The organism is Caulobacter sp. 05L422, from assembly GCF_056397765.1.
Map to the genome: position 1 here is coordinate 1 of NZ_JBFTOB010000028.1, position 55,503 is coordinate 55,503.

Below are 55,503 nucleotides of genomic sequence, written 5' to 3' on the forward strand. Positions count from 1 at the left end.
GCCTCCGCCGTCGTCGGCTCGGCCGCCAGACCCAGCGAACCGGCCGCCTCCACGATCTGCACCGGACCGCTGGAGCGCATCTCGAACCGCGTGCGCAGCACCTCGTGGCGCGACACGATCTCGTCCAGCGCCCTCGACAGCGCCACAACRTCCAGCTCCCCGCTCAAMCGCACCGCCACCGGCACGTTGTACGCCCCGCCAACATCACCCAGATGCTCGATGAACCACAGGCGTTCTTGGGGCGCGGACAGCGGCGCCGCACGCTCACGCGGCAGGGCCTCCAGCGCGACATCCAGATCCGCGGCCACGGCCTGGAGGATCGCGCAGAAGTGGCGAACGAACCGCGCGATGGTCGCCGGATCAAATAGCGCCTTGAGATAGTTGAGCGACGCCGAAAGACCTTCGTCGGTCTCGCGCAGGACCAACGACAGATCGTAGAGATGGACCGCGATCCCCGAAGTCCCGAACTGCGAGACCTTCAACTGGTCCGCGTCCGCGAAGCGCTTGCGGGCGTTGGGCATCAGGGTGATGCAGACGTTGAACAGCGCGCCGGAATCGCGACGCCGCCCACGCAGCTCGCGCCCGAGAAGGGCCAAGGGCACGTCCTGGTTTTCGAGACCTTCGAGCGCGACCCGCCGCGTGTCGGCCAGGAGCTCCGCGAACGTGCGCTTCCCGTCCAGGCGCATGGGCAGCATGACCATGTTCGCCAGGAGGCCGAACAAGCCCTCCAGTTCCTGACGATTGCGTCCCGCCACCGGCGTGCCCAACACGAAGGCCGACTGGCCGCTTTCGCGCTGGAGCATCACGGAGAACGCCGCGGTCATCAGCATGAAGGTCGTGCAGCCCGCGCGTTCCGCCTGGCGAGCGAGCGCCACCGACAGCGCCGCGGGGATACGGAAAGCATGTTCGACGCCTTCGAAGGCGCCTTCAGCTGGCCGGGGGCGATCCAGCGGCAGGTTCAAGCTGGGCGGGACCTGTTCGAGCGCGGTCCGCCAGTAGGCGATCTGTCCCGCCGCAGCGCGCCCTTCCAGCCACCGACGCTGCCATCTGGCGAAGTCCGAATAGCCCACGGGCAAGGCCGCCAGGACCGGCGGCGCCCCCGTGAGCGCCTGCCCATAGGCCTGCAGAAAGTCCGAGGCCAAGACGCCCATCGACCAGACATCGGAGACCAGGTGATGCGCGACCAGCAGTAGGAAGCTGTCATTCCCGAAGGTGTAGAGTTCGGCTCGGAAACAAGGCTGACGCGCGATGTCGAACGGCTCGGCGGCGCGGCGGGTGAGAAAGGCGCGAAGCTCTTCTTCGTCGCCCGCCTCGACCGTTTCAGGCCCCTTGATCGCCAGGGTTTCCGGCGGCGCCAGCCAGGGGGCGGCTTGGTCGCCGACCTTTGGCGCGACCAACCGCAGTTGTTCGTGCCGTTCCACCATCAGCGCGAAGGCCGCCTCGAGCGCCTCCAGTTTCGCCCCGCCGGCGAACCGCAGCACCAGCGGAATGTTGAAGCCATTGGCGCGCTCGTCGTACTGGGTCAGGAACCAGAGGTGCTCCTGATCGAGCGACAGGATCGTCTCCGCGTCGCCCGAGACCTCGATCGTCTGGAGCCGTTCCTCCTCGCGCAGATATTCGATGATCCCGTCGCGGCCGGCGCGGATTTCGTCGCGCTCCTGCCCGGAGAGTTCTGAGATCGCTCCGCGAAGGCTGATCGATTCATCCGCCAGACCGACGAAGATATTGCGGCGGCGCAGGTCCTGAATGAGCTGATGCGCCCCCTTGACGGACGGGCTCATAGCAGAAGCTCGTCGCTGCTATAGGCGGCCAGGCGGCGCGATTGTTCCAAGACCGTGGGATGCTCGAAGAACAGCATCGCCGAGAGGTTTGGCGCGACCGTCGCCCGCAAATGGTTCACGGCGGTCATCACGTCCAAAGATCGTGCGCCCAGATCGAAAATACTCTTTTCGAGACCCACCTCATCCAAGACGAGTATCTTCGACCACATATAGGACAAGGCGGTCGCGATATCAGACTCACTCATCTGCACCAGTCACCTCGTGCACGCATGATTAATGTGTTGGCAAAAATATACTCGAAGCGATCTATGATTTTAGAATGCAATATTTCTGGGATATACTTTACCAGGATATATATTTTTATTTCTAGCCCTCAGAAATAAGGGAAACTTATTGAACAATGATATCGACTTTATCAAATAAGAGTTCAGTATTTACTTTATATTTGGCTAAAAGCGAATTTCACGACCCCGCGTACTGCGCGTCGGCCAGGCTCTCCTAAGGAACGCCAATATAAAACTAGCCTTTCACGCAATTGCAACCTTGACAAGAGCCTTTTCGAACTCACCCATAGCGATAACGACGCTGGGCGACGAGCGCGCCGAACCGGCGCCGCACGACACGTCATCAGCGATGGATCAACGCAACTCAAAACCGGCGGGAAGCTGAACATGTGGGACGATGAAGTCGCCATTTTCGAAGTCGTTCGCAGCGATGAGGGCCAGTACTCCATCTGGCCGCAGGACATGCCGAGGCCCCCAGGGTGGACGCTCGCCGGCAAGGCTGGGCGCAAGGCCGAATGCCTGGCCCACATCGACGAGGTCTGGGTCGACATGCGGCCGGCCAGCCTCATCGGCGCCACGGGCTGACTCCTTAAACATCAGGCGAACGATCATGACGATCCTGGCCGGCGCGAGCACGGCGTTCAGCATGGGCGTCCAGCGCGCGGCTCACCAACGCGTCGACCCCGCCCCTCACATCCTTGACGGGGATGCCGACTGGGCCTTGCTGTCCCATGACGAACAAGCCCTGATCATCGAAAGGCCCGGCCTTTTCGAAAACTCGGTGGCGCGCGGGCTTCGCGCCCGGGTTCTGGTTCGGCAGCGCTACGCGGAAAGAGCGTTGGCCGAGTTCGCGCGGGACGGAGCAATCCAGTATGTGATCCTTGGGGCCGGGATGGACAGTTTCTCCCTGCGTCAGCCGCCCTGGGCCGGAGGGCTGCGGATTTTCGAGGTGGATCGACGCGAAGAGCAGACCCGCAAGCGTCAAAGGCTCGCCGACGCCGGCTTGCCCGCCGCCGCGAACCTTCACTTCATCGCTGTCGACCTTGATAACGAGCCCCTTCTGGAACGCCTGCTGGAAGGCGGGCTGGATCCGCGCGTTCCAACCTTCTTCAGTTGCCTGGGGGTGCTGGTCTATCTCTCGCCGGCGGGGGTCGAGCAGGTGCTGAGGCTGCCGCTCGCGATGGGATCGCCATCGGAAATGGTGTTCACCATCGCGACGCCCGGCGCCCGGAGCGCGGACCGGCTAATCGCCCGGTACGCCGCGGCCGCCGGCGAGCCCTGGCGCAACCTGATGGATCCGGTCGAGACCACGGCGCGCCTTCAAGACATCGGCTACCGCGCCGTCGTCTGCGCCGAGGGCGCCGAACTGGCCCAAGGCCTGCCCGAAAACACCGCCCGGCGCGTCATCGACGACAGCGCCCGCCTTTTCCGGATCAGCACATGACCTCGAACCTCGCCCCAGACGATCTGACGACACTGGCCGAACAGATCGACGACATCTCGGACGAAGACCAGCTCAACGCGGCGATCGTCACCGCCGAGCAACGCCTGGCTGTCGCCCCCGGTGATCAGCGGGCCCTATGGATCGTGGGCCTGGCCAACCACAATCTCGCTGTCGACGGGCCGCGCGGCCTTGCGGCCAAGGCCGAGGCCAGCTTGCTGAAATTGCTGACGCTGGACCCGGCCAACGCCTTGGCGCTGGCCTATCTCGGCAACGCGGTGATCATGGTGGCGCGCGACTCCCGCAACCTGATGACCAAGGCCTCGACCGTCCAAAAGGGACTGGAAAAGCTCGACCAGGCCGTCAAGCTCTCCCCGGACGATTTGCACATTCGCCTGTTGCGGGCGGGATCGGGCAAGCGGCTTCCAAAGCTCTTCGGGCGCAAGTCGGTCGCGCGGGACGACCTCGCCCACGCCATAACCTTGATCGAGAACCACACCCCTCCCCGCGCCGTCCTCCTGGCCGAAACCTGCTATGATCTGGCGATGCTGATGGAGGGGCGAGCGACGGACGGCGACCGGCGCGCCCTGCTGGCGCGCGCCGCCGACGCCGCGCCGCAATCCGCTGCGGCCGAACGGGCTCGCGAGGCGCTGGCCGCGGCCTGACGTCCGCGCGCGACCGGGTCACGCGCGGGCCGATCCCGTCAAGCGGGCTCGGCGGCGACGAGTTCGGTCATCAGCCGAAGCAGCAGGCGAGGCGCCGCGCGTTCGGGCACCCTGGCTTCGATCACCCGCAGCTGCGTGGCCGACGCCGCCGAGGCCAGAGCGGCCTTCAGGCTCGCGACGTCCTCGCATCGGCAATAGTCGAGCCCGAAGGCGCGGGCCACATGCTCGAACTTTATGGCGGCTGGATTGCGGATCAGGCGCTCATAGTCGGGCACCGTGCGCACCGGCAGCGTGTCGAACAAGCCCGCGCCCTGGTTATTGATAATCACCATGGCGCCAGGGAACGGCGCGTGGAGACAGGCCTCCAGGGCCGAAATGTCGTGGATCGCCGCCAAGTCGCCGATCAGCAGAAGCCCAGGCCGCTGCTCGCCCGCCAACTCGCCCAGAAAGGCGCCGATCGTTCCGTCGATCCCGGACACCCCTCGGTTCAGATAGACCCGGCGACCATCGCCACTCGTCGGCAGCAACAGGTTCGCCAACCGCAAGGTCAGAGAATTGGCCAGGTGCAGGACGTCGAACCCAGGCGCCGCGAGCGCGGCCTGGACCGCCGAGATCTCGCTCCATGGAAAGTCGGGCATGATCCGGGTCAATCGCGATCGGCAGACCCGGGCCGCCGTCTCCCAGCATTGTTTCCAGTCGGCGCGCCCCGGCGGCAGTTCGCGCACCAGGGCCTCGAAGTCGTCCGGGCTGGGGGCGACGACCTGAACGAAGTGCTCGGCCAGGAAATCACCCGGCACGGGCCGGGCGTTAATCCGCACCACTCGCTCGGCGTTGTCGGAAAGATAGCGCTGCAGCGAGGCCGACACCGGGGCCGAGCCAAGCCGAACGACAATGTCGGGCTTGGTTTTCAACACCTCCGGACGCGACACGATGAAATCGGCCTCGGCGATCGCGCCCTCGAAGCCCGCGCCGCGCAAGGCCCCTGGGGCGTCGCACAACAAGGGATAGCCCGTCGCTTTGACCAGGGCGCCAATTTGCTCGACCTCCACCCCGTGGCTGTCCGGCCCGGCGACGATCAGACCGTTGACCCGCGCGCCCAGGCCCCAGGCGCGCAGGGCGGCCAGCGCGCGCTCGTTACGGCCGTGGCGCGCGCTTCTCGCCTTCGGCGGAGATGGTCGCTCATCGACAGCGCCGCCGTTCCAGCCATGGACGCCGTCGACGGAGGACGTCTTGCCCTCCAGCGGAATGTTGATCTGGACGGGCCCCTGGTCGGGTCCGACATCAAGGTGCTGCGCCAGCCGCGCCACCGCCTCCTTGCAATCGGCGACAGCGGCGGCCTCGACGGTCGGCGTCTCGAGATCCAAGGACGAAACGACCACGGGTTCGCAGAATTCGAGCTGTGGCGTCGTCTGGGGCAAGCCCAGCCCACGCGCCGCACGGGGGCGGTCGCAGGACAGCAGCAGCAGCGGCAGCCCCAAGGCGTAGGCCTCGCACAGCGCCGGCACAACATTGGCCACCGCGCTGCCCGACGTTACGCAGATGGCGACGGGGCGCCCCAGGCTGCGCGCCATCCCCAACGCGAAGAAGGCCGCGCTTCTTTCGTCGGTTTGCACGAACAGGCGGAAGCGGCCGCCTTCGGCGAGCGCCGAAACCATCGCCGCGGAGCGCGCGCCAGGGCAGACAACCGCGTCGGTGACGCCAAGCCCCCAGAGCGCGTCGGCGATCGCGCGACACCAGACCGTGTTGACGTGCATTTCTGGGGCCTCCAGGAACGACTGAGTTGGCGTTAGAGGAACTGGGAAATCGTGGCGGAGAGCGGCGGCAGGTGATCCTGCCAACGCGCGGCCCGCTGGGGGATTTCGAAATCAGGTCGTCGACGGCGCACTTCCTCGACGAACGCCATCCCCATCTCACCCATGGCTCGCAGCTCGCGCCCAACCGTGCGACGGCATGAGGCGGCCACCACGTCTGGATCGATCTGGCGGGCGGTCTGGATGATGCGGTCGGAGAGTTCGGGATCGCTGGCGTTGATGAGACGGTCCCCGCCGCCGGCGTCGGTGAGCAGGTAGCGGATGCGCTCATCGGTCGCCACGCCGATCGCGGGGGTCAAGGCTGGGAAAGTGCCCACCAGGGCGTGAAAGCGCGAGCTGATCAGCAGGGACGCGCGCCGCAACAGCGCCACCACATCGCCGACACGATGCTCCTGGCCGACGACGATGGGCGGCGCGCGCCCAAGTGACTGGGCCAGATCCCGGCAAACCCGTCGATCCACCGGCTCCATGGCCACAAGAACGGGAAACGCTTGCTGTTCGTCGATGATGACGTCGATCGCCGCGGCCAGGCCGTCGACATAGCGGCTGTAGGCGTTGCGGATGTCGTCGGAATCCGCATGGAAGAATATCGAGCCGTAGCAGAGATCGACGTTCGCGCCGGTCCGCTGCATGTTCAGCGCCATGGCCGGATCGGCGCGCACCGGCCACCAGAAGGGGTTGGTGGGACAGACCACCAGCACGCGCGCGCGACCATCCCAGCCAAGATCGCGCAACATGTCCTCCGCGACCGCCGGCTCGGCCGCGTCGAACGTCCAGGCGGTGTCGGCGCCCGGCCGGCCGTCCAGCCCCATGGCCGTCGCGCAGACCTGGGAAGCGGCCGTACGGCAGAAGATGGGAGCGCCGGCCGCCTGTTCGACCACGAAATCCTGCAAGGCCGGGATCATCGCCCCGACCTCCGCCCCGTAGCCCACCGCCAGCTTGCCCGATGAGACCGCCCGCCCGAGCGCGGCGGCCATGACCGCCGAAAGCACGTTGGAGAAATGGGATTTGAACATCGAACCTTCGCAGGCGATCACGCCGTCGTAGGCGTCGACCGCCCGGGCCACGGCGTCCGGCACATAGCCCTCGAACAGCACCGGCTTCACATCTTTCAGGACATCGGCCGGGAATTGCGGCGAAATCGCCAGGGCGCCGAACGACACGCGATCCCCGCCCAGCAGGTGGCGCATTTGCCTGACCAGCTCGTTGCAGCGCATGTCGGAACCGACGTTGCCGGCGCCGAGATAGCCCGCCAGCAGAAGGCTCATTCGATCCGAATTTCGACCGGCCGCCGGCTCCGCGCCAACCCCCGACGCCGGCTCGCGCACAGCGTTCCGAAGATGCTTCACCAGTATCGCGTCTGGATCCTTGGCAACCGCGAACTCGATCAATCGCCTATCAAGCACCGGATTTCCCCCCGCTTCACAATCTTGGCCGACGAGCGTTGACAACCCACGGTTATTTTGCCCATCCTATCAACCGTGACAAGAGGCTCGCTTTTGCCACCAGCAATAGCAACAAAAAAATAGGTGCAATTTCCGAACGAAATTGGAATTGCCATAATATACGAATATAAAAATATTATATACTCATACCAAATCGACCATTGACGATAAACTATCTACGGATATGAAAAATATATTTAGCGACGGAAATTATCTGACCTTTCGGCCCGCGATATAAGTTACATCTAAATATAAACCAAAATCGCGGCGCCACATGAACCGAATATGAATTCGAGTTGCAGATATTATTTCGAATTATTCCATAGTAGCGACATTTTTTAAATATAAATGCGGCCTGAAGGACATTTTATACTGATTTTTTGAGCGTCGGTATCCGTCGCTCGTTCATTCAAAACAAATCAGACTTAGCGCCATAAGCCGCAATTTCTGCCCTGTATAAAATCTTTCAGCGACAATATTTGGTCGCTTGACTTACAACAAAGCCTGGAGAATTCCATGCAACTCGCCGATATGGCGAATGTTCGGGCTGCGACGTGAGCGTCGCGAGCGGCGATATAGTCGCCAACGCCATTCGCATCGACGCACTGAACGTCGTCACCAAGGAATTTACCTTGGACGTCGCCGATTGGAGCGCTGCGCCGGGAGCTTGCGTGGCGATAATCGGCCCCAACGGCGCGGGCAAGAGCACCTTGCTGGAAACGCTGCTGGGACTACGAAAGGTAGAGCGGCTCGAAGGGAGCATGCTCGGCGTCGAGCTGCGGCGGTGGCGCAACCACCCCGAGCTCCGGCAGAAGCTGGGCGTGCTGCTTCAGCGCACCCAACTCCCCTACGGACTTAGGGTTCAAGACGTCGTCAAGCTGCACGAGGGCCTGTACCGACGCACCTCCAGGGACATTCAGGAAAGCCTCGGGATCAACGAACTCGGGAAGAAGCGCTACGACCAGCTGTCCTCAGGCCAGATGCAGCGGACCGAGCTTTTCATGGCTCTCGCGCATGAACCGGACCTGCTGTTCATGGACGAGCCGCTGAACGCGCTGGATCATCGCTACGCCGCCTCGGTCTGCGAAGTGGTGGCCCAAATGCGCAACACGACGGTGATGATGGCCAGCCACCGGGCCAGCGAGCTCGCGTTGGCCGACGTGGCGCTCTGGGTGCAAGGCGGGCGCGTCCTGGCCGCCAAGCACCCGGACACCTTGCGCCAGGAACTGCTCGGCGACTTCCGCCTCAACGTCGTCTTCGAGTCCGATGAAACGGCTCAGCAGTTCAGCACCCGGCTGAAGGCCGCCACCACCCCTCGCTACCTCAAGGTCGTGAACGCTAGGGAGCTCAGGGTTTTCGGGGACGAAGCGCTCGTGCGCCTGGCCAGGGATCTCGTGCAGGACGTGTCGACCGCGAAGCTCGAATTTGGACGCACCGACCTTTCCGATCTCCTCTATCGCTGCGCGCAGGTGGCTCCCAATGCTTAAGGTCTTCTGGATTCTCACGGATGCGGAACTGCGGGCGCTGATCCGAGCGCGGGTGTCGCTGTTCTGGATCTTCATCTTCCCGATCATCTTCCTGGGAATGATGATGTTCTCATACAACGGCGGCGGCGCCATGGCGGGCCGCGCGGTCGTCGAGATCGTCGATCACGACAAGACGCCCGCGAGCGCTCGCTATATCGACACGCTCACCCGAACGTTCCGGACCAGCGACACCGTGCGCGCCGACGTGCAACTGGTGGCCGCCGACAGCAAGCGACACGAGGGCGCGGTTCGGCTGATCCTGCCAAAGGGCCTGGGAGCGGCGATCGCCGATGACGGCCAGGCCGTGATTCAGGCCAGCTACGGCGCCGCCGGTAATATCTCCACTCAAGTGGCCGCGCGGATGCTGGACCCCATAACGACCCGCTTCAACGCGGATCTGTCCAACATGCCCATGCCGCTCAAGGTCGAGCTGGCCAGGGCCAACGTCAAATCTCCGATCAACTTCGCGCAGTACCTGCTGACCGGGGTCCTGATCATGTCGATGATGTCCGCCGGCATGAACGCCACCGCGGTGACCATCGCCGACCATCGCGAACGCAATACCTTCAAGCTGATGTCCTGCCTGCCGCTGAGCCCGAGCGCCTACATCGGCGCGATCCTGGCCTCGCGCGTGATCATCCTCATCTCGGCGGCCGCCTTCCTGGTGGTCTGCGCCCGGCTCGTGTTCGGCATTACCGTGGATCTCGTACCCATACGCCTGCTGAACGCCACGGTGATCCTCGTGGTCGGCAACCTGATGCTGTTGTCCATGGGCCTGGCGCTGTCATCGCGGATGTCCTCGGTGACCACGGCCGTCTTTGTCTGCAACATCGTCTACCTGGTGCTGCTGTTCTTCAGCGACTTGACGATGCCGCTGAGCGCCCTGCCGGGAAATATCCGCAACATCCTCCAGGAGATGCCGACCGCGCATTTCGTCGCGGCGCTGCGCGCCACCCTCATCCAGGGATCAAGTCTGTCGGATCAACTTCCTCAGATCCTGATCATGCTGGCCTGGGGCGCCGGGTTCCTGGCCATCGCGCGCTCGGCTTTCCACTGGCACCGCGTCTAAACCCTTAGCCTAACGAGGGACGTCATGATCGAGGAAACATCGCTCACCCCCCGGATGGGCATCGTCCTGAGCGGGCGCCGGGACGATCTCGACCAGATCAATCGCGAGGAGATCCGCGTCAAGCTGCGTGAGCACGGCGCCATCCTGATCCGGGGCCTAGACTTGACGGTCGCGGAGTTCGAGGAACTTTCGCAGGAGATCTCGCCTGAGTTCCTGGTCCATCACGACGTGGGCCGGATGTATGTCAGCGACGACGGAACCACCCAGACGGTGGTTCCCGGCAACGACAGTCTGCCGGCCCATGTGGAGCGCGGTTACGCCGCCCCCATTCCCGCGACCCTCTTCTTCTATTGCGATCAACCCGCTGAAGCCGACGGCGAGACCACGCTGTTCGACGGCTACGAGATCTTCGAGAACCTCAGTCCCGAGGCCCAGCGGTTCTTCTCCGAGAACAAGATGCGCTACCGGCTGCGCATTGGTCCCGAGCTGTGGCAGCGCACCCTGATGACCGACGACCATGCCGAGGCGCTCTACATCGTCGACGAGCAACTCGCCGATGTCCTTGATCCGTCCCGGGGCGAAAGCGCCACCTGCCGCGTGGACGGCGACACCCTGATCATGGATTTCGTCACCCCAGCGACCCGCTCCTCCCCCAGACGCGAAGGCCACGCCTTCGCGAACTCCAGCCTGACCTATCTGTACACCCGCGACATGCCCGCCGAGGGGCTGCTGGCCCTGGGCAACATGGATCTGCGCACCGAGGACGATCAGCCCTTCCCCATGGACATGCTCCGCGAGGCCTTGCGAGCGTCGAAGGCGGCGGAATACAAAATCAAATGGAACCGTGGCGACATGGTTTTCGTGGACAACCACACGGTGCTCCACGGAAGGGCCACCTTCACCGACCCGAAGCGCAGCATCTTCGTGCGCATCGGCTTTGAGCAGATGTGACGTGAGCCAGGCGACACGCCCGGCGACCGAACAGGTCCAGGTCTTCTACCTGTTCACAGGCGCCCCCGATCCGTTGCGCCTCGGGGCGCTTGAGGGTCTGCTGAACGACGGCGAGCGAGAGCGCGCCGGTCGTTTCCTCTACCCGCTTCACCGCTGGCAGTTCGTCGCCGCTCACGCCTTGCTGCAGAACAGGCTGCAGACCGCGACCGGACGTCAACGCTCTGAAATGACGTTCGGCCAGCACGGGCGCCCGCAGTTGTCGCCGCCCTTCGGCGCGCCCCCCTTGGAATTCAATCTGAGTCACACCGACGGCCTGGTGGCTGTCGCGGTGGCGTACGGCCAGGCCGTCGGCGTGGACGTCGAGGCGGTCAACCAGCGCACCTCGATCCACGATCTGGCGCAGCGGTTCTTTTCGCCGGATGAAGCGCGAATGATCGCCGCCGACCCACGAGAAGACCGCAGCCGGTTCTTCGCGGTCTGGACCGCCAAGGAAGCGATCCTCAAGGCGGTGGGCGTGGGTCTGCGCGCGCCCCTGGACAGCTTCTCGATAAGCCTCTCGCCGCCGCGCGCGCGATTTCACACCACCGACCTTCCCTCGGACGGCTGGAGCATGGAGCAGCGAACCTTCCCCGAGCACCGGATCAGCGTGGCCGTGCGCACCGAGGACGGAGGTCCGGCGCCGGCCATCTCCTTCATCGAGGTCGGGCTGGATGCGATCGACCCCAGCGCCCTGCCCGACCGGCGGCGCGCGGCCATTCTCAGCCTGGCGGATGCGGACCAATGATCGCCAACCTCGACGACATGAAGTCGGCCTACGATCTTGATCGCGGCCAGAGCGACGTCGATCTGGCCTCGGTCGACAAGGGAACCCCCGCGGGCGAACTGCTGCGCCGCTATTGGCATCCGATCCTCAAATCGGAAGACCTCGCCGAGCGCCCTGTTCCCGTGCGCGTGCTGGGCGAGGATCTGGTCGCCTTCCGCAGCGGCGAGGGCAAGGTCGGATTGTTTCACGCGCGGTGCGCCCATCGCGGCGCCGATCTGCGCTATGGCAAGGTTGAGGCCGACGGCCTGCGATGCTGCTACCACGGCTGGCTGTTCGACCCCGTGGGTCGCTGCCTCAGCCAGCCGTGCGAACCCGAGGACGGTCGCCTGCGTGGACGCATCCGCCAACCGGCTTATCCCGTCAGGGAGCTGTACGGCCTGGTGTTCGCGTACATGGGCCCGCTCGACGCCATGCCGCCGCTGCCGCGCTACGATGTGCTGGAGGACCTGCCCAAGGGCTACGTCCTGCGCGCCGACGACACCAGCATCGGCTCGGGCGGTCCACCGATCCTGCCGTGCAACTGGTTCCAGACGTTCGAAAACGTCATGGATCCGTACCACGTCTTCATCCTCCACAGCACGTTCAGCAAGGCCCAGTTCAACGATCTGCTGAGCGTGCGCCCGGAGATCGCCTTCGAGCAGACGGCCTACGGCGTAACCTCCACCCAGATCCGCGCCATGAACAACGGCAGCCGCCTGCACCGGGTGGTCGAGGCGTTGTTGCCCACCGTGCGCATCGCCTCGCATCCGTCATTCGTCATGCCGGGGCGGTGCAACAACGTCTCCTGGTACCTGCCCATCGACGAAACGCACACTCGCATCTTCACCGTGGTGAAGGTCCCGCGCTGGTTCCCCCACGTGAATTTCAACGCGCTGCCGATCTACGACGGCAAGAACTGGTTCGAGATGAGCGAGGCCGAACACCGGGCCTTCCCCGGCGACTATGAGGCGCAGGTCGGACAAGGCCCGGTGACGCTGCACTCCGAGGAGCATCTGGCCACAAGCGACCAGGGCGTCGCGCTGCTGAGGCGCCTGTTCCGGATCCAGGTGCGCAATCTGCGCGATGGACGGCCGATCGACCCCGCCGCCGGCGCTTCCGCGCCCTACGAAGTCATCGCCGGCCACTTCATACATGAGGCCCCGACGATCGAAACAGAATCCGTGAAAGAAAACTCAGAATAATCAATCCTTCCAGAGGTGATTATCCATTTCACCTTCAGCATAACTCTCAATTTTGAACGCATCTCAATTTCAAAATCACTCAAAATTCAACTCGGAACTGCTGGCCAAAATTTCAAGTCGCGAGAGCATTTCCCACGCAAGGCCCAGATCGTTTCCGACAGCCCAAACTGGATATGAGCCCCATGCCGGACGACGTCGCCATCGAACGCCTTGCGTCAGCCCAAGCGACGCCGGTCCCGAACGCGCTCGACCACGCAGCGCCCAAGTCTTCCTATCTCCACGATCAGCGAGAACTGGATTTCTATCTCTGGGAATACCAGAAGCTGGAGCAGGAGTTCCTTGGACAGGCGCCCTGCCAGGAGGCCACGCGGGACTCTTTCACCCGCTTGCTGACCAAGGCCCACGCGCACGCACGGGACCTGGCCGCGGCGAACACGGACGGCGATCGCCATCCGGCGCACCTGACCGCCGATGGCGTCGTCGAGATCCCCGCCTCGTTCAAGGCCCTCTGGCCAGAGCACCGCGACAACTGGTTCTGGATGCGTCAGCAGAGCGACGACATCGAGATCCTCGACGGCGCCATCCGCTACCCGCATCCCGCCATGCAGGTGATCTCGGAGCTGTTTGTCGGCGCCAACGCCAGCTTCATGACCTATGCGGGGTTCAGTCCCTCGGCAGCGAACCTGATCCGCGCGCGCGGCACAGAGCTGCAGCAGCGGCTGTTCGTCGACAAGCTCCGGGCCGTGGAGTGGGACGCGTGCTTCTGCGCGACCGAGCCGGACGCCGGCAGCGACCTGACCATGGTCTCCACCGTCGCCGAACAGGTGGACGGCGAGATCTACACGGTGAAGGGTTCGAAGCGATACATCACCGCCGGCATGCACGAACTGACCGCCAACACCGTCTATCTGGTGCTTGGGCGCATACGCGGCGCCAAGGCCACGTCGCTTTCGCTGTCATGCTTCATCGTGCCCCGATACTGGATCGGGGAAGACGGCTCGCTGAGCGACAACCACGTCCGCTGCGCGGCGGTCGAGGACAAGATGGGCCTGAACGGTTGCGCCAACACCCGGCTGGAGTTTGGCGGGACGGGTCCGACACGCGGCTACCTGCTCGGCAACAAGGCCAATCTGGCGCTCTTCCAGCTGGCCAACATGATGCGCAAGGCGCGCATCGGCACGGGCCACATGGCCGTGGCGCTGGCGTCCAGCGCCCATCTGCACAGCCTGGACTACGCCCGCGACCGCATCCAGGGCGCGCGGTTCGACGAGGCGTCCACCCCAGGCGCTCCGCGTCAGCCCATCATCGAGCATGCCGACGTCCAGCGGATGCTGGTGGACATGCGCGCGCGGGTCGAGGGCTGCCGTTATCTGATCGGCAAGATCACCAAGCACAGCGCCGGCCTGCAGAAGGAAATCAGTCGAGAGCCGATCGACGAACCCCTGGCCCGGCGGCACGCCCGATTGGCGATCCTCTACGCCCCCATCGCCAAGGCCTACATTTCCGACCAGGCCTGGAACATCATCGCTTCGGCGATCCAGGTGCACGGCGCGGTCGGCTACATACGCGATCGGCCGCTGGAACAGTACGCCAGGGACCTGAAGATCCTGACGATCTGGGAAGGCACCAACTACATCCAGTCGCAGGATCTGGTCCGGGACAAGCTCGGTTTCGGTCGCGATTCCCAGGGGTTGCGCGAGTTTCTGGAGGACATCGGCGAGACGATCGCCGCCGGGCTCGCGACCCCGACCCTGGCGATCGAGACCCGGAAGCTCGAAGCCGCCCTGGCCGCGCTGCGCCAGGCGCTGGCCTCGGTGCTGGGCCTCGCCGAGCGCGGCGAGATGCTGCGCATCAGCCAGTTCTGCACGCGCGTTCTGGAGAGCTTCGGCGACGTCATGGTCGCCTGGTGCCTGCTCGAGGCGGCCCTGATCGCATCGCAAGCGCTGGAAGGGCTGGACGAAGGCGCGCCCGACCACGGCTTCTACAGCGGCAAGATCAAGACCGCCCGCTACTTCATCCGCAACTGCCTGCCCCTCGCCATCGCCCGCCTGTCGCCCATCGACGACCCGGAGGCGTTCATCGCGCTCGATCCGCTCGAACGGGGCGCGACGATCGCGCCGGAGGCGGCGCGATGAAACCAGCCGCCCCCATAACCCAGGTTCGGGACTTCCTCGCCCGTGCGGCTCGGCTGTCTCCGGATGCGGTGGCGCTGGTCGAGGGCAAACGCCGCCTCACCTACCGCGCGTTGGACGATCTGGTGGATCGGGCGACCACGGGCCTGATGGCGATGGAGATTCCGCGCGGCGCGCGCGTGGCGATCTATCTCGACAAGACCGTCGAGTTTGTCGTCGCCTTCCTGGCGATCGGCGCCGCCGGCGCGACGGCCGTGCCGATCAATCCCAAGCTCAAGCCCGCGCAGGTCGCCCACATTCTCGGCGATTGCGCGCCGCGCCTGATCGTCACCACGCCGTATCGGTTCAAGCAGTGCGACACGGCGATCGGCGAATTGGGCCTCAAGGTCGTCGTCGTGGCCGACGCTCCGCCCCCCGCCGGCGACGGGTCCGTCAGCGTGTGGAGCAGCCTCGTCGACTCGGCCGGAGCTTCGACGAGCAGCCGACGCGTGACCGATCGCGATGTCGCCGCCATTCTCTACACCTCCGGATCGACCGGCATGCCCAAGGGCGTGACGCTGTCGCATCGCAACCTCGTCGCCGGCGCGGAGTCGGTGAACGGCTATCTCGAGACTTCGCCCGAAGACACCGTCCTGGCGCTGTTGCCCTTCAGCTTCGATGCGGGGCTGAGCCAACTGACGACCGCCTTCGCAGCCCGATCGCGGCTGGTGCTGCTCAACTACATGCGCGCCCAGGAAGCCGCCGACATCTGCGCCAGGGAGGGCGTCACCTCGATCACGGGCGTGCCGCCGCTGTGGGCCCAGATCGTTGGCGCGAACTGGGACGAACAGGCGCGTCGAAAGCTACGGCTTTTCGCCAACACCGGCGGGCACATGCCCCGCGCCTTGCTGGAACAGTTGCGGACGCTGTTCCCAAACGCCCTGCCTTTCCTGATGTACGGCCTGACCGAGGCTTTCCGATCCACCTATCTCGACCCTGTCGAGGTGGACCGCAAAATCGACTCCATGGGCCAGGCCATTCCGAACGCGGAGATCCTGGTGCTGAGGTCGGACGGAACCGAATGCGGCGACGACGAGGTCGGAGAACTGGTCCACCGGGGACCGCACGTCGCGCTGGGATACTGGAACGACGACGTCCGCTCCGCCGAACGCTTCCGCGCCTTGCCCGCCCCCGCAAGCGGTCTCGCCACCGAACGGGCGGTGTGGTCGGGCGACCTGGTCCGACGTGACGCGGAGGGGTTTCTCTATTTCGTCGGCCGGCGGGACGAGATGATCAAGTCGTCCGGCTATCGCATCAGCCCGACCGAAGTGGAGACGGTTCTGCTACGGCACGCGAACGTGTCCCAAGCGGCGGTGTTCGGGGTCAAGGACGAGGCGCTGGGTCAACGCGTCGTCGCCGTTGTCGTCGGTCGCGACGGCGGTTTGGATCTCCAGGACCTGGAAAGCCACTGCGGCCGCGAACTACCGTCCTATATGTCGCCCGAACTGGTCCTGTTGGAAGATCTGCCGCGCTCGCCCAACGGCAAGATCGATCGCGCCAATCTGCCCGCGCTTTATGTTTCGCGAGACCAGAGCGTCGTGACCGCCTAGAATCCGCTTGCCGCGCCGCGCTTCGGTCAAGACGCGTCGGTGTTGATGGTTGCCGTTTGGATCGCCGACCGGGAGTCGCATGCGCCGCTCAGACGATGCCCCCACGATCGCCGCCCTCGGACTTCTCGCCTATCTGGCCGCCGATCTCGCCCACCACGTGCTCGGCCACGCGATGGCCTGCCGGGCCGTCGGCGGCGCGGTGCTGTCCATCGCCGCCACCGCGGTCAGTTGCAGCAAGACCGGCGCGATCATCGATCTGGCCGGCCCCGCGGCCAGCCTCCTGACCGGCCTCATGGCGTGGATGGCGGCGCGGGCCTTCCAGAGTCGGCCAACCGCACGCCTGTTCCTGATCCTGGTCGCCGCCTTCAATCTGTTCTGGTTCGAAGGGCAGCTCGCCTACAGCGCGGCCTTCGGCACGGATGACTGGAACCAGCTGATCATCGGCCTGGGCGGCGCACTCGCCCTAAAGGCGGGCCTGGTCGCCGTCGGTCTTGTGGCCTACGGCGCGACCGTGAAGGGCCTTGAGACCGCCCTGGGCGACTTCGCGACACCGCCGGCCGGCAGGGTATGGCGGATCGCCGTCATCGCCTACACGGCCGCCGTGGTGACGGCCCTGATCACGGCCGCCACCGATCCTGGCGGTCCCGCAGCGATGCTCACCCGCGCCGCGCCCCAGGCCCTGCTGCCGATCGGCATATTACTGCTGAGGCCCAGCCCTTCGCCCTCGCCGAAGCCGCTCGTCGACCGCCGGCCGGTCCTCATCGCCGTGGCGCTGATCGCGCTTGCCGCCTCGGTGCTGTTCCTGGGCCCGGGCCTCCACCCGCACGCCCCAGGCGGCTAGTTGCGAACGTTGATGAGGCGTCGCCTGCTGAGACCGGATTGCTCGCCCATCCATCCGCCCTGCCCCGCCAGCCGGAAGATTTTCCGCAGCATCAGCATCGGATAGTCGGACTCCACGCTGACCTCGAAGTCGTCTCCACACAGATCATACCAGGGCTGGGAGCTCTCGATGATCCGATCCTGCGTCGCGATGATCGGCTCCTCCTCGATCCAGTTCACGACATGGTCGGGGCCGCGCTTCTTCTGAAGATACTCCAGACGGCAGGTCCGCTCGCCCGTCGCAATGACGTGCAGGACGAGGTTGAACGTGAACGGCAGGATCTTCTGCGTGAGCAGAATACGCCCCGGCAGTTGCAGCTCGGTGGCGGAGACGGGCTGGGCCGGAACCGGATCGGCCTCGCTGTCCGTCGGCGGGAAGAACGCGATCAATCCCTCGTCGGTCACGCGCGTCTCGAAGACGTATTCCCGAAAGCCCCGCACCTTGTGCACGACATAGGCCGGGTGACTGTCCTTGTGGGTAAAGGTCGGGTGACACGCGTCGAACTGGTTTTCGATCAGCCGGATCGCTTCGCAGTCATAGTCGTAGGCGCCCTGGTCCCAGGCGGATTCGGCGAAGCCCGGGATCGCCGCCGGCAGGGCCGGCAAAGGCTCGCCCTCGCCCGTCCAGACCCAGATGTAGCCGTCCTGCTCGACGCAGCGAAACGCTGGAACGCAGAACGTCTTGGGAATGCGGGACCCATGCGGAAGCGACGGTACGTGCACGCATTGGCCGCTGCTGGCGAACTGCCAGCCGTGATAGCCGCAGGCGAGGTGACCGTCGGTGACCGTCCCGAGGGAAAGGCGGACACCTCGATGACAGCAGCGGTCCAACAGGGCGTGCGCGCGCCCGTCGTCATCCCGATAGAGCACCAGATCCTGGTCCAGGACCCGGCTGGCGCGAGGCGTGTCCGTCAGCCGCGACGAAGCACACGCGATATACCAATAGTTTCGAAGCATTCTACGCCCCCCGATGCTTGCGCGCGTTGGCGAGGGCCCGGCCCGGCGACCTTGAATCGGCGAACGCCGCGCGTTTCATCGGCTTGTGAGCCTGACGACAAATCAGCGCGTCGCCTTCCTGCAGGCGCGATGAATTCGCGACCGCTTCAACTGTCCATTTCCTAGGCAACGGCCCCTCTCAAAATAGCAAAAATAAAATTTCGTCCGAGATGTTGAATTACGTATTTATAATAATGGCGAATTCAATTCGACAGATATTGCTCATCCATTCTGATGGATGGCCTTGTTCAGTTACCGGCAATTTCAGTATCGGTCAAAAATACAAATTTTACCCATGACACCCAATGAAAGCTATTCGGCTTTCACGTAGAAATCACATTCTCGACCAGCTCGAGGGCCGGCGCACTGATCAAAACGGCGAGAGACCTTGAACAAAGGATCTCACCCCATGAAGAGGCCGCACCCACGATCGGCGACTGCCACCCTGGCGCGAAAATGGACCTATTGACAAGGTCATTTTCGTGGGATGATTGTACAACTTGCGGTCAGCAAGGGCTGTCAATGTCCGCATAAAGTGTTTCCGACGGCGCAGCGGGGGCGACATGGCCTACATGGGCAGCATCGGCACGTCTGAAACGAGCGCGACGCCCCTTGCCCAAGCGTTCAATCCGCGGCCGGACAATATCAACCCGGATGTATTCGCGCCCCCAAGCCCTGAACATCAGTCCGCCATCGCCCGCCTCGAGGCGGATGGTTTCCGCAACTTTTCATCATCCGCCAAGAATGTCGTCGAAATCGCCGCGTCGGCGCTCGTCGCGACGCTTGAGAAGCTGGAGATCCCGCGGGAGGACATAGACGGGGTCGTCCTGTCGACGGAGACGTTCTGGGACCAGCCCCCCGGGTTCGAGGAAGATCCCGCCGGGCACTTCGCCCTTCGCAATCGGTGGATTCAGATCCTCGGCGAACTCGGCCTCCGACGCGCCGTGCCCTATGGCAGTTGGCTGTCGGCGTCCGGAAACTTCGGCCCCGCGCTCACGATCGCCAACGCCCTGATCGACGCGGGCCAGCACCGCAACGTCATCGTCGTCACCGCCGACAAGATCCATGAACGGCTTCCGCGCCTCATGCACAACGGCGCGGCCGTCGTGTCCGACCTCGCCGCCAGCTGCCTGGTGAGCGCGGCTCCTTCGAGATTTCGTATCGAGAACATCACCACCGTCAGCGCGCCGCGACTGGCGACGTTCGACATCGAGGATCGCAAGGATCTCGGCAAGATCGTGCTCGAGACCATGCGCGCCCTGGGCGACCTGAAGCGGCGCTTTTCCGCCGAGACCGGGCGAAGCCCCGCCGACTACCAGACCGTCGTCGCGGGCCATTTCCACACGCTGTCGCTGCAGGTGATCACGGACGCGCTGGGCATAACCCCATCGGCCATACGCCGCGACGGACGCTCTGAACTGAGCCACGCCTACGCCAGCGACAACCTCCTGACGCTCGATCACCTCGAACGGGCGGGCGACATCCGCGCCAATGACCAGCTCCTGCTGCTGAGCACGGGGGTCTGGACCTGGAGCCTGATCACGCTGGAAGCCGTCAGCAACGCCGAAACTATACACGTTGCCAAGATACTTGAAGAAGCATAAGTATATCTAACAACATTTCGAATTTTAAATTGCCGACACAACACTAAATACAATTACCTGATAATTCGACGCAAAGTCCAAATTTATACTTAATACATAAACGAGCAGCTGGCGCTTGCAAAAGCCACACACTCGAAAAGGAATATAAAATGTCTCAAGTCAGTGAAATAGTTTCGCTCATGGAATCCACTTTGAGAAGAGAGGCGGGGTCTCTAGACCTCGAAGCGCCGCTGACGACTCTGGGCGTGGATTCCATTGATGTGGTCGAAATKGTCTTCGCCCTCGAAGACAAGTACAACATCGAAATCCCCTACAACGCCAACAGCATCTCCGACCCGGCTTTCGCGAGCCTGGGCGGCGTCGTCGTGCTCATCCAATCCTTGATTGAACAAACCGCGGCGGCCTGATCGATCCGATCGCCATCGCGCGTGACCTCCGGGGAACAAGCATGCAACGAGTAGCTGTAACGGGCGTCGGCGTGGTCTCGCCGCTCGGAAACACCTTCGAGGCGTTTTCGCAAGCGCTGCAGGCCGGCCAAGGCGCCATCGGCCCGATCAGCAACATCGCGACCAATACGTTGCGGATGCAGGTCGCCGCCGAGGTCGACAACAGCTTCTTCGAAGACGCTTTCCGCCTCGAAGACGTGCCGCTGCTCGATCGCCTGACCCAGTTCTCGCTCCTCGCCTCGCGACGCGCCATAGCCATGAGCGGCCTGTCGATCACCGACCAGAACGCGGGGCGGATCGCCACCATTCTGGGAACCGGGGTCGGTCCCGCCGAAACGGTGGAAGAGAACTATCGGCGCCTCTATCGCGACGATCAGCGCTTCGCCCACCCGCTGACCGTGCCGCGGGCCATGGCCAACGCGGCGGTCAGTCACATCACCATCGAAAACCATATCAAGGGGCCTTCCTTCGCCATCGCGAGCGCCTGCGCTTCGTCCAATCACGCGATCGGCGTCGCCTTCGAGATGGTGCGCGGCGGCGTGGTCGACGCGGCGATCACCGGCGGCGGTGAAGCCTGCCTCACCGTGGGCTGCCTGAAGGGTTGGGACGCCCTGCGGGTGGTGGCCCAGGACACGTGCCGACCCTTTTCGCACGGCCGCATGGGAACGGTCCTGGGCGAAGGCGCGGCGGTGTTCGTCCTTGAGCGCTGGGACCACGCCGTGGCGCGCGGCGCCGACATCATCGGCGAACTGCTGGGCTCGGGCATGAGCTCGGACGGCTCCCACATCGTGCGGCCCACGGTCGAGGGACCGGCGGCGGCCATGCAGGCCTGCCTGGCGAGCGCGCGACTTCATCCCGACCAGGTCCATTACGTGAACGCCCACGGTACGGGCACCCTTACCAACGACGTGACCGAGACGCGCGCCATCCATCAAGTGTTCGGCGACGCCGCGCGCCGCCTGTCGGTGTCCTCGACCAAGTCCCTGCACGGCCACGCGCTGGGCGGGTCCGGAGCCCTCGAGCTGGTGGCCACCCTGGCGGCGATCCGCGAGCAGTTCCTGCCGCCGACGATCAACTTCCTGGCGGACGATCCGGACTGCGACCTGGACTACGTCCCCAATGAAGCCCGTCAGGGCCGTGTCGATGTCGCGCTGTCCAATTCCTTCGCCTTCGGCGGGCACAACGCCGTGCTGGCCGTGGGTCACCCAAGCCGGCCGCACGTCGCCGCGCTCGCGGGAGCATAGCGTCATGACCACCAACCTGCTCACGCCCGAGCGAAGCGCCGAGATGGCGGCGCAGGTCGATCGCGCGCCGGACCATGTGGTCGAGGTCCAGGACGTCCACAAGACCTACCGGGAGGGGAAGCTCCAGATCGCCGCTCTTCGCGGCGTGTCGATCGCGGTCGCCCGCGGGGGCTTCAGCCTGATCGTCGGCGCTTCGGGCAGCGGTAAGACCACGCTTCTCAACCTCATCAGCGCCATCGACCAGCCCGATTCAGGGCGGGTGATCATCGACGGGTCGGAGACGACCGCGATGAAGGATCGCCAGCTGACCGCCCTGCGGGCGCGGAAGATCGGCTTCATCTTCCAGAACTTCAACCTGATCCCCGTGCTCACCGCCGCCGAGAACGTCGAGTTCGCCCTGCTCGGCGAGTCGATGTCCAAGCGCGAACGCGCCGAGGCCGTCGAGGAAACGCTCGCCGCCGTCGGTCTGCGCGACCAGGCGGCCCAGCGCCCCAACCAGCTCAGCGGCGGGCAGCGGCAGAGGGTCGCCATCGCCCGGGCCCTGGTGAAACGCCCCGCCATCATCCTGGCCGACGAGCCGACCGCCAATCTGGATTCCGTCACGGGCCGCGCGATCGTCAGCCTGATGCGCGAAATCCAGCTCCAGTCTTCGACGACCTTCATCGTCTCGACCCACAACCCCGACCTGATGCCCATGGCCGACAAAACCTACACGCTCGCCGACGGCGTGATCGTTGGATCCTGAAATCATGATGACGTTGAAGATCGCCATGCGCAGCGTCCAGCGTAACCGCCGACGTTCCCTGATCACCGGCTTGACCATCGCCGTGGGCGCCGTGGCGCTGCTGATGATCGGCGCGCTGATGACCTACATCATCCTGGACTTCCAGACCGCGACCGTGCGTCGGGCCGGCCACCTCACGGTCTTTCGCGAAGGCTTCTTCGACTATGGCGCGGGCAACCCGTCGGCCTATGCGATCTCGGACTACAAGGTGCTGATCGCCAAGATCCAGCAGGATCCTGACCTCGCCGACAAGCTGACGGTCATCACCCCCTACCAGGCGGTCTTCGGCCTGGCCGGCAACTACGAGGCCAGCGCCTCGAAGGCCTTCTTTGGCCAGGGCGTCGTCCCCGCCGAACGGCGGCGCCTGCGAACCTGGAACGACTATCACATCGACCACTATCAAGGCGCGGGCTGGCCCTTGCCGGACAATCCCGAAGCGGGCCTCGTCGGCGAAGGCCTGGCCAAGATCCTCGGCCTTTGCAGGCCGCTGGAGATGGAGGACTGCCCACCCGCCGCGCCTCGGCTCGACAGCGTGGCGAGCGGCCCGTCGGAGGACTTCAGCCATCTGGCCGAGCCGTCGGCCAAGCCCGCCGGCGCGGCGTTCGACAAGACCGCCGCGGTCAACCCCATGCCCCGCATCGACCTGCTGGCGGCCACCTCCGATGGCGCGCCCAACGTGGTCAGCATGTTCGTGCACCACGCCGAGTTCCAAGGCCTCAAGGACCTGGACGACAACTTCATCGTCATGAACCTGGCCCTGGCCCAGAAGCTGACCTATGGCGCGGCGCCGCCCAAGGTCACCGGGATCATCATCCAACTCAAGCACACCAAGGACATGGCGGCGGTGAAGGCCCACCTGCGCGACATCCTGGCCGATCGCCCCGAGAAGCTGGAAATCCGCGACTTCACGGAACTGACGCCCCTCTATAGCCAGGCGGTCGGGTTCTTCCGTTTTCTGTTCTTCTTCTTCCTTCTCGTGATCGGCCTGACGGTGCTGTTCACCGTGACGAACACCGTCGGCATGAGCGTCATGGAGCGGACGAACGAGATCGGCGCCATGCGCGCGCTCGGCGTTCAACGCCGCGCGATTCGCGCCCAGTTCATGATCGAGGGCGCCTTCCTGGGCGTGACCGCCGCTTCCGTCGGGGTCGTCGCCGCGGCCGTGATCGCCACCGTCCTCAACCACTCGGGCATTGAATGGACCCCGCCAACGGCCGCGGGAACCGAGCCCTTGCGTCTGCTGCTGTTCGACAACCTGTCGCTGATCGGCTGGACGTGGATTTCCCTGGTGGCGCTTTCCGCCATGGCGGCGCTCTGGCCCGCCCACCGCGCTGCCGGCCTGCGCGTGATCGAGGCGCTCCGTCATGTCTAGGCGCTTTGATCGGCGATCCTTCCTGGCCGCTGGCGGCCTGATGATCCTGGCGCCCGCGACCGCGCGCGCCGACGACGGGCGCAAGCGGGGGCAGGACATTCTCGGCCAGGTCGATCGGGTGCGAAATCCGGGCCACGCCTTCCGCGTGAAATCGACCTTGGTGGAGTACCGCCAGGGGCGGCCGCAGGATCAGGTCGTACTCGACATCCTGGCCAAGCCCAGTCCGAGCACGCGCCAGCTGCGAAATCTGGCCCGATACCTCGCGCCGGCCCGCGACAAGAACAAGCTGTTCCTGATGGATGGCGGGTCGATGTGGTTCTACGACCCGGCGTCGTCGGCCAGCGTCCGCATCTCCCCGCAGCAACGCCTGCTCGGCCAAGCCTCGAACGGTGACGTGCTCGCCGCCAACTTCGCCCAGGACTACGACGCGACCTATATCGCCGACGAAACCATCAAGGACGCGGACCGCAATCTCACCGACACCTGGCGGCTGCAACTGATCCGCAAGGCGCCCGGCGCGACCTACAACAAGATCGATTGCTGGATCCAGAAATCGACCTTCTACATGATCAAGGGCCGGTTCTTCGCCGACAGCGGCCGCGAGTTGAAGTCGATCTACTACCGCGACTTTCGCGCGGAACTGGGAGGCATGCGGCCACGCGAAGCGCTGATCGTCGACCAGGTCAACACCGCGCTCGTCACCAAGATGACGTTCAGCGACTACCAGGCCACCGACATCCCCGAACTCTGGCTCCAGCGCGACTACCTGCCGCGCCTGCGGATCAAGTAAGCGTGCGGGCCAGGACAACTCTGATCATGACGGCGCTCTCGGCATTGTTGATCGCGAAGACGGCCACGGCTCAGACCTCCACGCCGGAGGATGATCTGGACCGGCTCGATCGCGCCGTCTCGACGGCCCGACCGGCGTCGGCGCAGACCAACCCGCACCTGCCGCCCCTCAATCTGCGGGCCGGAGACACCCTGGACCTGGCCTTCTCCCGACACAGTTTCACCATCCCGCCCCCCGTCCAGAATTCGCCCAAGGCGATCAACCGGCTCTATCTCGACATGCGCTGGCAAACCCCGCCGGCCGGGGACTTCGGCGTCCACCTCAGCGACCGGATCAACCTGGTCAACACCAGCAAGCAGGCCGGTTCGACCTGCGACTGCCTGCGCAACGACCTGCGCGAGCTCTACACGACCTGGTCGCCCGGCGACGCGATCTTCGTCGATCTCGGCTGGACCAACTTTCGCAACGGGGTCGCATCGGCGTTCAATCCCACCGACGTGTTCAAGGATCGCGCGGTGCTGGATTTCGACACCGCCGACGCCAGCGTCCTGCGCGAAGACCGGCTGGGCCCGCTGATGGCGCGCGGCCAATATGTCTTTGACAAGGGCTCGATCACGGCCGCCTACGCCCCGCGCCTGTCCGACCCCGATCCGTTCGGAGAACCCAACAGCGCGGTGTCGTTTCGCACCGGTCGCATCAACGCCGGCGAGCGCTTCATCCTCAAGGGGAACGTCAGGCTCGGCCGCGATTTCGCGCCGGAAGTTCTCGTCTTCAAAACCCATGGCGATTGGCGCCTGGGCGTGAACCTGACCCGCGGCCTGGGCGACAAGGCGACCGCCTATGTCGAGGCGGCCGGCGGCTCCAGGCGCACGCTGGCGGCCGACGCCATCCAATTTGGAATCCTGACCGGAGCCCTGCCCGCCCAGGCGACGACGCCCGTCGGCGACGACGGCAAACAGGTTCTCGCCCAGTTGGCCGCCGGGGTGAACTATACGACCAACGCCAATGTGACGCTGTCGGTCGAGTACGACTACAACGGCGCGGGGCTCTCACCGGACGACTGGCGCGCGTGGATGAAGCTGGGCGCCGCCGCACCGGGCCTGCTGGTCCGTGGGCAGTTCTGGTACGCGCGGGAATATGCGCAGCAGTTTCAAGAGCCGTTCCTGCAGCACAACATCTTCGTGCGCGCCGGCTCGGACAATGCATTCATTCGCGACCTGTCCTTGTCGGGACTGGCGATCGTCTCTCCCGTGGATGGATCGGCCATCATCCAAGGCGGCTTAGACTACTCGATCAATGGAGGGTATTCGTTCGGCCTCGTCGCCTTTAGCAGCGTCGGCGCGCACGACACCCAATACGGCAGCTTGCCCTCGAAATTTGGGATTGCATTTTCGATTTCTTACTACATAAAGTAGATAAAAGTATATACACCTCTCTATGTCTGAATATTTTCGCTCAATACTATATTTTGAGATCGGATAATCATGAAATCTTTGGAAATTGAGGTCGTTGAGACCAAAACGCTCCCCCTTCTGCTTGCGGAAATGGCCAAGATCGTGAACACCGATGCGGTCGATCCCGATGTGGGCATCGGCGAGCTCGGCTTCGACTCCTTGAAAGTGGTCGAACTCATCCTGGTCTGCGACCAGCTCTACGCCGCGGAAATCGAACCGGAAAAGCTGGACGTCTCCCAGTTCACCACGCTGCGGGACCTGGACCGGCAGCTGACGGAACTCGGCAAGATCGCCGCCTGATCCGCGCCTCGCGCCTAGGAGCCGAAAGATGAACGCCCCACCCTTGGCTGAGCGGCGCGAAGACTCGCGGTCGCGCAGCTGGCTGTCGCAGCCCGCCGCGGCGGATCTCGAAACCTGCTGCTACGTCTTCGATCCGTCGATCGTCATCGCGCGTCACACCGCGCTGAAGGCGGCGCTCGGCACGCCCCTGATCGTCTCGGTGAAGGCCAATCCGAACATCGACCTCTATGTTCGGACCGCCCAGTCGTTCACCGACGGCGTCGAGCTGGCGAGCATCGGCGAACTGAATCTGGTGGTGGGCCGCGCGCCCGCGCCGCGTTTCGTCACCTCTCCCGCCATGAGCCGCGACTTCATGGCCGCGGCCATCGCGTCGCGCGCGACGATCCTGCTCGACAATCTCGACCAGGTCGCCTTGGCCGAGGTGCTGGCGCCGACCTCCAAGGGCCAGGCGCGGTTCGGCCTACGGCTGAACGCCGCGAGCCTGACCCCGGACGCGCCGGCCGACCACTTCGGCCTGGACATGGCCGCCGCGGTCACCGCGGTCCAGCGCCTGGCCGCCATCGGCGCGCCTCCGGTCGGGCTGCACGCCTATGCCGGGTCATACAGCTTCGGAAAGGGATCCATCGCCCTGGCCCAGGCGGCGTCCAAGGCGTTCGATGCGATCGACACGATCATCCCCGACCATCTGGAGTTCCTGAACCTGGGCGGCGGATTTTCGGAGGATTGGGTCGAGGACGACACCTTCACGGCCTATCGCGACGTGGTCCGTACGCTGAGCGAGCGAACGACCATCCTTCACGAGGCCGGACGCGCGATCTACGCCGACTGCGGAGCCTTCGTGACCAAGGTGGTCGCCGTGAAGATCATCGGCGAGGACGCTTTCGTGGTCTGCGACGGCGGCCTGGCGCAAGCCTTCCTGCTGGCCCAGACCGAACGCTTCATCAAGAGCTACGCCACGCCGCGCGTCATGCGCCAGGCGCCAGCGGTCGCGCGGAGCGGCGTGCGTGCGGTTCATGTCGTCGGCAACAGCTGCAATCGCGCCGATCGCATCGGCGTCCTGCCGCCTTCCGAACTGCCCAGCGTCGGCGACCTGCTGGTGTTCGACCGTTGCGGCGCCTACCACACCTATTCCCCCAACGGCTTCCTGAACCTTCCGACGGCAGGGAGATACATCATCTCATGAACGTCATGGCGAACGCGGTCGCGGCAACGGCCGCGCGGGAGATATGGCCCGCCGGCGCCAAGGCGCAGGGGATTCTCGCCCGTGCCCCGTCGCACGGCAAACCCTACCGCGCGGAACTGGGCGTGATGCCGCTGTACGAGCCGCGGGAATACATGAACGCGGCGGACTTCGAGAACCCGGCAAAGGCCCCCATCCTGCTATGCCCCAGCCAGCGATACGCGCTGCTGGCGGGTCTGGTGCGCGAGGCGCGCGAAACGATCGACGGCCTGACGGTGATGGTCGTCCGCCTGTGCGGTGCGGACTTCAAGGTCCAGTTGCCCGCCGATCTGCTGGCCGCGGACGTCCTGCTGACCCACGACCCGGAATATCTGGCGCCGGCCCTGGCGCGGAGCGGGCGTTCGGGCGCTCTGCTGTTCTGGCACAGCCTGCGGACCGACGGTTACGAGACCGGCGACAACCAGATCTCGATGACGATGATGGGCGCCCACAGCGTTCCCAGCTTCCTGCGTTTCGTCAGGGAGAACGAGATCCTCCGGTCGCTGGCGGACCTGTCGGTGACGACCTGGGGCTGCGATCACGCCGTCGCGCAGCCGGCGGCGTTCTGATCATGCTCGCCCGCGGGACCCTCGACTCCGCCGGGCCGCCCAAGGCCCGCACCGAGCACGTGACGGTGCTGTCCGCCTCGCACTGGCGCATGGAATGCGCCCTGGCCCCCGGCTCCACCACCCTGTCCCAACGCCTGGCGCCGGCGGCCGAGATCGTCGCCGCCCAGGCCGCCGCGATCGCATCGCGGCATCCCGATCTGAGCTTCGAACACCTCATCTGCAGCACCTATCTGTCGCAGGCCTTCACCAGCATCGCCGAGCGCACCGAGGGCTTCAGGGAAACGGTCCAAGCGGCCACGGGACGCGACATCACCGCGATCATCCACACCTACGAATGCGCGGGCTGGGGCTATGCGCTGCGGTTCCTGGCCGACCACAGCGGCGAGACCCACGTGATGCTCAGCATCGTCGACCTGGACCTGTGCGAGTTTGTCTGGACCGAGCACCACCCCCTGATCGGCCACTCCGGCTTCGGCGTGACCACCCTGCTCCTGACCCTGCCGGCCGACTGGTCGGCGCGCGGACTGTGCGACGGCCCCTATCCGGACAGCGGCTTTCGAAACTTCGTGCGCGCCCTGCGCGACTACACACCCCCGCCTGGCGCGCCTCCGATCTTCGCCCCGTTCTTCCGTCAGGATCTGCGCGCGATCTGCGAGCGCATGATCGGAGCCGAGGCGCTCGCGCCCGACCGGCAGGAGCGCTACGGGCACTGCTTCGGCTCCGACCCCTGGATCGGCCTGATCGAATGGGTGCAGGCCGATCCGGCCCACCGGGACGAAACGGTCACGTTGGGCAGCCTCGCCTACAACGGATACTTCTCCATCTGTCCCGTCACCGTCCCGTCGGACGTCTGGGTCGATTTCAGGATCTTCACCGAAGCGGCCCCGTTCGTCCCAACCGCCCCCTCGCCGCGCCTGGCGCCGGCGCTGAGCGGATCGAACTGATGTCGCGCTCCGATACCGACACGCCGATCTCGCCGGTCCAACTCGAAGCGGTGGTCCATTGGGTCACCCGGCCGCCCTTCGCCGCCGACCTGGACACCCGCGAGGCGCGGGCGCGACTGCTCGCGGGCTGCGTCGCCGCCCAGTTGCGGTCGATCGAGGGACTGCTGGACGAAGAGCCCGCGGAATTCGTCATCTGCTCGACCGTTCTCAGCGGGTTCATGGCCGGCGATCCGCAGATCGCCCAGCGCTTCTTCGACCTGATCGAGGAGGGCTGCGGGCGCCGGCCGCTGGGCATCATCCAGACCTATATGTGCGTCGGATGGGGCTATGCGCTGCGCTTCTTCGCGCGGCACACCAGCACGCGCCGCGTGCTGGTGGTCCTGCTGGACGTCGAGTTGGACAACCTGCGCTACCATCTGCGCCAGCAGGCCATCGGGGTGCTCGGTTTCGGGGTTTCGAGCCTGCTGTTCACGCTGCCGCAAGACGGCGGAGAGGTCGCCCAGACCGGAGGCCCGTTCGCCGACAGCGCCTTCAAGGAATTCGTCATGGCGATCCGCTCGCGGCACGCCAAGCACGGCCGGCAATACACCTTCGGGCCATTCCTGAACGGCGAGATGGGCGGCATGCTCGATCGCCTCCTGGGTCCGCGGGACTTCCTGGCGCCGAACCGAAACGACGAACTGGGTCACTGCTTCGGCGCCGACCCCTTCATCAGCATCATCGACTACCTGAAGGCCCGGCCTCTGGACGCTCCGGTGGACGTCACGGCCGGAGCCATCGCCTTCAACGGCTACTACGCCATCGCGACGCTGCGGCTCCACGCCGGCACCCACCACGTCTTTCACGCCCTGGACGCCGACAGCGCGGCCCTGCGCGCCCTGATCGGCCAATACATGCCCGAGACGCTCTCGCCCGTCACCGCCGATCCGGACGTGCGCGCCGCCGAACCGTCTCTTCCATGACCGCCAGGCGCGTGGATCACAACGACGCGCAAGGAGACTTCAGATGTCGTTCAAATCGTTGACGGAAACGCCACCGCACCAGGTCTCCCCGAGGGCTGAATGGAACCACGCGGCCGACGCGACGCGCTGGGTCCGCGCCGACCTGATGGTGGTGACGCCCGCGGATGAGGATCCCGGCAGCCAGGATCTGGGCGACCTGTACCGCAAGGCGGTTCGCGGCCAATGGGACGCCGACGTCGCGATCGACTGGACCCACGAGCTGGACGAGCGCAATCCGCTCCAGGTGCCCGACGCCGTCAACGCCCTGGCCGGAACGGCCGTCTGGGAGCGGATGACGGACAAGGAGCGGATCAACCTGCGGCGCCACGTCCAAGGCTGGCAGATTTCCCAGATCCTGCACGGCGAGCGCGCGTCCATGATGTGCGCCAGCAAGCTGATGCTGTCGGCCGGCGATCCGATGCTGAAGGCCTGCGCGGCGCTGCAGGCGACTGACGAGGCGCGTCATGTCGATGTGTACAGCCGGCTGCTGGACAAAATCGGCGTGCGGTACGACGTCTCGCCCAAGCTGGACCGGCTGTTGTTCGACACGCTGCGGGACTCCGATCCGGACATCACGACCCTGGGCATGCAGATTTTGATCGAGGGGCTGGCCCTGGCCTTCTTCAAGAGCCTGCAAGGCTATTCGAACGACGGCATGGTCAAGAATCTGTTCGGCCTGGTGGTGCGCGACGAGGCCCGACACTTCGCCGGCGGCCAGTTGTCACTGGCCGAAAAGCATAAGCACCTGACCAGCGCCGAGTTGAGCCACCGCGAGGAGTTCGTGACCCAGGCCTGCCTGCTGCTGCACGAATATCTGTACGCCGATGAAATCTGGGCGTCGCTAGGCCTGCCGAGCGCTGAATGTTCGCAACTGACACGCAACTCGCCCGTCACCCAGGGCATGCATCGCATCCTGTTCCGCAACCTGGTGCCGGCCGTGCGGGGGATCGGACTGCTGGGCCCCAAGGCCACTCGCGCCTTTGAACAGATCGGCGTGCTCGACTACGCGGCGTTCCCCGCCTGACAGGCGCCGCCCCTGGGCGCGTTCGACAATTTCAACAGGAAGCATTGGGCGCGGAAGCGGGACATCAGCAAGGTGAAGGCCTCGCTCGAAAAGGATTTCGGCGCCATCGCTTATGTGCCGCCCGAAGCTGATCGGGAAGACTAATCATGCTCAGGCGCCGTCAAAGCAGCTTGTAGGCGATAGCGACACCGCCAGCGTCGCGGCCGAACTGGAGGCCATGCGCCTGGAGGACCCGTGGTTCGATGAGGCCGTGGAGCCGATCTATCAGCGCCATGTCGTCGGCTACTTCGAAGCGCTGTCCAAGATGCACCGGCGAGAGAGTGGCGACGGATACGGGCCGAGGACGGCTCACTGTTGGACATGCGTGAGAACTATTTCTACGATATTCCCGCCGTTCGTACGCCACGGCGCGATAAGGGCAAGAAACGTCCCCAGCTTTAGGATTGGGGGCGAAGATGGCTTTTTCCCAATGGGCGCCTCCAGTTTTCGACGTTTGGAACGCGCCATTGCTGCGTCTAGCGCCGACGCAATATGGCAAACTATTCAAGGTCGGGCGGACACTGCTCCTGTCGCCAGCGATGCGGCGGTAGACCCACCAATGTGGAAAACACCCGCGTCATATGGGCTTGATTGCAAAAGCCACACACCAGAGCGATGACCGCGAGGCTCTCGTCGCCCATCAGCAGCATGCACTTGGCCTTCTCGATGCGCATGGATCGGACGTAAGCGCCCAAGGTCTCGCCGAAGGTCGCCTTGAAGGCGCGGGCAAAGTAACTGGGACTGCGCTGTATGACGGCGGCGGCCTCAGGGAGCCCAACTGGCCCGTCGTATCGCTCGTCCAGGAACGCCTGGATCTTGCGAACCTGCCAGCCGGCCAACTGGATGTACAGCCTGCTGCGAGCGGCCTTGCCGGGCATTGCAGCCTTGCGTCGGACCGTTCCCTGCTCGATACCGCCGGCGATTTCCTGGTCATTCGGCCCCAAGGCAAGCCGCCTCAAGGCGATTGCAGGGGAAGGCGATGAGGTTGTGCTTCCGAGGAGTGTCATCGGACCGTCTTCATTCCAGAGTCAGGGAAGTCGCTTCGACACGGCGCCGGCGTCGATACGGTCAGCGAGGCGCTCGCGAACCGCACGAGCGGCCTCAAAGCGTCGCCAGGGTGTCCCGACGATCCAGCGACGGATCGCCCGCGATGGTCGCCTGCATCCGGCCGCCCAGATCGGAGCCAAGCAGCGACTCCGCCGACCCGGTCAGCACCGCCACCGTACCGGACCGGCTGGACTGATAGGAAAATGCGCCGCCCATTCGAACCGCGATCTCCGTCACGAGACGGCGCCCGATCCCGGAGCGCTGGAGGTCGGCGTCCGGAAGTCCGCACCCGTCATCGGCGACCAGCAAGGTGAACTTGCCCTCGACGATGGAGAAGCCGACGCGGATCTCTCCAGGCTCGCCGGCGCCGTAGGCGTACTTGCAGGCGTTGGCGACCAGTTCGTTGACGGCCATGCCCAACTGGATCGCCGCCTCCGCGCTCATCAGGCCGGTCGCACAGAAGGGGGTGACCTTGATCCTTCCCGATTCACCGGCCCACAGGTCGGCAAGCCTGCCGGTGAGTTGCACGAGGTAGTCGTCGAACGGGATCGTTCGCGCGTCCGATGACACGCTGAGCAGCAGGTGGACGTCCGCGATCGCCGATACCCGCATTGCCTGGTCGCGGACCGCGGCTGATGCGCCGTCCTTCCTGCCAGCGCCGACATGGGCGGCCGCGATGACCGCCTGGAGTGAATTGGCGATCCGATGGTTGGCCTCCCGGAGCATCATTTCGATGTGTGCGGATGCGTTCTTGCGCCTCGCAGGAAAAGGTCGGCCCGCAAATATTTCCCGTCATGACAGCCTGTCTCCCGGTGGTCCGCTCAGGGATCGGAAGGTCGCAGAGGCTGGCGTGGCTGGCCAAATATCTGCCGCTAGTCGCCGTGAGGGGCGATCGGTGACGCGTTAGCTCGTCAACCGGGAGCTGCGCTTCGCCACAAGGTCACCTAGGAGCCACGCGGTCGGTCGCGAGAAAGCTCAAAGCAGAAGGTATTAAGCGGTTCTGGCGGACAGGATCGTACAATCGGCGGTATTGGCGCGCCCTGCTGGATTCGAACCAGCGACCGCTCGCTTAGAAGGCGAGTGCTCTATCCAGCTGAGCTAAGGGCGCGAACCCCGTGGGGATCTCTGGAAATCTCGGGGAAACTTGAGGCGGAACGCCTAGTGCGTCCAGGGTTGCTTGCGGCCGGCGGCGAAGTTGTCGGCGTAGGCCTTGATGATCCGCTTGGGCGTCTTGGGCTCGAACAGCTGGAACGAGATCTCGTGACGCTGGGCGTAGGCCACGGCTTCGTCGCGGGTCTCGAAGTTCAGGCGCACCTGGCCGTTCATGTCGCTCGACTGGGTCCAGCCCATCAACGGGTCGGAACGTCTGGCCGAGGCCGGTTCGAACTCCAGCACCCAATCCTTGGTCTTGGCCTTGCCGGACTGCATGGCGGTCTTGGCGGGGCGGTAGATGCGCGCGAGCATGAAAGCCTCTCCGGGTCGATCGTCCCCCCTTCGGAAAGGGGGTCTAGGTGGTCGGAGCGGCAGGATTTGAACCTGCGACCCTCTGGTCCCAAACCAGATGCGCTACCAGGCTGCGCTACGCTCCGAAACACCGAGCGGGTGCTCTACAGGGCTTCGTCGCCGGGAGCAAACGGAACGGGCGCCCTTCAGCCCTTCGGGAAGATTTTGTTGAGCACCCGGTCGCCCGGCAGGATGCCCAGCTGGGCGGCGCGGCCGCCGGGGATCTCCAGCACGCCGCGGATGATCCCGCCCGAGGGCAGCGGCGTCTCGTCGTGCGGCACGGCGTTGCGGGCGATCGACAGCACCCGGCCGTCGGGCGCGATGTAGAGGATGTCCAGCGGGATCAGGGTGTTCTTCATCCAGAACGCCGCCCGCTGGGGCGGATTGTACGGGAACAGCATGCCGCGGTCGGGGGCCAGCGACTTGCGGAACATCAGCCCCCGCTGCTGCTCGGCCTTGGTGACGGCCAGTTCGACGGTGAACTTGACCCGTCCCCGGCTGGTCAGGATCTCGACCGTGTCGAGCTTGGCCGAGGAGGCGGCCGCGGCGGGCTTGGGCTTGGCCTGCCAGGCCTGGGCCGGAGCGGCGATCAGGGCGCTCGAGATCAAGGCAAGGGCGACCAGCGCCAGGGCGCGTCGCCCGATCGTCTTCAGGCCGATCGTCGTCATCAAGCTCACGCGCGCCTCATCATCCTCGCCGCGTCCCGCGACGCGGCGATCCTACGACGTCACGCGCCGATGGCGAAAGTCGGGTCTTGAGGCTCAGTCCTCGCCGGGGGTGATCTCGGCCACCACCAGGCCCTTGGGGCCCTCGGCGAAGCGCACCATGACGTCGTCGCCGGGCTGCAGGTCTTCCAGTCCGCCGCGACGCAGGGTCTCGATGTGCACGAAGATGTCGCCCGGCTGGCCGTCGCGAACGACGAAGCCGTAGCCCTTGGTGCGGTTGAACCACTTGACCTTGGCGCGTTCGGCCGGCCCCACCGGCTCCAGCGTCTGGCGGCCGCTGTCGACGCCCGATCGGAAGTGGTCGCGACGCAGGCCCATGCCGCCGTCGCCGAACGACCGCTTGGGCCGCTCCATCGGCGCGCTGGCGGCGCTTTCGTCCAGATCCACGACCTCGGACACCTGCCAGCCCTTGGGACGCTTGACCACGTCGCAGACGATGATGGCGCCTTCCAGCGCGGTCTCCCGACCACAGTTGCGCAGGGACGTGACGTGCAGCAGCACGTCCTTCAGGCCCGTCTGGCCCGGATCGTCGGGGACGATGAAACCGTACCCCTTCCCCGTATCAAACCACTTCACGCGACCGCTGATACGCACGAATTCCTCATGCGATCCCGAGTCCTCGAAATCGAAACCAGACATTCCGCCCCTCTGGCTCGCCCAGACAGCCCAGGGGGCGAGCACCACAGAATAACACTGTTCTCGCGATAGGAGAGCCGTCAATAACCAATTGACGTCACAGGGCCATTGGAACCCCCGCGCGACATTTCGTCGCAGCGGCTAGACCGACATAAACCTGAAATGTCCGTGGTGGGTGGTAGTCCCTAGGGGAGTCGAACCCCTCTCTCCAGAATGAAAATCTGGCGTCCTAACCGATAGACGAAGGGACCACGGCGCCTGCATTAGGCGGGTATTCGCATGTAAAGTCTAAGTAGGCTTCGCGGTGGTAGTCCCTAGGGGAGTCGAACCCCTCTCTCCAGAATGAAAATCTGGCGTCCTAACCGATAGACGAAGGGACCACGTGGCCGCGAAGAGCAGGCGATATACAAAGCTTCCCCCCAGGGCGCAAGCGACTGAGAGCAGTTTTTTCAAGTCATTCGCATGCGGGGGTCGGCGACGTCCTCGATCTCAAGTTGGACGCCTTCCCGGCCCATATAATCGTCCGGTTTCAGACGGCCCACGACGTGCAGCGCGCCGCCGCCGGCCAGCAGGCGCTCGCCCAGGGGGGTCTCGGCCGAGCGCCAGGAGATCGCCTTGATTCGGTCGCCCGACGGTCCGACCAGGTCGACTCGCACGTGGCCGCCCTTCATCGCCATCATCCGCTCGGGGCGAACACCGGCCAGGGCGAACATCGGCTCGGGATTGCCCGGACCGAACGGCGCCAGCTGCTGGAACTCGGTCCAGAGGGCGCGATTGGCGGCCCGGGGCTGGACCAGGGCGTCGATATCCACGCCCTCGACGCCCACCGCCTCCATCTCGCCGGCCAGGCGCTCTTCCAGGAAGGCGCGGAACTCCGGGATGGAATCCGGGCGGATCGACAGGCCCGCCGCCATGGCGTGGCCGCCGCCGGCCATCAGCAGGCCCGCCTCGAACGCCGCCTGGATCGCCGCGCCCAGGTTGACGCCGGGCTGCGAGCGGCCCGAGCCCTTGCCGACATTGGCGGCGCGATCGATGCCGATCACCACCACGGGCTTGCGGTAGCGCTCGCGCAGGCGGCCGGCGACGATGCCGATCACCCCGGGGTGCCAGCCCTCCCCGGCCACCACGATCACCGGGGCGTCGGGATTGAAGTTGCTGCCGCGCTCGAGCATGGCGGCGGCTTCCTCGACCACGCCCGCCTCGACCGCCTTGCGCTCCGTGTTGAGGCCGTCGAGTTCCTCGGCGAGGACGCGGGCCTCCTCGGGATCGTCCGTGGACAGCAGGCGCGCGCCGAGGTCCGAGCGGCCGATCCGTCCGCCGGCGTTGATGCGCGGGCCCAGGATGAAGCCGGCGTGGAACACGCTGGCCGGGCCGGAGCCCTTGCCCACCTCGAACAGCGCCTTCAGGCCCGGATTGCCCCAACTGGACATGGTCCGCAGGCCCAACGTGGTCAGGGCGCGGTTGAAGCCGACCAACTGGGTGACGTCGCAGACCTCGCCCATGGCCACTAGGTCCAGCCATTGGCGCAGATCGGGCTGTGGGCGTTCATCGGTGAACAGGCCGCGCTTGCGGGCCTCGCGGTTCAGGGCGGCCAGCAGGACGAAGGTCACGCCGGCGGCGGCCAGCACCCCCTGCCCGCTCTGGCAGCCCGGACGGTTGGGATTGACCACGGCGGCGGCGGCCGGCGGGTCCTCGCGCATCAGGTGGTGGTCGATCACCACCACTTCGAGGCCGATGGTGGCGGCGCTGGCGATGGCGTCATAGGCGGCCGCCCCGCAGTCCAGGGTGACGACCAGCTCGGCGCCGGTGTCGCGGATGGTCTTGAAGGCCGCGGGGCTGGGGCCGTAGCCCTCGGTCAGGCGGTCGGGAATATAGATGGGCAGCTCGACGCCCATGTAACGGAACCAACGCACCAGTTGGGCGGCGCTGGTTGCGCCGTCGACGTCGTAGTCGGCGAACACCATGGTCGAGCGACCGCTCTCCAGCGCGTCGATCAGGATCTCGGCGGCCCGGTCCATGTCCGTGAAACTGGACGGATCGGGGAACAGCGCCTTCAGCGTGGGCCGCAGATAGTGCTCGGCCGCGTCGACGCCGACGCCGCGCGACGCCAGGGCCCGGGCCAGGGGCTCGGACAGGCCGTGGACCTGCTGGTGGCTGCGCGCCGCCGCAGCGTCGCCCGGCCGCTCGCGCCAGGCCCGGCCGCTGATCGAGCGGGAGACGTCGAGGAAGTGGCCCGTCTCGAGCGGGGCGTGTCCGTCGGCGGCCATGGCTCAGCCCTCCCGCGCGGGAAAGCGGCCGGAAATGCGGAGCTTGGCTGTCGTGGTCATCTCCCGAACCTACGCCTGTTGGCGGATTCGCTCCATGCGGCGCGAGGATGGAAGATAGGGCGTGGGTGCGTCAGAAACGGACGCGCCACCGGGGGACATGCCCTTGCGGCGTGTCCCCATCGGCAGGCGCGGCGCTTGTACAGGGGACACGCCACAAGGGCATGTCCCCGGCTTAAGCCGACAACTCCGCCACCAGCGTCACCTCGTTGGCCGAGCCCAGCACCACCGGCACGCGCTGGTGCAGCTTGGTGGGCTGGATGTCGAGGATCGGGTTCACACCGTCGGTCGACTGGCCGCMGGCCCGCTCGACGATCAGCGACATCGGGTTGGCTTCGTAGAGCAGGCGCAGCTTGCCCGGCTTGTCGGGCTCGCGGGCGTCCCACGGGTACATGAAGATCCCGCCGCGCATCAGGATGCGGTGGACGTCGGCCACCATCGAGGCGACCCAGCGCATGTTGAAGTTCTTGCCGCGCGGGCCCGACTTGCCCTGCAAGCAGCCGTCGATATAGGCGCGCACCGGCGCGGCCCAGTGACGCTGGTTGGACATGTTGATCGCGAACTCGGCGGTGTCGGCCGGGATCGACACAGTCTGGTGCGTCAGCCGCCAGGCGCCGTCGGCGTCCAGCGTGAAGCCGACGACGCCCTTGGACAGGGTCAGGACCAGCATGGTCTGGGGGCCGTAGACCGCATAGCCGGCGGCGACCTGCTGGCGGCCGGGCAGCAGGAAGTCGGCCTCGGTGGGCGCGACACCGGCCGGCGCGGGCAGGATCGAGAAGATCGTGCCGACCGACACGTTGACGTCGATGTTGCTGGAGCCGTCCAGCGGGTCGAAGGTCACCAGGAAGCCGCCGACGGCCCCGGTGGTCTCGATCACCTCCAGCTCCTCGGACGCCAGGCCCGCCACCAGCGGACAGTCGTTCAGCGCGTCGCGCAGGATGTCGTTGGTGATGATGTCGAGCTTCTTCTGCTCTTCGTCCTGGACGTTGACCTGGCCGGCCGCGCCCAGGCTGCCCGAGATCGCGCCGGAGGCCACGACCTTGCTGATCTGGGCGCAGGCGCCGGCGATCGCGGTGACGACGGCCTTCACCTCGTCGCCAGCGGGCTCCTGGGCGAGCCATCCGGCGAGATCGGTCAGCGTGGTCATACGGGGCCTCGTAGGGAGAAAAGGATTCGTGGGCGACCTTAGCGGAAGGCCGGGGCCTTTTCCGCCGATTGATCGGAAAAGGCCTCTAAATCATGGCTTTGACGCAGTTTGACGACGACGGCGGCAGCCTCGTCGGAAAATGCCCTAGGCTTTCCGCTTCATGCGCACTTCGCGCACCGTGCCGGTCGACGAGTTCATGACCAGCGTATGGGTGTGGACGAAGCCGTCCTTGTAGGTCACCCCGTCCAGCAGGTTGCCCCAGGTGACGCCGGTGGCCGCGAAGATCGCGTCGTCGCGGACGATCTCGTGCAGGTCGTACTTCTTGTCGAGCTCGGTGATGCCCCACTTGGCGGCCCGGGCGCGCTCGTCGCCGTTGCGGAACAAGAGGCGCCCCTGGAACTGGCCGCCGACGCATTTCAGCGCCGCGCAGGCAAGCACGCCCTCGGGCGCGCCGCCGGAGCCGACATAGAGGTCGATGCCGGTCGAGGGATCGGTCGTGGCGATCACGCCGGCCACGTCGCCGTCGGTGATCAGATAGACCCGCGCGCCCACCGAGCGGACGCTGGCGATGATCTCGGCGTGACGGGGGCGGTCCAGCACGCAGACGGTGATGTGCTCGGGATCGACGCCCTTGGCGGCGGCCACGGCCTTGATGTTCTCGGCGGGCGACTTGTCCAGGTCGATCACCCCGGCCGGCAGGCCCGGACCGCAGGCGATCTTGTCCATGTAGGTGTCGGGCGCGTTCAGCAGGCTGCCCTTGGGCGCCCAGGCCATGACGGCCAGCGCGTTGGGCATGGCCTTGGCCGTCAGGGTGGTGCCTTCCAACGGGTCCAGGGCGATGTCGATGGCGGGGCCCTGCCCCGTGCCGACCTTCTCGCCGATATAGAGCATGGGCGCTTCGTCGCGCTCGCCCTCGCCGATCACGATCTCGCCGTCGATCGCCAGTTCGTTCAGAGCGTTGCGCATGGCGTCGACGGCGGCCTGGTCAGCCGCGATCTCGTCGCCCCGGCCCACCATCGTCCACGAGGCGATGGCGGCGGCTTCGGTCACGCGGACCGCGTCCAGGACCAGCGAACGGTCCAGGGTCTTCGAACTCATCAACGTCTCCCAGCCTATGCGAGGCTTTCCTTGCCGACCGCTTGGCGCGGTTCTCAGATGCGCGCGACGCGCAAAAGGCGGGGACGCTCTAGCACGGCGTGCAGTTTTTCGATGCGACTAATCGCGTCGAGGAGATTGGATTCGGGAGTCGCATGCGTGACGAGCACGATCGGAACGCCCCCCGCGCCCTCGACGGGTTTCTGCAGGAAGCTGTCGATCGAGACCGCGCATTCGGCCAGGGTCTCGGAGATGGCGGCGATGGCGCCGGGCTCGTCGCGGACCATGATCCGCAGATAGGCCTTGCCCACCGAACGGGCCGGATCGACGGCCACGAACGGCTTCAGCTGTCCGGCCGGAGCCTGGAACACCGGGCGCTTGGCGCCGGTCATCACGTCGGCGATGTCGGCGGCCACGGCGGCGGCGGTCGGGCCCGCGCCCGCGCCCGGCCCCTGGATGAAGATCCGACCGATCCGCTTGCCCTCGATGAACAGGGCGTTGAGCGCCCCGCCGGCCTGGGCCAGCGGATGCTCCAGCGGGACCAGCGACGGATGCACCTTCACCGACACGCCGTCGTCGCTCTTGGCGGCGCCGGCCACCAACTTGATGCGGTAGCCGAGGTCCTTGGCCAGCTTGATGTCGAGCAGTTCGACGTCGCTGATGCCCTCGATCTCGGCGGCGCCGAAGTCGGGCGCGCAGCCGAAGGCCAGGGCGGCCAGGATGCTGATCTTGTGGCCGGCGTCGAAGCCGCCGACATCCATGGTCGGATCGGCCTCGGCATAGCCCAGGCCCTGGGCCTCGCGCAGCACGTCGGCGAAGTCGCGGCCGGTCTTCTCCATCTCGCTGAGGATGAAGTTGCAGGTGCCGTTGAGGATGCCGGCCACGCCGATCACCTCGTCGCCGACCATGGCCTCGCGCAGCATCTTCACCGCCGGCGTGCCGCCCATGACGGCCGCTTCGAACAGCAGCGGCGCGTCGTTGGCCTCGGCCAGGGCGGCCAGTTCCGCGCCGTGCTCGGCGATCAGGGCCTTGTTGGCGGTGACCACCGGCTTGCCCAGCTTCAGGGCGGCCTCGACGGCGGCCTTGGCCGGGCCGTCGCTGCCGCCGACTAGTTCGACGAACAGGTCGACGTCCGGCGACGAGGCCAGGGCGACCGGATCGTCGAACCAGGTCAGGCCCGAGATGTCGACCGTGCGCGGCCGCGACTTGGAGCGGGCCGAAACCGCCGTCACCACGGCCCGATCGCCGGCGGGGGCGAAGTCCGGCTGCTCGGCCAGGAACTGCAATAGCCCTCCGCCGACGGTGCCGAGGCCGGCGACGCCGACGCGCCAGGTTTTCTGGGTCATGCTTGCATTCCTAGTTCGATCGGCCGTGCGACGCCCCTACCCTTTCGGGTCGGCGGCTCAGACCTGTTCCATCTTGTTGTGCGCCTTGGCCAGGATGGTGTCGGCGTTGGCGATGAACTTCTTGACGTTGCGGGCGGCCTGCTTGATCCGCTGCTCGTTCTCGACGAGGCCGATGCGGACATAGCCCTCGCCGTATTCGCCGAAGCCGATGCCGGGAGCCACGGCGACGCCGGCCTCCTCGATCAGCAGGCGCGAGAACAGCATCGAGCCGGCGGCTTCGAACTGCGGGGGGATCTTGGCCCAGGCGAACATCGAGGCCGGCGGATTGGGAATTTCCCAACCGGCGCGTTTCATCGACGACACCAGGGTGTCGCGACGGCCTTTATAAATGGCGCGGATCTCGTCGACGCAGTCCTGGGGGCCGTTCAGCGCGGCGGCCGCGGCCACCTGCACCGGGGTGTAGGCGCCGTAGTCCAGGTACGACTTCACCCGGGCCAGGGCGGCGCAGATACGGGCGTTGCCGACCACCATGCCCACGCGCCAGCCGGCCATGGCGTAGGTCTTCGACAGCGAGTTGACCTCGACGGCGATGTCCTTGGCCCCGTCGACCTGCAGGATCGAGGGCGGCGGGTTGTTGTCGAAATAGATCTCGCCATAGGCCACGTCGCTGATCACCAGCAGTTCGTGCTTCTTCGCCAGGGCGACGGCGTCCTTGTAGAAGTCCAGGTCCACCCACTGGGCGGTCGGGTTGGACGGATAGGACAGGATCAGCACGCTGGCGGGCGGCACCGAGTGCTTGGCCGCGCGGCTGATGTTGGACAGGTACTGCTCGGGGCTCAGGGCCGGCACGTGGCGGATGACGCCGCCGGCCATGATGAAGCCGAAGGCGTGGATCGGATAGGCCGGGTTCGGACAGATGACCACGTCGCCGGGGGCGGTCAGGGCCTGGGCCAGGTTGGCGAAGCCTTCCTTGGACCCCAGGGTGGCGATCACCTCGGTGTCGGGGTTCAGCTTCACGCCGAACCGGCGACCGTAGTAGCCGGCCATGGCCTTGCGCAGGCCGGCGATGCCCTTGGACGCCGAATAGCGGCCGGCCTTCGGGTCTCGCGCGGTTTCGATCAGCTTGTCGACGATGTGCTTGGGCGTGGGCATGTCGGGATTGCCCATCCCGAAGTCGATGATGTCGGTGCCCTCGGCGCGCAGGCGCGCCTTGATCTTGTTCACCTCTTCAAAGACGTAGGGCGGGAGGCGACGGATACGGTGGAAATCGGAGGTCATGGAATGCTCATTGCGCCGCAGCGGCGCGCCGGGAGCGGATGTCGGGCATGGATAGACCCCGGGCGGGGTATAGCCAAGCCAGTTACGGGAATTTTATGCCTCCGTCGCCCTATTGGGGCTTGGACGGAGGCGCAGTAGCTCGGTCGCGCGCCGCCTTTGCGAAGGCTTCGGTCGCGGCGCGGTCGGCGTCGGTGGGGATGTCGCTCGGCGGGGCCTTGCCCAGCTTGCGGGCCTTGGACGCGTAGCCCTCGGTGTCGGACAGGGTCCAGGTGCCGGGCGCGGTGTCGCGCTTCAGCTTGTCGGCGGCCACCTTTTCGGCGCCCACGGCCTTCTTGAACTCGACGGGCGTGCGCACGTCGGTCGGGATCGGCGGAATGTCGACGAAGCGCGGCAGGTCGGCGTGCTTGGAAGCCGCGGCCGCGGCGTTGGCGCCGGCGGCCACGGGCGAGCTGGGATCGGCCGGCGGCGGCGAGAACGGCGACACCGAGGACATCGACGAGGCGCACGCGGTCAGTCCCGCCAGCAGGCCCACAGTCAGGCTGACTTGGGCCGCGCCGCGAAAGAGTACGCCGAGACGCACGATTTTACCGGTTTCGTCGTTCATCTTGTCTCAGGTCTTATGCGATGATCGCGGCGAGCGAAAGGCCATCCACGCCGCCAAGGTGAGATGGCCCAAGACAAGACGGCGGAAGGAAGTCCATGGCCACGACCGAAACCTCCCCCAAACCGCGCAAAAAGCCCGCCGCCAAGGCGGATGCGGCCCCGAACGCCGCCAAGACCAAGAGCAAGGCCGCGCCGAAGGTTCCGCCGAAAGTCGATCCGCAACCGGACTCCCGCGCCCAGGCCGCCGAATCGGCCACCCACGCCGGACGTGCCGGGCCGCCGCCGGTTTCCAGCGCCCTGCCCGACTTCGAGGCCTTCCTGTCGCCCGACCAGCGCCAGATGCTGGAGACGCTGTCGGCCAACCTGGCCCGCGCCGCCGTCACGGCCCAGGGCGCGATCGCCGAGGCCGCCCTGCGCCAGGCCGACCGTCCCGCCGCCCTCAGCCCCGATCCCTTCCACGTCGGTCCGGCCTTCAACGAGGTGATGACCAGCCTGGCCGCCCAGCCCGACCGGCTGCTGCGCGCCCAGGCCGATCTCTTCAGCCGCTATATGGACCTGTGGCAGTCGGCCGCCCGCAAGATGACCGGCGAGCCGACCCAGCCCGTGGTCGCCCCGGCCCAGGGGGACAAGCGGTTCAGCGACCCCGACTGGGCGTCCAACCCGATGTTCGACATGATGAAGCAGAGCTATCTGCTGTCATCGAACTGGCTGAACGACCTGGTCTCGCAGGCGCAGGGCGTGGATCCGAACGTCAAGCGCCGGGTCGAGTTCTTCACCAAGATGCTGACCGACGCCTTCTCGCCGTCGAACTTCCTGATCTCCAACCCCGCCGCCCTGCGCGAGGTGATGCAGAGCAAGGGCGAGAGCCTGGTGCGCGGCATGGAGAACTTCGCGGCCGACCTGGAGCGCGGCGGCGGGCAACTGGCGATCAGCCAGACGGACCTGGCCAAGTTCAAGGTCGGCGAGAACGTCGCCACGGCCCCGGGCAAGGTGGTCTACCAGAACGACATCCTGCAGCTGCTGCAGTTCGCGCCGACCACCGAGACGGTGCACGAGATCCCGCTGCTGATCTTCCCGCCGTGGATCAACAAGTTCTACATCCTGGACCTGCGGCCCGAGAACTCGATGATCCGCTGGCTGACGGCCCAGGGCTTCACGGTGTTCGTGGCCTCGTGGGTCAATCCCGACAGCCGCCAAGCCGACAAGACCTTCGAGGACTACATGCTGGAGGGCATCTACGACGCCACCCAGCAGGTCATGACCCAGACCGGCGTCAACAAGGTCAACACCGTCGGCTACTGCATCGGCGGCACGCTGCTGTCGTGCGCCCTGGCCCACATGGCCGCCAAAGGGGATAAAAGGATAAGTTCGGCCACCTTCTTCGCCGCCCAGCAGGACTTCTCCGAGGCCGGCGACCTGCTGCTCTTCACCGACGAGGCCTGGATCAAGACCATCGAGGAGCAGATCGACCGCCAGGGCGGCTACCTGCCCAGCCAGTCGATGGCCGACACCTTCAACAGCCTGCGCGGCAACGACCTGATCTGGTCGTTCTTCATCAACAACTACCTGATGGGCAAGGAGCCGCGGCCGTTCGACCTGCTGTTCTGGAACGCCGACCAGACGCGCATGCCCAAGGCGCTGCACCTCTACTACCTGCGCAACTTCTACAAGGACAACGCCCTGACCCAGGGCCGCCTGACCCTGGGCGACGAGAAGCTGGACCTGTCGAAGGTCAAGACGCCGATCTATGTGCAGTCGTCCAAGGACGACCACATCGCCCCCTATCGCAGCGTGTATCGCGGCGCGCGGGCGTTCGGCGGGCCGGTGACATTCACCATGGCCGGCTCGGGCCACATCGCCGGTGTGATCAACCATCCGGACGCCAACAAGTACCAGCACTGGACCAACGAGCACCTGCCCGGCTCGGTCGAGGGCTGGCGAGCCGGCGCGGTCGAGCATCCCGGCTCGTGGTGGCCGCACTGGGCCACTTGGCTGAAGGCCAAGTCGGGCAAGCAGGTCGCGGCCCGCGACCCGGCCAAGGGCGTCCTCAAGCCGATCGAGGACGCCCCCGGCAGCTATGTGCGGGTCAGGTCGAACGCGGCCAGCTAGATGAGTCCCACCTCGTAGGCCAGTTCGACCGGCATCGCCTCGGCGCGGTCGATCAGCGGCCGCACGCGTTCCAGGTGCTCGGTGAAACGCGGATCGCGGCGAAAGCGCTCGGCGTCCTGGGCCGTGTCGAACGACGAGATCAGCACCACCACGCCCTTGGCCGGCGACTGCAGCATCCGGCTGCCGCGCACGCCCTGGACCTGGCCACGCACCCGCATGAACTGATCGTGCTGCAGGGCGACGAACTCGTCGAACTTGCCGGGCTTGGTCTGGATGATGCTGACGCTGAAGACCGGCGGATCGGACAAGGCGGCGGCGATCGCGGCGCGGTCAGGGACGGTCAGAGTGGTCATGCTGGCTCCTGAAGGGCGTTGCCGTGGAAGGAGCCCCCCGTGTAAAACCTCAACCAAAGTTGAGGTCAAGCGCGAATGTCCAAGCCCGATTTCGCCGTCCAGGGCGGCACGCTGAGCGTCGGCGAAGTGGCCCGGCGGAGCGGCGTGGCGATCTCGACCCTGCATTTCTACGAGACCAAGGGCCTGATCTTCAGTCTGCGGACCGAGGGCAACCAGCGCCGCTATCCGCGCGGGATCCTGCGCCGGGTGGCGGTGATCAAGGTCGCCCAGCGCACCGGCATCCCCCTGGCCTCGATCCAGGCGGCGCTGGCGGCCCTGCCCCAGGGTCGAGCGCCGACCGCCGAGGACTGGGCCGAACTGTCGCGCGCGTGCGGGCCGAACTGGACGAGCGCATCCGGAGCCTCACCCAGCTTCGCGACCAGTTGGACGACTGCATCGGCTGCGGCTGCCTGTCCCTGAAGACCTGCCCGCTGCGAAACCCGCAGGACGCCCTGGGCGCCCAGGGGGCCGGGCCGCGCCTTCTGGAGCCCGACGCGGGCTAGCGCCACGTCGTCGACCCATGTTCGCCTAAAACTCGCCGGGATTCTGGTGGAGCTTTCCGGACATGGGACTCAACCGCCGGACCGCACTAGGGATGCTGGTCGCGACGCCGATCTTCGGCGTGGGCGAGGCCTTGGCGCGTCCGGTTCCGGCGTCCGGCGGCGAACGCCTGGCCCAAGCCGCGCGCGAGCAGGTGGGCGTCACCAAGGCCTACGATCCCAGCTATCGCGCCATCCCCTACCCCAACGGCGACGTGCTGCGCTCGACCGGCGTCTGCGCCGACGTGGTGGTGCGCGCCGCCCGCGACGCCTGGCGGGCCGACCTGCAGCAGCTGATCCACGAGGACATGACCCGAAGTTTCGACGCCTATCCCTCGCGGCGCGCCTGGGGGCTGAAGGGGCCGGACTCCAACATCGACCATCGCCGGGTGCTGAACCTGGAGACCTACCTGACCCGCCAGCGCGCCCGGGTGGCGGCCGCGCCGCCCAAGGCCGCCGGCGACAGCTTCGACGACCCGCGTCCCGGCGACATCCTGACCTGGCGGGTCTGGGGTGGCCGTCCCCACATCGGCGTGGTCAGCGAAGGCCCTGAACGCGTGCGCGTGGTCCACAACATCGGCTGGGGCGCCAAGGAGGAGCCGCTGTGGATGTTCAAGCTCCACACGGCGGTCGGGCACTATCGCTGGCGGGCGTGAGGCGGCCCGGTCGCGGAGCCTAGAGCCCCGCGCCTTCCTTCAGGCCCAGCATCAGGTTCAGGTTCTGCACCGCCGCGCCGGACGCGCCCTTGCCCAGGTTGTCGAGCAATGCCACCAGGCGGACCTGGCCGCTGTTTTCCGAGCCGAACACGAACAGCTTCAGGCGGTTGGTGTTGTTCAGCCCCTCGGGATCCAGGGTGACCAGGCTCTTGGCCTCGTGCAGCGACGCCACCTCGACGAAGGCTTCGCGGGCGTAGTGGTCGGCCAGGGCCTCGTGGATCTCGGTCATCGAGACGCTGCCGTTCAGCATGCCCAGATGCAGGGGCAGTTCGACCAGCATGCCCTGGGCGTAGCGCCCCACGGCCGGGGTGAAGATCGGCCGGGTCAGCAGGCCGCCGTGGGCCTGGATCTCGGGCAGGTGCTTGTGGTTCAGCCCCGTGGCGTAGATCCGGTACGGAACCTTGGTGTAGTGCGGCGAGGTCTCGTCCTCGAACTCGGCGATCATCGCCTTGCCGCCGCCGCTGTAGCCCGACACGGCGTTGAACGAGATCGGCAGGTCGGCCGCGATGATGTCGGCGCTGACCAGCGGCCGGGCCAGGGCAATGGCGCCGGTCGCGTAGCAGCCGGGGTTCGACACCCGGGTCGACTTGGCGACCTTGCCGCGTTGCTCCTCGTCCAGTTCGGGGAAGCCGTAGGTCCAGCCGGCCGCGGTGCGGTGGGCGGTCGAGGCGTCGATCACCTTGACCTTCGGGTCCTCGATCAGCGCCACGGCTTCCTTGGCCGCGTCGTCGGGCAGGCACAGGATCACGGCGTCGGCGCCGTTCAGCATCGCCTTGCGAGCCTCCGGGTCCTTGCGCTTGTCAGGATCGATCGAGACCAGTTGCAGGTCCTTGCGGCCGACCAGACGCTCACGGATCTGCAACCCGGTGGTGCCTGCTTCGCCGTCGATGAAGACCTTGGGGGCCATGCGCCCTCCCGTAACCCGAACTTGAGGAGCGGACGATCTAGCCTACTCCGATGGGGAGCGAAACGGGTCTTTAAGCCACGCCTGGACGGTTTTGTTGCGCCGCAGCGACTTAGGCGACCGCGTCGGATCCCGGAACCATCCTGGCGATGGCCTGTGACAGTATTCGCGTACCGTCTCCGAGCGCGTCCAGATTGTCGCTGTCGACGAAGAACGCGTCCTCATAGGCCTCGTCGTCATAGGCGTTGAGCACCTTGATCGGCAGGGTCCAGGGGAACAGGTCGACCGCCTCGATCAGCTCGCGGAAGAGAACGCTGGAGCGGGTGTTCAGCGTGTCTCGGTAGCGCGACGTCACCGGCGGGATGACGACGGTCACCTGGTGCCCCAGGCGATTGGCCAGGGCCAGGATCTTCAGCAGGTAGTAGTCGGCGCCGGACTCGTAGTTGTTCTTGATGTGCGACAACAGGCGGGCCTGGAACGTCGAGGCCGAGGCCGCGACCTGGTCGTTCGGCAGGAAGCCGGCGCGACCGTCCAGCTTGGCGGTCTCCTCGATCAGGGTGGCGGCCATGCCGTCCTGCAGCTGCTGGGTCAGGGCCTGCGCCAAGCGGGTCAGGGGCTCGGACTGGTATTCGACGTCCAGATCGAACAGCGCGCTGCACAACGGACCGATCTCGCTCTCGTCGGGGCTGTGCTCCAGCACGCGGCCGGGCGAGAACACCGAATAGAACAGCACCAGGTTCTTCAGGTTCGGACAGAGCGTGATCGTTCGCTGATACAGCGAATGGCAGTGCTTCAGGTCCAGCGACCGGTAGCAGAGATTGAACGAATTGGGGACGTGGGCCGGGTCGAAGCCGTGGTCGCCGTGCGACGAGCCCAGGACGATGGTCTCCAGCGTGTCGCGCGCCTGCTCCAGCATGACGCGCTTGGCGCCCAGCGGCAGGATCGACTCCCGGACGGCCTGACTGACTTCCATGACGCCCTCGAGATCCGCTGCGAGATGGAGGCGTGACCGCGGCCATCGAACGGGCGGCAAGGTACCGGCAGATTCGGGGTTTCAGGCAAAAAAAGAGGCCGCGGAAACCGCGGCCTCTTTCTTCGAGGAACTTGAAACGCTTAGCGCTTCGAGAACTGGAAGGAGCGGCGGGCCTTGGCCTTGCCGTACTTCTTACGCTCGACGACGCGGCTGTCGCGGGTCAGGAAGCCGTGCGGCTTCAGCAGGGTGCGCAGGCCGGGCTCGTAGTAGGTCAGGGCCTTGGACAGGCCGTGACGCACGGCGCCGGCTTGGCCCGACAGGCCCGAGCCTTCCACGGTGACGACGACGTCGAACTGGCCCAGGCGGTCGGTGACCTCCAGGGGCTGGGCGATCATCATGCGCAGCACGGGGCGAGCGAAATAGACTTCCTGGTCACGACCGTTGATCGTGATCGAGCCCTTGCCCGGCTTGATCCAGACGCGAGCGATCGCGTTCTTGCGCTTGCCGGTCGCATAGGCGCGGCCCTGGGCGTCGATCTTGGGTTCGGCGGGAGCGGCAGCTTCCGGGTTGCTGGACAGGCTGGCCAGCGCGTCAAAGCCTTGAGCTTCAGACATGACTTAGGCGCTCCGGGTGTTCTTGGCGTTGCGCGAAGCGAAATCGATCACTTCAGGGCTCTGCGCTTGGTGCGGGTGCTCACCGTTGTTGTAGATGAGCAGGTGGGTCAGTTGCTTGCGCGCCAGGGGGCTTTCCTTGGGCAGCATGCGCTCGACGGCCTTTTCGAGGACGCGTTCCGGGAAGCGGCCTTCCAGCAGCTTGCGCGGGGTGGTCGACTTGACGCCGCCCGGGTGACCGGTGTGGCGGTAGTAAACCTTGTCGTCCAGCTTCTTGCCGGTGAACTTCACCTTGTCGGCGTTGATGACGACGACGAAGTCGCCGCAGTCAACGTGCGGGGTGTAGTCGGGACGATGCTTGCCGCGAAGACGCATGGCGATGAACGTCGCCAGACGACCGACAACGGCGTCCTGGGCGTCGACCACGATCCACTTCTTCTCGACCTCGGCGGGCTTCAGGGAAGCCGTGGTCTTTTGCATGGGATTGATCCGTATTCCTTGTGCGTCGGGGGCCAAGGAAAGCGGCTCCGTCTGCGTGAGGGGCGGCAGGTACAGGAGCGTTCGCGGCCTGTCAACAATGCGCGCGCAGAAAACTCCGCAAACCCTTACGGGACAAGGGATTTCGTGATTGGGTATTATGATACCGCATTATGCCGTCCGTCATCCTCGGACTTGTTCACCCCGGCCTCAGCCGCCCCTGAAACGCAGAACGGGGCGCCGCGAACGCAGCGCCCCCTCCCTCACCTATGCGGAAGCCGACAAAGGGGTCCTCGGGACAAGCCCGAGGATGACGATCTTTATTGAGCGTCGAAGCCGTAGGCGTGGCGCATGACCTGGTAGAGGAAGCTCTCCTCCACCACGCCGTGGACCAGATAGGCGCCGGGCCCGTCGGCGAACACGCCCACGTCCTCGCCCGAGTGGGCCGAGCTGCCCAGGAAGGCCGTGGCGTTCTGGTGGTAGTCGATGTCGTCGGTGTCTTCCTTGGTCGGGTCGGCGCGCAGGTTGGAGCCTTCCGGGCCGCCGGGACCGGTGGCGAAGCTCAGCACGGTGTAGGGCTTGCCGTCGCCGGCCATGATCGGCTCGCCCTCGTTGCCGGCCAGGCCCAGGATCGGGCTGTTGCGGGCGGCGTAGCCCGAGATCACCAGGCCGTGGCTGTGGTCGGCGGTGACGATGACCAGGGTGTCGTCCAGGTTCACCTTGTCCAGAACCGCCTGGATCGCCTTGGAGAACTCGACCGTCTCGGTCAGGGTCCGCTTGGCGTTGTTCATGTGGCTGCCCATGTCGATCTTGCCGCCCTCGACCAGCAGGAAGTAGCCCTTGGGGTTCTTCGACAGCAGGTCGACGGCCTTGGTGGCCATGGCCGCCAGCGTCGGCACGCCCTCGCCCAGGAGCGGGCGCTCGACCTCGTAGGGCAGGTGTTCCTTGGCGAACAGGCCGAGCACGGGGCCGGTCTTGGCCGGATCCAGCGCCGCCAGCTGGGCGTCGGTGGTCACATAGGCGGCGTTGGGGGCCTTCAGCCATTCGGCGGTCAGGTCGCGGCCGTCGGCGCGCTTGCCGTCCTTGGCCTCGGGCAGGAAGCGCGAGCGCCCTCCCCCCAGCGCCACGTCCAGGCGGATGCCGGCCGGGGCCTCGACCAGCTGGCGGGCGATGTCCTTGCAGCCGGCGGCCAGGGCGTCGGTGGGCATGTCGCCGTCGCCTTCCCAGTCGCGATAGGCGGTGTGGGCGTAGGTCCCGGCCGGCGTGGCGTGGGTGATGCGGGTGGTGGTGACCGCGCCGGCCGACAGGCCGTGGGCCTTGGCCAGTTCGGCGATGGTCTCGACGCGCTGTCCGGCCTCGGTCTCGCACTTCTCGGGGATCGTCACGCCGGTCAGGCCGATGATCTTGTTGCGGGTCTTCACGCCGGTGGTGATGGCGGTGATCCCCGCCGCGCTGTCGGTCACCTGGGTGTCGTGGCTGTAGGTCTTGGACAGGGCCGTCCAGGGCAGCTTCTCGAACGACAGCGAATTGCTCTCGCCGTCGACGCCGCGCTGCTGGCCTTCATAGATGCGGCTGGCGACCACGGTGGAGATGCCCATGCCGTCGCCCAGGAACAGGATGACGTTCTTGGCCTTGCCGGTGCGCGGATTGACCGTCAGGGCCTTGGCCAGGGCGGCCTGACCGGCCTGGTAGTAGGCGTCGCCGGGCGCGGCGTTGGCCACGGGGGCCGGCTTCGGGGCGGGCTTGGGCGCGGCGTGGACGACGGCGGGCGCGGCGGCCAGGAGCATGGCTCCGGCGAGAAACAGGGGGGCGCGGATCACGGTAAGCTCCAGCTGGGACATCGCTCGTCCTGTGCTGTGTTTTCGTGACAGTTCGTTGTGCGCCCCTGTGGAAAGCCTCGCCCTAGGGTCTTCTGACCCGCCAGGCGAAGGCCGTGGCCGTGGCCAGCAAGATCGCCGCCCCGGCCTGGTGCAGCACGCCCAGGGCCAGCGGCACGGCGGCCATCAGGGTCCAGATGCCCAGGCCCGCCTGCAGGCAGACCACTCCGACCAGCACGAAGGCCATCAGCTTGGCCTCCTCCGGCAGGCGGCGCGAACGGCTCGCGGCCACGCCGATGACGATGGCGGCGATGAACAGGGCGTAGGCCATCAGCCGGTGGTGCAGCTGCACCGCGCCCTGGCTGTGGGCGATCGTGCCCCAGAAGCCGTGGCCTGCGTATTCGGCAGGGATCAGCGCGCCGTTCATCAGCGGCCAGTCGTTGTAGACCAGACCCGCGTCGTTGCCGGCCACCAGAGCGCCCAGCAGGCTCTGGAAGAACACCGCGCCCAGGAAGCCCAGGGCCCAGCCACGCCAGTCGGTGCGCTCCTCGATGCGCGGCGAGCCGGACCAGGCGTCCAGGGCGGTCCACACCAGGGCGACGAACAGCACCAGGGCCAGGCCCAGGTGGATCATCAGCCGCTCGGGCGCCACCGAAACCCGTTCGGACAGGCCGCTGGACACCATCCACCAGCCGACCAGCCCCTGCAGGCCGCCCAGGCCGAACAGCACGGCGCAGCGCCAGATCAGGCGGCGCGGGATCATCCGGCGGACCAGGAAGAACACGAACGGGATGGCGAACGCCGCCCCGACCAGCCGGCCCAGCAGCCGGTGCGCCCACTCCCACCAGAAGATGCCCTTGTAGGCCTCCAGCGTCATGCCGGCGTTCACCAGCCTGTACTGCGGGATCTTCTTGTAGAGCTCGAAATTGGCCCGCCAGGCCTCGTCCGACATCGGCGGCAGCGCGCCCATGATCGGCTTCCACTGGGTGATCGACAGACCCGAGTCGGTCAGGCGCGTCGCGCCGCCGACCACCACCATGCCAAACACCAGGACGGCCACGACGAACAGCCAGATGGCCACGGGCCTTGAACGATCGGAACGCAAAAAGGACGTCATGACAGCCGGAAAGAACGTCAGTTGAGGGCCGAAATACGGCGAAGCCTTGCCGTACGCCTGACGCGCGGCTTCGTCCATGGCCTCATGACGCGTAAGGCCTCGCGTGCGATGATGCGGGGTCGCGGGGGTCGGAGAACATCATGAGCGGGGTTGGCGTTTTCGTGGCCGTGGTGATCGGCATCCTGGCCGGCTATGTCGCTGACCTGGTGCTGGCCCGCCGGCACGCGCTGTTCACCAAGCTCTTGATCGGCGTCGTCGGTTCGTTCATCGGAACCTTCATCGCCCAGCGGCTGGACTTCCGGTTCGACGGCTTCCTCGGCAGCCTGCTGGTCTCCAGCGTGGGCGCGATCTTCTTCCTGGCCGTCCTCGGCATTGTTTCGAGCATCTTCCGGAGACCCGCTTGAGCGCTCCCCTCATTCCCGCCCGCCTGCGCAAACTGATCGGCGGGATCGGCATCATGGTGTTCCTGGCCGCCTGGATCTGGGCCTTCACCAGCCTCTACGACTACCTGCCGAACAATCGCGCCGTGCACCTGATCTATTTCGTGGTCGCGGGCATGGGCTGGGGCCTGCCGCTGATGCCGCTGATGTCGTGGATGGGGAAAGCCGACAAGAGGATTGGTCAGTAGCTCACTGACTTGCCCCCACCTGGCGGCTTCGCCGCCTGTCCGCCCCCATAGGGGGCGGAGGACGCCCCGCAACGCCCCTCTTCCCCTATGGGGGAAGACGATCGCGAAGCGATCCGTAGGGGGCAAGTGTTCGCCGCACTGCGAATGCCGGAAACGAAAAAGGCCGCCCCGAAGGGCGGCCTTTCCATTCTTCCGGTCTCCAATTCCCCCTGAGAGGAATGGTCGGAGCGACAGGATTCGAACCTGCGACCCCTTGACCCCCAGTCAAGTGCGCTACCAGGCTGCGCCACGCTCCGATCCGGAAGGAGCGCCCTTATAGGTGCGAGCCTTGCCGGGGGCAATGGGATTTCTCGGGCAATTCCCAGGGATTTGAAGCGGCCTTCAGAGGCCCCGCAAAAGCCCGTCCAGCCGGGCTTTGACGGCCTGAAGGTCGTCCAGCGCCATGACCAGACGATCCCGCGCCTCCTCGGCCAGCTCGCCGTGCGGAGACGAATCGACGGCCGCGGCGGCCAGGACGTCCAGAGAGGCCGAGCCGTTGTCGCCCAGGCCCGCGGCGATCACGTGGGTCAGGCCCTGCTCGCGGTGCAGTTTCTGCACGCCCTTGATGGTGTAGCCCTCGGCGTGCAGCAGGGCGCGCACGCCGCTCAGCACGGCGATGTCCTGCGGGCGATAGAACCGCCGCCCGCCGGCCCGCTTCATCGGGCGAATGAAAGAGAACTTGGTTTCCCAGAAGCGCAGGACGTGCTGCGGCACGCCCAGCTCCTCGGCGGCTTCTGAAATCGTGCGGAAGGCGTTGGGCCCCTTCGCCACCGCATGATTTCCCTTAGCCGCCCAAGGCGCGGTCGATTCGCGCCTTCATGACTTGCGAGGCCCGGAAACCGATCACCCGGCGGGGCTCGATCTCGGCGGGCTCTCCCGTCTTGGGATTGCGGCCCATGCGGGCCCGCTTGTCACGCACCTGGAAGACGCCGAAACCGGAAAGCTTGACCGTTTCACCCTGTTCCAGCGCCTCGGCGACCAGATCCAGGGTGCGTTCGACCAGACCCGCGCAATCCTGGCGGGTCAGCCCGACTTCCTCGTGGACCGCCTCGCAGAGATCGGCCCGGGTCAATGTCGCGCCTTTCATGACGCCCCCTTACGCTTGATTGACAAACCTAAAGCGCCCGCGTCCGACAAGGCGGAGCCCCGTGTTTCCGCAACGCGCCCTCATCAACTCAAGCCTGCATGCCGCGATTATCGCATGGAGTCAAAGGCTGAGCGCCAAGACTTGAGACGATAGCGCAAGCTAGCGGCCCAAAACAGCCAAGCTTGGCCTTAAAGTCGCAGAACGCAGGCGCCCCAGGTCAGTCCGCCGCCCATCGCCTCGAGCAGCAGCAGCTGGCCCGGCTTGATCCGGCCGTCGGCGATTCCCTGGGCGAAGGCCAGGGGGATCGAGGCGGCCGAGGTGTTGGCGTGCAGGGCGACCGTCGAGATCACCTTGTCCTCGTCGATGCCCACCCGATGGGCGACGCCGGCCAGGATCCGCTGGTTGGCCTGGTGGGGAATGAACCAGTCGACCTCGGGGATCGTCACGTTCGCCACCGCTGCGGCGGCGTGGATCGCCTCGGATATGTTGATCACCGCATGCTTGAACACCTGGTTGCCCAGCATGCGCAGCTTGCCCACCGTGCCCGTGGTCGACGGACCGCCGTCGACATAGAGCAGCTCCTGCTTGGTGCCGTCGGCGCGCAGGGCGAAGCCGAGCACGCCCTGGTCGGCGGTGGTCCCCTGCCCTTCGCGCGGCTCCAGCACCACCGCCCCGGCCCCGTCGCCGAACAGCACGCAGGTGCCGCGATCGGTCCAGTCCATCAGCCGGGTCATGGCCTCGGCGCCGATCACGATGGCGCACTTGGCGTGGCCGCGGGCCACGAAGCCGTCGGCGACGCTGAGCGCGTAGACGAAGCCCGAGCACACGGCCTGGACGTCGAAAGCGATGCCCACCGGCGCGCCCAGCTTGCGCTGGACGATGGTGGCGGTGGCCGGGAAGGTCATGTCCGGCGTGGTGGTGGCGACGATGATCAGGTCGACGTCGGCGGCGGTCTTGCCGGCCCGCTCCAGCGCCTGCTGGGCGGCGCGGAAGGCCAGGTCCGAGACCGGCTGGTCGTCGGCCACCA

The 55,503-nt window shown here is 66.1% G+C and carries 55 protein-coding genes and 5 tRNA genes (1 of these 60 only partly in view); 29 read left to right on the forward strand and 31 right to left on the reverse strand.

The window, feature by feature from the left end:
• Window positions 1-1,781, reverse strand: a 1,781-nt coding sequence (locus AC1DMQ_RS22620) for a condensation domain-containing protein (protein ID WP_477035792.1), incomplete at its 3' end; no start/stop codon positions are given.
• Entirely contained in the window at window positions 1,778-2,026 is a 249-nt protein-coding gene (locus AC1DMQ_RS22625; protein ID WP_477035870.1) for a phosphopantetheine-binding protein, read from the reverse strand. The genes AC1DMQ_RS22625 and AC1DMQ_RS22620, both read right to left, overlap by 4 nt.
• A gap of 426 nt (window positions 2,027-2,452) precedes the next feature.
• Between AC1DMQ_RS22625 and AC1DMQ_RS22630 the strand changes: the two genes are divergently transcribed.
• The 3 genes from AC1DMQ_RS22630 to AC1DMQ_RS22640 are packed head-to-tail and all read left to right on the forward strand — an operon-like array spanning window position 2,453 to window position 4,171.
• On the forward strand, window positions 2,453-2,650 hold the full coding sequence (locus AC1DMQ_RS22630) for an MbtH family protein (RefSeq protein ID WP_477035793.1): 198 nt from the start codon (window positions 2,453-2,455) through the stop codon (window positions 2,648-2,650).
• 25 nt (window positions 2,651-2,675) lie between these two features.
• Complete coding sequence (locus AC1DMQ_RS22635) at window positions 2,676-3,509, forward strand: class I SAM-dependent methyltransferase (protein ID WP_477035794.1); 834 nt, start codon at window positions 2,676-2,678, stop codon at window positions 3,507-3,509.
• A complete protein-coding gene (locus tag AC1DMQ_RS22640; RefSeq protein WP_477035795.1) occupies window positions 3,506-4,171 on the forward strand; it encodes a tetratricopeptide repeat protein in 666 nt (221 codons plus the stop codon). The genes AC1DMQ_RS22635 and AC1DMQ_RS22640 overlap by 4 nt, the downstream gene beginning before the upstream one ends.
• Window positions 4,172-4,209: 38 nt before the next feature.
• Here AC1DMQ_RS22640 and menD read toward each other — a convergent pair whose 3' ends face one another.
• Window positions 4,210-5,925 (reverse strand): 2-succinyl-5-enolpyruvyl-6-hydroxy-3-cyclohexene-1-carboxylic-acid synthase, encoded by a 1,716-nt coding sequence (menD, locus tag AC1DMQ_RS22645; protein ID WP_477035796.1) that lies wholly within the window; start codon window positions 5,923-5,925, stop codon window positions 4,210-4,212.
• Between the two features lie 32 nt (window positions 5,926-5,957).
• On the reverse strand, window positions 5,958-7,373 hold the full coding sequence (locus tag AC1DMQ_RS22650) for a polysaccharide pyruvyl transferase family protein (RefSeq protein WP_477035797.1): 1,416 nt from the start codon (window positions 7,371-7,373) through the stop codon (window positions 5,958-5,960).
• 608 nt (window positions 7,374-7,981) lie between these two features.
• Between AC1DMQ_RS22650 and AC1DMQ_RS22655 the strand changes: the two genes are divergently transcribed.
• The 8 genes from AC1DMQ_RS22655 (at window position 7,982) to AC1DMQ_RS22690 (ending at window position 17,539) form a co-directional block, all read left to right on the forward strand.
• Entirely contained in the window at window positions 7,982-8,914 is a 933-nt protein-coding gene (locus tag AC1DMQ_RS22655; protein WP_477035798.1) for an ATP-binding cassette domain-containing protein, read from the forward strand.
• The gene (locus tag AC1DMQ_RS22660) at window positions 8,853-10,022 is read left to right on the forward strand and encodes an ABC transporter permease (RefSeq protein WP_477035799.1); all 1,170 of its coding nucleotides are present in this window, start codon (window positions 8,853-8,855) and stop codon (window positions 10,020-10,022) included. The genes AC1DMQ_RS22655 and AC1DMQ_RS22660 overlap by 62 nt, the downstream gene beginning before the upstream one ends.
• A 24-nt stretch (window positions 10,023-10,046) precedes the next feature.
• On the forward strand, window positions 10,047-10,973 hold the full coding sequence (locus tag AC1DMQ_RS22665; protein WP_477035800.1) for a TauD/TfdA family dioxygenase: 927 nt from the start codon (window positions 10,047-10,049) through the stop codon (window positions 10,971-10,973).
• Window position 10,974: 1 nt separating this feature from the next.
• Window positions 10,975-11,757 carry a 4'-phosphopantetheinyl transferase family protein gene (locus AC1DMQ_RS22670; RefSeq protein WP_477035801.1) on the forward strand — a complete coding sequence of 261 codons (783 nt, stop codon included), beginning with the start codon at window positions 10,975-10,977 and terminating at the stop codon, window positions 11,755-11,757.
• On the forward strand, window positions 11,754-12,977 hold the full coding sequence (locus tag AC1DMQ_RS22675) for a Rieske 2Fe-2S domain-containing protein (RefSeq protein ID WP_477035802.1): 1,224 nt from the start codon (window positions 11,754-11,756) through the stop codon (window positions 12,975-12,977). Before AC1DMQ_RS22670 ends, AC1DMQ_RS22675 begins: the two co-directional genes overlap by 4 nt.
• A gap of 182 nt (window positions 12,978-13,159) precedes the next feature.
• Window positions 13,160-15,112 carry an acyl-CoA dehydrogenase gene (locus tag AC1DMQ_RS22680; RefSeq protein WP_477035803.1) on the forward strand — a complete coding sequence of 651 codons (1,953 nt, stop codon included), beginning with the start codon at window positions 13,160-13,162 and terminating at the stop codon, window positions 15,110-15,112.
• Window positions 15,109-16,698: an acyl-CoA ligase (AMP-forming), exosortase A system-associated gene (locus AC1DMQ_RS22685; RefSeq protein ID WP_477035804.1), complete on the forward strand. Its 1,590-nt coding sequence runs from the start codon at window positions 15,109-15,111 to the stop codon at window positions 16,696-16,698. The genes AC1DMQ_RS22680 and AC1DMQ_RS22685 overlap by 4 nt, the downstream gene beginning before the upstream one ends.
• A 79-nt stretch (window positions 16,699-16,777) precedes the next feature.
• Window positions 16,778-17,539 (forward strand): hypothetical protein, encoded by a 762-nt coding sequence (locus AC1DMQ_RS22690; RefSeq protein ID WP_477035805.1) that lies wholly within the window; start codon window positions 16,778-16,780, stop codon window positions 17,537-17,539.
• On the opposite strand, the gene AC1DMQ_RS22695 is transcribed toward AC1DMQ_RS22690, so the two are convergent.
• Complete coding sequence (locus AC1DMQ_RS22695; protein WP_477035806.1) at window positions 17,536-18,534, reverse strand: Rieske 2Fe-2S domain-containing protein; 999 nt, start codon at window positions 18,532-18,534, stop codon at window positions 17,536-17,538. The genes AC1DMQ_RS22690 and AC1DMQ_RS22695 overlap by 4 nt on opposite strands.
• Window positions 18,535-19,136: 602 nt before the next feature.
• Between AC1DMQ_RS22695 and AC1DMQ_RS22700 the strand changes: the two genes are divergently transcribed.
• From AC1DMQ_RS22700 to AC1DMQ_RS22760, 13 genes are all read left to right on the forward strand, one after another.
• Window positions 19,137-20,177, forward strand: coding sequence for a beta-ketoacyl-[acyl-carrier-protein] synthase family protein (locus AC1DMQ_RS22700; protein ID WP_477035807.1), 1,041 nt, complete (start codon window positions 19,137-19,139; stop codon window positions 20,175-20,177).
• A 149-nt stretch (window positions 20,178-20,326) separates the two neighbouring features.
• Window positions 20,327-20,584, forward strand: coding sequence for an acyl carrier protein (locus AC1DMQ_RS22705; protein WP_477035808.1), 258 nt, complete (start codon window positions 20,327-20,329; stop codon window positions 20,582-20,584).
• 41 nt (window positions 20,585-20,625) lie between these two features.
• Window positions 20,626-21,867 carry a beta-ketoacyl-[acyl-carrier-protein] synthase family protein gene (locus tag AC1DMQ_RS22710; protein WP_477035809.1) on the forward strand — a complete coding sequence of 414 codons (1,242 nt, stop codon included), beginning with the start codon at window positions 20,626-20,628 and terminating at the stop codon, window positions 21,865-21,867.
• Window positions 21,868-21,871: 4 nt separating this feature from the next.
• Complete coding sequence (locus AC1DMQ_RS22715; protein WP_477035810.1) at window positions 21,872-22,612, forward strand: ABC transporter ATP-binding protein; 741 nt, start codon at window positions 21,872-21,874, stop codon at window positions 22,610-22,612.
• A 4-nt stretch (window positions 22,613-22,616) separates the two neighbouring features.
• Entirely contained in the window at window positions 22,617-24,023 is a 1,407-nt protein-coding gene (locus AC1DMQ_RS22720) for an ABC transporter permease (RefSeq protein WP_477035811.1), read from the forward strand.
• Complete coding sequence (locus tag AC1DMQ_RS22725; RefSeq protein ID WP_477035812.1) at window positions 24,016-24,813, forward strand: outer membrane lipoprotein-sorting protein; 798 nt, start codon at window positions 24,016-24,018, stop codon at window positions 24,811-24,813. The genes AC1DMQ_RS22720 and AC1DMQ_RS22725 overlap by 8 nt, the downstream gene beginning before the upstream one ends.
• Before the next feature lie 26 nt (window positions 24,814-24,839).
• On the forward strand, window positions 24,840-26,228 hold the full coding sequence (locus AC1DMQ_RS22730; protein WP_477035813.1) for a hypothetical protein: 1,389 nt from the start codon (window positions 24,840-24,842) through the stop codon (window positions 26,226-26,228).
• A gap of 69 nt (window positions 26,229-26,297) precedes the next feature.
• On the forward strand, window positions 26,298-26,567 hold the full coding sequence (locus AC1DMQ_RS22735; RefSeq protein WP_477035814.1) for a phosphopantetheine-binding protein: 270 nt from the start codon (window positions 26,298-26,300) through the stop codon (window positions 26,565-26,567).
• Between the two features lie 28 nt (window positions 26,568-26,595).
• On the forward strand, window positions 26,596-27,750 hold the full coding sequence (locus AC1DMQ_RS22740) for a type III PLP-dependent enzyme domain-containing protein (RefSeq protein WP_477035815.1): 1,155 nt from the start codon (window positions 26,596-26,598) through the stop codon (window positions 27,748-27,750).
• Window positions 27,747-28,355: a hypothetical protein gene (locus AC1DMQ_RS22745; RefSeq protein ID WP_477035816.1), complete on the forward strand. Its 609-nt coding sequence runs from the start codon at window positions 27,747-27,749 to the stop codon at window positions 28,353-28,355. Before AC1DMQ_RS22740 ends, AC1DMQ_RS22745 begins: the two co-directional genes overlap by 4 nt.
• A gap of 2 nt (window positions 28,356-28,357) precedes the next feature.
• Window positions 28,358-29,299 (forward strand): hypothetical protein, encoded by a 942-nt coding sequence (locus AC1DMQ_RS22750; protein ID WP_477035817.1) that lies wholly within the window; start codon window positions 28,358-28,360, stop codon window positions 29,297-29,299.
• Window positions 29,299-30,261: a hypothetical protein gene (locus AC1DMQ_RS22755; RefSeq protein WP_477035818.1), complete on the forward strand. Its 963-nt coding sequence runs from the start codon at window positions 29,299-29,301 to the stop codon at window positions 30,259-30,261. The genes AC1DMQ_RS22750 and AC1DMQ_RS22755 overlap by 1 nt, the downstream gene beginning before the upstream one ends.
• Before the next feature lie 43 nt (window positions 30,262-30,304).
• On the forward strand, window positions 30,305-31,324 hold the full coding sequence (locus tag AC1DMQ_RS22760) for a diiron oxygenase (protein WP_477035819.1): 1,020 nt from the start codon (window positions 30,305-30,307) through the stop codon (window positions 31,322-31,324).
• A 539-nt stretch (window positions 31,325-31,863) separates the two neighbouring features.
• On the opposite strand, the gene AC1DMQ_RS22765 is transcribed toward AC1DMQ_RS22760, so the two are convergent.
• The 15 genes from AC1DMQ_RS22765 to AC1DMQ_RS22835 all read right to left on the reverse strand — a co-directional run bounded on the left by AC1DMQ_RS22765 (window position 31,864) and on the right by AC1DMQ_RS22835 (window position 43,068).
• On the reverse strand, window positions 31,864-32,307 hold the full coding sequence (locus AC1DMQ_RS22765) for a helix-turn-helix domain-containing protein (RefSeq protein WP_477035820.1): 444 nt from the start codon (window positions 32,305-32,307) through the stop codon (window positions 31,864-31,866).
• A gap of 157 nt (window positions 32,308-32,464) precedes the next feature.
• Entirely contained in the window at window positions 32,465-33,136 is a 672-nt protein-coding gene (locus AC1DMQ_RS22770; RefSeq protein ID WP_477035821.1) for a sensor histidine kinase, read from the reverse strand.
• 305 nt (window positions 33,137-33,441) lie between these two features.
• A tRNA-Arg gene (locus AC1DMQ_RS22775) sits at window positions 33,442-33,518 on the reverse strand.
• A gap of 50 nt (window positions 33,519-33,568) precedes the next feature.
• Window positions 33,569-33,874 (reverse strand): ETC complex I subunit, encoded by a 306-nt coding sequence (locus AC1DMQ_RS22780; protein ID WP_035079271.1) that lies wholly within the window; start codon window positions 33,872-33,874, stop codon window positions 33,569-33,571.
• A 48-nt stretch (window positions 33,875-33,922) separates the two neighbouring features.
• A tRNA-Pro gene (locus tag AC1DMQ_RS22785) sits at window positions 33,923-33,999 on the reverse strand.
• 60 nt (window positions 34,000-34,059) lie between these two features.
• Window positions 34,060-34,581 (reverse strand): DUF192 domain-containing protein, encoded by a 522-nt coding sequence (locus tag AC1DMQ_RS22790; protein WP_477035871.1) that lies wholly within the window; start codon window positions 34,579-34,581, stop codon window positions 34,060-34,062.
• A 93-nt stretch (window positions 34,582-34,674) separates the two neighbouring features.
• Complete coding sequence (gene cspD / locus AC1DMQ_RS22795; protein ID WP_477035822.1) at window positions 34,675-35,277, reverse strand: stationary phase survival cold shock domain protein CspD; 603 nt, start codon at window positions 35,275-35,277, stop codon at window positions 34,675-34,677.
• 173 nt (window positions 35,278-35,450) lie between these two features.
• A tRNA-Glu gene (locus tag AC1DMQ_RS22800) sits at window positions 35,451-35,525 on the reverse strand.
• Window positions 35,526-35,579: 54 nt separating this feature from the next.
• Window positions 35,580-35,654, reverse strand: a tRNA-Glu gene (locus AC1DMQ_RS22805).
• A gap of 69 nt (window positions 35,655-35,723) precedes the next feature.
• A complete protein-coding gene (gene recJ, locus AC1DMQ_RS22810) occupies window positions 35,724-37,541 on the reverse strand; it encodes a single-stranded-DNA-specific exonuclease RecJ (protein ID WP_477035823.1) in 1,818 nt (605 codons plus the stop codon).
• A gap of 232 nt (window positions 37,542-37,773) precedes the next feature.
• Window positions 37,774-38,745 (reverse strand): class 1 fructose-bisphosphatase, encoded by a 972-nt coding sequence (locus AC1DMQ_RS22815; RefSeq protein ID WP_477035824.1) that lies wholly within the window; start codon window positions 38,743-38,745, stop codon window positions 37,774-37,776.
• Between the two features lie 144 nt (window positions 38,746-38,889).
• On the reverse strand, window positions 38,890-39,843 hold the full coding sequence (glpX, locus tag AC1DMQ_RS22820) for a class II fructose-bisphosphatase (protein ID WP_477035825.1): 954 nt from the start codon (window positions 39,841-39,843) through the stop codon (window positions 38,890-38,892).
• A gap of 53 nt (window positions 39,844-39,896) precedes the next feature.
• The gene (locus tag AC1DMQ_RS22825) at window positions 39,897-41,186 is read right to left on the reverse strand and encodes a homoserine dehydrogenase (protein ID WP_477035826.1); all 1,290 of its coding nucleotides are present in this window, start codon (window positions 41,184-41,186) and stop codon (window positions 39,897-39,899) included.
• Window positions 41,187-41,243: 57 nt separating this feature from the next.
• The gene (locus tag AC1DMQ_RS22830; protein WP_477035827.1) at window positions 41,244-42,464 is read right to left on the reverse strand and encodes an LL-diaminopimelate aminotransferase; all 1,221 of its coding nucleotides are present in this window, start codon (window positions 42,462-42,464) and stop codon (window positions 41,244-41,246) included.
• A gap of 109 nt (window positions 42,465-42,573) precedes the next feature.
• Complete coding sequence (locus AC1DMQ_RS22835; RefSeq protein WP_477035828.1) at window positions 42,574-43,068, reverse strand: hypothetical protein; 495 nt, start codon at window positions 43,066-43,068, stop codon at window positions 42,574-42,576.
• A 95-nt stretch (window positions 43,069-43,163) separates the two neighbouring features.
• Here AC1DMQ_RS22835 and AC1DMQ_RS22840 point away from each other — a divergent pair, with 95 nt between their 5' ends.
• Entirely contained in the window at window positions 43,164-45,176 is a 2,013-nt protein-coding gene (locus tag AC1DMQ_RS22840) for a class I poly(R)-hydroxyalkanoic acid synthase (protein WP_477035829.1), read from the forward strand.
• Here AC1DMQ_RS22840 and AC1DMQ_RS22845 read toward each other — a convergent pair.
• Window positions 45,173-45,529, reverse strand: coding sequence for a putative quinol monooxygenase (locus AC1DMQ_RS22845; protein WP_477035830.1), 357 nt, complete (start codon window positions 45,527-45,529; stop codon window positions 45,173-45,175). The two genes, AC1DMQ_RS22840 and AC1DMQ_RS22845, sit on opposite strands and share 4 nt — an antisense overlap.
• A 75-nt stretch (window positions 45,530-45,604) precedes the next feature.
• Between AC1DMQ_RS22845 and soxR the strand changes: the two genes are divergently transcribed.
• On the forward strand, window positions 45,605-45,988 hold the full coding sequence (gene soxR / locus AC1DMQ_RS22850; RefSeq protein WP_477035831.1) for a redox-sensitive transcriptional activator SoxR: 384 nt from the start codon (window positions 45,605-45,607) through the stop codon (window positions 45,986-45,988).
• A 175-nt stretch (window positions 45,989-46,163) separates the two neighbouring features.
• Window positions 46,164-46,763: a DUF1287 domain-containing protein gene (locus tag AC1DMQ_RS22855; RefSeq protein ID WP_477035832.1), complete on the forward strand. Its 600-nt coding sequence runs from the start codon at window positions 46,164-46,166 to the stop codon at window positions 46,761-46,763.
• A 19-nt stretch (window positions 46,764-46,782) separates the two neighbouring features.
• Here the strand turns inward: AC1DMQ_RS22855 and argC are convergent, their stop codons facing one another.
• From argC to AC1DMQ_RS22885, 6 genes are all read right to left on the reverse strand, one after another.
• A complete protein-coding gene (argC, locus tag AC1DMQ_RS22860) occupies window positions 46,783-47,730 on the reverse strand; it encodes an N-acetyl-gamma-glutamyl-phosphate reductase (RefSeq protein ID WP_477035833.1) in 948 nt (315 codons plus the stop codon).
• Window positions 47,731-47,839: 109 nt separating this feature from the next.
• Window positions 47,840-48,700: a hypothetical protein gene (locus tag AC1DMQ_RS22865; RefSeq protein ID WP_477035834.1), complete on the reverse strand. Its 861-nt coding sequence runs from the start codon at window positions 48,698-48,700 to the stop codon at window positions 47,840-47,842.
• Window positions 48,701-48,840: 140 nt separating this feature from the next.
• The gene (rpsI, locus tag AC1DMQ_RS22870) at window positions 48,841-49,314 is read right to left on the reverse strand and encodes a 30S ribosomal protein S9 (protein WP_035079299.1); all 474 of its coding nucleotides are present in this window, start codon (window positions 49,312-49,314) and stop codon (window positions 48,841-48,843) included.
• Window positions 49,315-49,317: 3 nt separating this feature from the next.
• Window positions 49,318-49,791, reverse strand: coding sequence for a 50S ribosomal protein L13 (gene rplM / locus AC1DMQ_RS22875; RefSeq protein ID WP_028040416.1), 474 nt, complete (start codon window positions 49,789-49,791; stop codon window positions 49,318-49,320).
• Between the two features lie 317 nt (window positions 49,792-50,108).
• The gene (locus AC1DMQ_RS22880) at window positions 50,109-51,608 is read right to left on the reverse strand and encodes an alkaline phosphatase (RefSeq protein WP_477035835.1); all 1,500 of its coding nucleotides are present in this window, start codon (window positions 51,606-51,608) and stop codon (window positions 50,109-50,111) included.
• Window positions 51,609-51,690: 82 nt separating this feature from the next.
• Window positions 51,691-52,722 (reverse strand): COX15/CtaA family protein, encoded by a 1,032-nt coding sequence (locus AC1DMQ_RS22885; protein WP_477035836.1) that lies wholly within the window; start codon window positions 52,720-52,722, stop codon window positions 51,691-51,693.
• Between the two features lie 140 nt (window positions 52,723-52,862).
• On the opposite strand from AC1DMQ_RS22885, the gene AC1DMQ_RS22890 reads away from it, so the two are divergent.
• Window positions 52,863-53,126: a GlsB/YeaQ/YmgE family stress response membrane protein gene (locus AC1DMQ_RS22890; RefSeq protein ID WP_477035837.1), complete on the forward strand. Its 264-nt coding sequence runs from the start codon at window positions 52,863-52,865 to the stop codon at window positions 53,124-53,126.
• A complete protein-coding gene (locus AC1DMQ_RS22895; RefSeq protein WP_477035838.1) occupies window positions 53,123-53,350 on the forward strand; it encodes a DUF2842 domain-containing protein in 228 nt (75 codons plus the stop codon). Before AC1DMQ_RS22890 ends, AC1DMQ_RS22895 begins: the two co-directional genes overlap by 4 nt.
• A 219-nt stretch (window positions 53,351-53,569) precedes the next feature.
• On the opposite strand, the gene AC1DMQ_RS22900 is transcribed toward AC1DMQ_RS22895, so the two are convergent.
• From AC1DMQ_RS22900 to AC1DMQ_RS22915, 4 genes are all read right to left on the reverse strand, one after another.
• Window positions 53,570-53,646, reverse strand: a tRNA-Pro gene (locus tag AC1DMQ_RS22900).
• Between the two features lie 85 nt (window positions 53,647-53,731).
• A complete protein-coding gene (locus AC1DMQ_RS22905; RefSeq protein WP_477035839.1) occupies window positions 53,732-54,160 on the reverse strand; it encodes a MerR family transcriptional regulator in 429 nt (142 codons plus the stop codon).
• A gap of 13 nt (window positions 54,161-54,173) precedes the next feature.
• Window positions 54,174-54,476 (reverse strand): integration host factor subunit alpha, encoded by a 303-nt coding sequence (locus AC1DMQ_RS22910; RefSeq protein ID WP_029915189.1) that lies wholly within the window; start codon window positions 54,474-54,476, stop codon window positions 54,174-54,176.
• 188 nt (window positions 54,477-54,664) lie between these two features.
• Window positions 54,665-55,503, reverse strand: partial view of a beta-ketoacyl-ACP synthase III gene (locus AC1DMQ_RS22915; RefSeq protein WP_477035840.1) — the 3' portion only. Its footprint extends 139 nt past the window's final position; the window shows 839 of its 978 coding nt (coding positions 140-978); its start codon lies beyond the right edge, outside the window — the gene reads right to left on this strand; it ends in the stop codon at window positions 54,665-54,667.

What these genes read in the sequence shown, in the direction of transcription:
- AC1DMQ_RS22625 (WP_477035870.1), bottom strand. Translation starts at nt 2,026, where the DNA reads ATGAGTGAGTCTGATATCGCGACCGCCTTGTCCTATATGTGGTCGAAG.
- AC1DMQ_RS22630 (WP_477035793.1), top strand. Translation starts at nt 2,453, where the DNA reads ATGTGGGACGATGAAGTCGCCATTTTCGAAGTCGTTCGCAGCGATGAG.
- AC1DMQ_RS22635 (WP_477035794.1), top strand. Translation starts at nt 2,676, where the DNA reads ATGACGATCCTGGCCGGCGCGAGCACGGCGTTCAGCATGGGCGTCCAG.
- AC1DMQ_RS22640 (WP_477035795.1), top strand. Translation starts at nt 3,506, where the DNA reads ATGACCTCGAACCTCGCCCCAGACGATCTGACGACACTGGCCGAACAG.
- menD (WP_477035796.1), bottom strand. Translation starts at nt 5,925, where the DNA reads ATGCACGTCAACACGGTCTGGTGTCGCGCGATCGCCGACGCGCTCTGG.
- AC1DMQ_RS22665 (WP_477035800.1), top strand. Translation starts at nt 10,047, where the DNA reads ATGATCGAGGAAACATCGCTCACCCCCCGGATGGGCATCGTCCTGAGC.
- AC1DMQ_RS22675 (WP_477035802.1), top strand. Translation starts at nt 11,754, where the DNA reads ATGATCGCCAACCTCGACGACATGAAGTCGGCCTACGATCTTGATCGC.
- AC1DMQ_RS22680 (WP_477035803.1), top strand. Translation starts at nt 13,160, where the DNA reads ATGCCGGACGACGTCGCCATCGAACGCCTTGCGTCAGCCCAAGCGACG.
- AC1DMQ_RS22685 (WP_477035804.1), top strand. Translation starts at nt 15,109, where the DNA reads ATGAAACCAGCCGCCCCCATAACCCAGGTTCGGGACTTCCTCGCCCGT.
- AC1DMQ_RS22690 (WP_477035805.1), top strand. Translation starts at nt 16,778, where the DNA reads ATGCGCCGCTCAGACGATGCCCCCACGATCGCCGCCCTCGGACTTCTC.
- AC1DMQ_RS22695 (WP_477035806.1), bottom strand. Translation starts at nt 18,534, where the DNA reads ATGCTTCGAAACTATTGGTATATCGCGTGTGCTTCGTCGCGGCTGACG.
- AC1DMQ_RS22700 (WP_477035807.1), top strand. Translation starts at nt 19,137, where the DNA reads ATGGCCTACATGGGCAGCATCGGCACGTCTGAAACGAGCGCGACGCCC.
- AC1DMQ_RS22710 (WP_477035809.1), top strand. Translation starts at nt 20,626, where the DNA reads ATGCAACGAGTAGCTGTAACGGGCGTCGGCGTGGTCTCGCCGCTCGGA.
- AC1DMQ_RS22715 (WP_477035810.1), top strand. Translation starts at nt 21,872, where the DNA reads ATGACCACCAACCTGCTCACGCCCGAGCGAAGCGCCGAGATGGCGGCG.
- AC1DMQ_RS22720 (WP_477035811.1), top strand. Translation starts at nt 22,617, where the DNA reads ATGATGACGTTGAAGATCGCCATGCGCAGCGTCCAGCGTAACCGCCGA.
- AC1DMQ_RS22725 (WP_477035812.1), top strand. Translation starts at nt 24,016, where the DNA reads ATGTCTAGGCGCTTTGATCGGCGATCCTTCCTGGCCGCTGGCGGCCTG.
- AC1DMQ_RS22730 (WP_477035813.1), top strand. Translation starts at nt 24,840, where the DNA reads ATGACGGCGCTCTCGGCATTGTTGATCGCGAAGACGGCCACGGCTCAG.
- AC1DMQ_RS22735 (WP_477035814.1), top strand. Translation starts at nt 26,298, where the DNA reads ATGAAATCTTTGGAAATTGAGGTCGTTGAGACCAAAACGCTCCCCCTT.
- AC1DMQ_RS22740 (WP_477035815.1), top strand. Translation starts at nt 26,596, where the DNA reads ATGAACGCCCCACCCTTGGCTGAGCGGCGCGAAGACTCGCGGTCGCGC.
- AC1DMQ_RS22745 (WP_477035816.1), top strand. Translation starts at nt 27,747, where the DNA reads ATGAACGTCATGGCGAACGCGGTCGCGGCAACGGCCGCGCGGGAGATA.
- AC1DMQ_RS22750 (WP_477035817.1), top strand. Translation starts at nt 28,358, where the DNA reads ATGCTCGCCCGCGGGACCCTCGACTCCGCCGGGCCGCCCAAGGCCCGC.
- AC1DMQ_RS22755 (WP_477035818.1), top strand. Translation starts at nt 29,299, where the DNA reads ATGTCGCGCTCCGATACCGACACGCCGATCTCGCCGGTCCAACTCGAA.
- AC1DMQ_RS22760 (WP_477035819.1), top strand. Translation starts at nt 30,305, where the DNA reads ATGTCGTTCAAATCGTTGACGGAAACGCCACCGCACCAGGTCTCCCCG.
- AC1DMQ_RS22770 (WP_477035821.1), bottom strand. Translation starts at nt 33,136, where the DNA reads ATGCTCCGGGAGGCCAACCATCGGATCGCCAATTCACTCCAGGCGGTC.
- AC1DMQ_RS22780 (WP_035079271.1), bottom strand. Translation starts at nt 33,874, where the DNA reads ATGCTCGCGCGCATCTACCGCCCCGCCAAGACCGCCATGCAGTCCGGC.
- AC1DMQ_RS22790 (WP_477035871.1), bottom strand. Translation starts at nt 34,581, where the DNA reads ATGACGACGATCGGCCTGAAGACGATCGGGCGACGCGCCCTGGCGCTG.
- cspD (WP_477035822.1), bottom strand. Translation starts at nt 35,277, where the DNA reads ATGTCTGGTTTCGATTTCGAGGACTCGGGATCGCATGAGGAATTCGTG.
- recJ (WP_477035823.1), bottom strand. Translation starts at nt 37,541, where the DNA reads ATGGCCGCCGACGGACACGCCCCGCTCGAGACGGGCCACTTCCTCGAC.
- glpX (WP_477035825.1), bottom strand. Translation starts at nt 39,843, where the DNA reads ATGAGTTCGAAGACCCTGGACCGTTCGCTGGTCCTGGACGCGGTCCGC.
- AC1DMQ_RS22825 (WP_477035826.1), bottom strand. Translation starts at nt 41,186, where the DNA reads ATGACCCAGAAAACCTGGCGCGTCGGCGTCGCCGGCCTCGGCACCGTC.
- AC1DMQ_RS22830 (WP_477035827.1), bottom strand. Translation starts at nt 42,464, where the DNA reads ATGACCTCCGATTTCCACCGTATCCGTCGCCTCCCGCCCTACGTCTTT.
- AC1DMQ_RS22835 (WP_477035828.1), bottom strand. Translation starts at nt 43,068, where the DNA reads ATGAACGACGAAACCGGTAAAATCGTGCGTCTCGGCGTACTCTTTCGC.
- AC1DMQ_RS22840 (WP_477035829.1), top strand. Translation starts at nt 43,164, where the DNA reads ATGGCCACGACCGAAACCTCCCCCAAACCGCGCAAAAAGCCCGCCGCC.
- AC1DMQ_RS22845 (WP_477035830.1), bottom strand. Translation starts at nt 45,529, where the DNA reads ATGACCACTCTGACCGTCCCTGACCGCGCCGCGATCGCCGCCGCCTTG.
- soxR (WP_477035831.1), top strand. Translation starts at nt 45,605, where the DNA reads ATGTCCAAGCCCGATTTCGCCGTCCAGGGCGGCACGCTGAGCGTCGGC.
- AC1DMQ_RS22855 (WP_477035832.1), top strand. Translation starts at nt 46,164, where the DNA reads ATGCTGGTCGCGACGCCGATCTTCGGCGTGGGCGAGGCCTTGGCGCGT.
- argC (WP_477035833.1), bottom strand. Translation starts at nt 47,730, where the DNA reads ATGGCCCCCAAGGTCTTCATCGACGGCGAAGCAGGCACCACCGGGTTG.
- AC1DMQ_RS22865 (WP_477035834.1), bottom strand. Translation starts at nt 48,700, where the DNA reads ATGGAAGTCAGTCAGGCCGTCCGGGAGTCGATCCTGCCGCTGGGCGCC.
- rpsI (WP_035079299.1), bottom strand. Translation starts at nt 49,314, where the DNA reads ATGTCTGAAGCTCAAGGCTTTGACGCGCTGGCCAGCCTGTCCAGCAAC.
- rplM (WP_028040416.1), bottom strand. Translation starts at nt 49,791, where the DNA reads ATGCAAAAGACCACGGCTTCCCTGAAGCCCGCCGAGGTCGAGAAGAAG.
- AC1DMQ_RS22885 (WP_477035836.1), bottom strand. Translation starts at nt 52,722, where the DNA reads ATGACGTCCTTTTTGCGTTCCGATCGTTCAAGGCCCGTGGCCATCTGG.
- AC1DMQ_RS22890 (WP_477035837.1), top strand. Translation starts at nt 52,863, where the DNA reads ATGAGCGGGGTTGGCGTTTTCGTGGCCGTGGTGATCGGCATCCTGGCC.
- AC1DMQ_RS22910 (WP_029915189.1), bottom strand. Translation starts at nt 54,476, where the DNA reads ATGAAAGGCGCGACATTGACCCGGGCCGATCTCTGCGAGGCGGTCCAC.